The organism is Dyadobacter flavalbus (genome assembly GCF_006149045.1).
Lineage (GTDB): Bacteria > Bacteroidota > Bacteroidia > Cytophagales > Spirosomataceae > Dyadobacter > Dyadobacter flavalbus.
In genome coordinates, this window is the sequence record NZ_VBSN01000036.1 from 1 (window position 1) to 44,973 (window position 44,973).

The window sequence follows — 44,973 nt, forward strand, 5'->3', positions numbered from 1 at the left end:
TATATCAACTACTACAACAAAGACAGGATCAGGCTTAATTTAAATGGAATGAGCCCGGTACAATACCGAGCTCATCACACTAATCGTTAATTCTTAAACTCGTCCAACTTTTGGGGTGCAGTCTATTTCCGGTGCATTTTTTATTTAAACTCAAATTAGTATGCTTGCATAATAGTATGCTGTTTCCTTACATTTGCAGACAGGCTGTAAAATCAGATGTAATTGCTTGTAATCCGTTGAGATGATGAGTTTTTGCAATTTGCTCTTTATTGAACATTTATCTTCCTAACAGCTGAAAGCGCATTGCTGCCAGCTACTTACATGAATAAGGATGCGTAAGGAAAAGACGATCGATTTCCAGATAAAATGGGCATGGCATTCCATTTCCAGAATGTACAATGCCTATGCTGCGCGCCATGATACCACAATGGCAGTCGGCTATGTGCTGCTGAACATTGACATTGAAAAAGGAACTCCGGCAACCAAAATTGCGCCTTTGCTCGGAATGGAGCCAAGAAGCCTTGTCAGGATGCTAAAAAACCTGGAAGAACGCGGCCTGATCAAAAGAGAAGTAAGTGAAAGTGACAAACGCTTTGTCCGAATTGTACTGACCGATCTGGGAAAGGAAAAAAGAGAAGTGGCGCGCGAAGGCGTCATATCATTTAATACAATGATCCGCGATAAAATCCCGCTTGAAAAACTGGTTACTTTTTTTGAAGTAATAAAAGAAGTAAATAAACTCGTTGAAGAAGAAAACCAGAAACTAAAAGCCGGAGAAATAACAGACGATTTTGAATAGGAAAAGCTTTTTGGCAGTTAGCGACTAGCTTTTAGCCGTTAGCTTTTGGTCATTAATAAATTTTCATTTTTGTCAGCCGTTGGCTTCTGCGTTTGATCATTAATAAAGAAAGAATAGTTCTGTAAAAAAAATCCAGTAAAAGCTTACAGCTAATCGCTAACAGCTAAATAGCTAACAGCCAAAAACCATAAACCCATGAATCGTTCCATCCGTAAAGTTGCCGTACTTGGCTCGGGTATAATGGGCTCCCGCATTGCATGCCACTTTGCCAATATAGGAGTCGAAGTTTTGTTACTTGACATTGTTCCCAGGGAAGTTTCCGAAGCCGAAGCTGCAAAAGGCATTACAGCCAGCCATCCGGCTTTCCGCAACAGAATCGTCAGCGACTCTTTTCAGCAGACTTTGAAAGCAATGCCGGCTTCCTTGTACAGCCCTTCGTTTGCTTCCCGGATAAAGCTTGGGAATTTTGAAGACAATCTTCCGGAAATCAAGAATTACGACTGGGTTATTGAAGTGGTTGTAGAAAGGCTGGACATCAAAAAAAGCCTTTACGAGAAAGTAGATGCGCTCCGCAAACCGGGCACGCTTGTGACTTCCAATACCTCCGGGATTCACATTCACCTCATGGCAGAAGGCAGAAGCGAGGATTTCAGAAAGAATTTTTGCGGAACCCATTTTTTCAATCCGCCCAGATACCTTCGTTTGCTGGAAATTATTCCAACGGCCGAAACCGAACAGTCTGTCATTGATTTTCTGATGCATTACGGGGATCTTTTCCTGGGAAAAACAACCGTTCTGTGCAAGGATACGCCCGGTTTCATTGCAAACCGGCTGGGAATCTATGCATTGATCCAGACCATTCGTGTAGCATCGGAGATGAATCTGAGTGTGGATGAAGTCGATAAACTGACCGGGCCTGTTGCCGGACGTCCAAAATCAGGAACATACCGCTTGTCGGACGTTGTGGGTTTGGATACAACCGTACATGTTGCCAATAATCTGTACGCATCCGGCGAAGGGAATGACGAGTCCCGCGATGCCTTTGTACTTCCTGAGGTTATACAAAAGCTTTATGACAACAAATGGCTGGGCGATAAAACCGGACAGGGTTTCTATAAAAAAATAAAAGACGAAAAAGGCAAATCGGTTATTCTTGCGCTGGACTTTGATTCTTTTGAGTACAAGCCTTCGGAAAAAGTAAAGTTTGCTACGCTGGAAAGCACAAAGGCAATCGGTGATGTTTCCAAAAGGTTTGCAGTACTCATCGCAGGCCAGGACAAAGCCGGAGAATTTTACAGAAGAACGTTTGCCGATATATTCCGTTATGCAACGCTGCGGATTCCGGAGATTTCGGATGAAATTTTCAGGATCGATCAGGCCATATCGGCCGGGTTTGGCTGGCAGCTCGGACTTTTTGAAACCTGGGATGCCATCGGCTTGAAAGATATGCTTTCCGTTATGGAAGCACTTGATCTGAAACCGGCTTCATGGGTTTACGAAATGATTGAGAACGGCCATTCTTCTTTTTATAAAGTGGAAAACGGCAAGCGTTTTTACTACGATGTTCTTTCAAAATCCTATAAAAAAATACCCGGTCAGGAAAGCTTTGTTATACTTGGCAACCTTTCCGAAAATGTGGTTTGGAAAAATGCCGGAGCAAATCTGTACGACATTGGTGATGGCATTCTGAATCTCGAGTTCAGGTCCAAAATGAACACCATGGGCTCCGAAGTGATTGAAGGAATACAGAAAGGAATCAGTCTGGCCGAAAAGGATTTTCGCGGGCTTGTGATCGGCAATGAATCCAGCGAGGCATTTTCAGCGGGAGCCAATCTGGCCATGCTGTTTATGTTCGCCATCGAGCAGGAATTTGACGAAATCAATATGGTTATCGGGCAGTTTCAGCAAACGATGATGCGTGCACGTTATTCTTCAATCCCGGTTATTACTGCGCCGCATACGCTTGCACTGGGCGGCGGCTGTGAACTGAATCTGCACGCAGACAAAGTTGTGGCACACGCAGAAACGTACATGGGACTCGTGGAATTCGGTGTCGGGATTATTCCGGCAGGAGGAGGAACAAAGGAAATGGCACTGAGATGCTCGGATATGTATCAGTCGGGAGATCCGGAACTGAATATCCTGCAGGCTGCATTCATGAATATTGCACAGGCAAAAGTTTCAACGTCGGCCCGTGAAGCCAGAGAAATGAATTATCTTCAGGATAAAGACCAGATCGTCCTGAACCGGTCGCGGCTTATAGCGGAAGCAAAACAGGCTGGAATAGATCTTTCAGAGAACGGTTATACGCAGCCCAAGCAGCGAAATGACATCAAAGTTCAGGGAAAAACCGGTATTGCGCTCTTTATGGCCGGCATTGCGCAGATGCGCCTGGCCGGTTACATTACGGATCACGATGCAAAAATTGCGAACAAACTGGCTTATGTGATCAATGGCGGAGATTTGAGTTACCCCCAGAATGTAACGGAACAATATCTTCTGGATCTGGAACGGGAAGCTTTTTTATCGTTGTGCGGAGAAAAGAAAACACTTGAAAGAATGCAGGGACTGCTCAACGGAGGAAAGCCGCCAAGAAATTAGGAAAAGCATGATATAGCGTACGTATGTGGCTTTTATGGAATTATTGTTTAATGAAATTATGTTCTAAAATCAATAAAATTCGGTGAATAGTTATATACTGGTATTAATATGCCAGAAATTTTCCGGATTCAGTTCATCATCAGACAAACTAAGTTCTTTAAAAGAAGGATTAATAAACAATGATTTCAAAAAAAGCCAAATATGCTCTGAAAGCCTTGAAAGTGTTGGCGGAACAATACGGGAAGGGCCCGGTTCTGATATCGTATATTGCTGAAAAAGAAAAGATTCCCAAGAAATTTCTGGAAGCAATTTTACTTGATCTCAGAAACAACGGCGTACTTCAGAGCCAAAAAGGGAAAGGTGGCGGTTACTTGCTGAGAATGTCCCCGGCAGAAGTGAATTTTTCAAAAGTGCTCAGGATTATAGACGGCCCGATTGCGCCGGCGTTATGCGTTTCCATGTTCTTTTACGGTAAATGCGATGACTGTAAAGATGAGGAAACATGCAGCTTGCGGTCTGTTCTGGAAAGATGGAGAGATGCAAACCTTGCGGTTCTGGACAAAACCACACTGAATGATCTGCTTCAGGCAGAAAATACTTCTAAAACAAATCTCTTATCTCAGTTGTAAGCGGTCTTTTCTGATATAAAGTTTTGTATCATCGAAGCTGCCTGCATAGCTGTAATTTTTTTGGATGTAAGTATTGATTTCCGGAAAGTTTTCAAGGCTCTGGGTTTTCTTGTCCTGAAGCCATAGGCTGTTCTTGCCAACGGCATCTATAATAATGGCCGGTTTGGTCCTTTCCATATTTTTCATGTAACGACTGAAGTATTTCTGTCGCATCGAATGATTGAATATAGAGCGTTCCGAATGACTTTCAGCTGTTCCCTGAGGCAACTGCGCTTCTACATAATACGCGCTCTGCCAGCCCCATACAACCAAACAGTCATCGGGTTTACTGTATTTTTTCAAGGCTTTTACAACGGCGCTTTCTTCAAATGCATTCTTTTCCGAAGATATGTAGTTATTTAACGTACGTTCTTTTTTATAGTTATAAGCACTATTGGCGGCAAACCACATTAACAGCAAAACGGAAGGTACAATGCTCCATTGTCTGAAATTGGCCAAGCCGTAAGCCACAAGCAAAGTCCAGGGAATAATGCAGAAATTCAGGTAATGAATGAAATTATTTCCTGATTTGGTGACGGCATAAATGCTGGAAAAAGCCATAAAAAGAACTACAAACCGAACGACATGATCCTCTTTTTTATCAATTGATTTCTGGAAAATTCTGATTACGGCTGCAATAAAAGGAATAAGAGAAATGATTGTAAAGGCCCTGAAGTCTGCACTCAGATTGATTATTTGTAAAAACAGGGCTGAAATAGATATTGCTTCATTTCCACTTGCATAAATAACATTCCCGAACAGATAAAAATCAACAAGATCCGTCAGAACATGAAAGGAATAAGCCCAGATGAAAGTGATAACCGGAAAAGTAAGCCCGCCAAGTAAAAGTACTTTCAATGGTCTGGAATCTCTTTTGAGCTCGAACCAGCGGTAACAAACCCAAAATGCAGCCAGCACTGTAACAATGGCTTGCGGAACAGCCTGAAGTTTGGCAAACGGAATAGTTCCGGCTGTCAATCCGAGGAATAAGGCATTCCATTTTAAAGAGCCAGAATGGTTCGTGATCCTTGACAGCAGCCACATTGATAAAGAAAGCAGAAATACAGGCAACTGTTCACTGGAATAATGAACAAAATCTTTTTCCTGCGTAAATGACAGAAACAGAAGCGGAAAGATGAATGCTGTACGTGCGGTAACATTGCCAAACCAGTTTTTCAGTGTAAAAAACAGCAATAGCAGCGAACCGCATGAACAAAGAATTCCTATCAGTCTGGCGGAAATATAATTAAGCTGAAAGCCCAGAATGCGCGGAACAACGAGCAGGTAATTATCCAGCGGCCCGATTGTAGTGCCGTCAACAGAACGCCAGTAAAGCGGATCTCTGAACAGCGTAATGGCGTGACTGAGCATCTGGCTTTCATCCGCATTCAGCTCCCGGTTGAAAACGATGACGGGCAAACGCATAAAAACCAACAGCAGAATACTCAGGCAAATAAAAACCCTTTCAGGAACAAGCCGGAAAACGCCTGCAGCGATGACAATTTCTGCCAGAATGTAACCGGCAAACCAGTACACTATGGGAGCGTTATCAAAGCTGATCATACAATTAGCTGAAAGTATCTACTTTTTCTACAAAATCCCGGTAATGAACTGCCGGAATGAAATGTTGCTGCGAGCGGTACTGCAAAACCATAAATACCAGAAACAGGGATATCAGAAATGATTGCAGCATCAGAATAGTTAAAGTACTTCCCAGCGTTGAGGCCCAGCCGGGCGTCGCGTTCCCGATCAGTTTGAGGAACAGGATTACTACAATGAATGTGATGGCAATTCCTGACATAAACATGGAGAATATCAATATCCTGACTGCAGTGGTGTCGATCATAACGGAAATGGAACTTAACCCATGCAGGATCAGCGAAACAAAGTTCATCTTGCTTTCTCCTGCAAGCCGTTTTGCACGGTTTGTAAGTACAGAATCGTAAGGAATTTTCGATTTGATAATCCCGCCGGGATAATTGTTCCAGATTTCCGAAACACGGACCAGATTCTGTAATCTTTGTTTTGGAACCAGACTGAAATTGCCGAATGTAATTACTTTTCCGGTCAGCAGTTTGAAAACGGATTTATATATTACATAAAAGAACCTGAACAGGAGGTTTTCTGTACGTTTGTTCCTCTCAGCAAATATAATTTTATCAGGTTCTTGTAAAGACTTGCCTATGAGCTTATTAATGTCGTCGGGGGCATCTTCTCCGTCAGCATCCATTACAATTACCTTGTCGGCCTCCATATTTTCTGCAATGTAGGACAACCCGATTGCGATGGCTCTCTGATGTCCGAGATTGCGGTACAGCTTCAACACCTTGATTGCTTTTCCTTTAAAACCGACAAACGGGTTTACTCTGGCTTTGGTTGAACAGTCGTCCACAATAAGTATCGTTGACTGCTGCAGAATAACCGGGTCAAGATCCGCATTGATCTTTTCTATCAGTAAATTCAGCGCCTCCCAGTCGTTGAATTGGGGAATTATAATAACATAATTTTCTGTCATAGGAGGAATTTAAAAAAACCTCCGCAATCCTTTTTGATCGGCGGAGGTCACTGAACTTCTTAGACCATTTTCGCTCCTAACCTGGAAGAAATGCCGTCATGAATCTGTGTAAGTGTTTCGACCAGCCCGAATTCCCAGTTCCAGCCGGGATAATGGGACTTGAATTTGGTAAGGTCGCTTACATACCAGATGTGGTCTCCGATCCGGTTTGTTTCCGAATAGGAGTAAGACAATTTATTTCCGGTGATCTGCTCGCATAATGCAATGGCTTCCAGCATGGAACAGTTTGCAAAACGGCCGCCTCCGGCATTGTAGACTTCGCCGGGACGAGGATTCTGATAATAATGCCAGAACATATTTACAAGGTCATGGCTGTGAATATTATCACGAACCTGCTTGCCTTTATAGCCGAAAATGGTGTAATGATTTCCTGTAATTGCACATTTCATCAGATATGCCAGAAATCCGTGCAGCTGAGCACCCGAATGGTTCGGGCCGGTAAGGCATCCGCCGCGGAACACAGCCGTTTTCATTCCGAAATAACGTCCGTATTCCTGCACCATAATATCTGCTGCAACTTTGGACGCGCCAAAAACAGAATGCTTTGTATGGTCTATGCTGTGGCTTTCGTCAATGCCGTTTTCAAAATAAGGATGGTTTTCATCAATTTCCCAGCGTGTTTCCAGTTCGATCAAAGGAAGGTAATTAGGATTGTCGCCGTAAACCTTGTTTGTTGAAGTAAATATAAAAACAGCTTCCGGCGTATGAAGCCGGGTCATTTCCAGCATGTTCAAGGTTCCGACGGCATTTACGCCAAAGTCAGTAAACGGCTCTTTGGCGGCCCAGTCATGGCTTGGCTGTGCAGCAGCATGTATAATGAGCTTGATATCTGTTCCGTATTCCCTGAAAATAGGTTCAAGCTGGCTTACTTCACGGATATCTGCCGAGTAATGCTTGTAATTATCAAAGGCATTCTGAATTCTGTTGCGGTTCCATTCCGTGTTTCCGTCAGCCCCGAAGAAATATTCCCTGAGATTATTATCAATGCCGATTACGATATCAAATTTATCCGCTAGAAAAGCGACCGATTCACTTCCAATCAGTCCGGCTGAGCCGGTAACCAAAGCTATATTCATGTTGATTTTATATTTAACAGCTTATACATTCCGCAGAATATACACCTGCATTACCTATGTGGTGTAAAGTAAATTAAAATTGTTCAATTGTAATAATGCAATTATCCTGCGGAAAGCCGACACGGAGATTATACGCAGAAACGAATATTAAAATTATTCAATATCCGCATAAATAAAAAAAGATACCTCTTTGTAAAGAGATACCTTTTCTATTTATGTCAGGGAAATATTATTGCTTTACGACAGCATTACTTATGCCGCTGTATAGTTTTTCACGGATGGCATTAACGCGCGTATCCAGTTCCGGTTTTGGCTCATATTTGTTTGCCAGCTGGCGAGGCAATGAATCCGGGCTTACACCATAAACATAGTCATTGCCAGAATTCACATCTTTTTGCTCTATATGATTGTATTTCTGGTATTCGCAGGAAGTCATCAAAGCCAGGCCTGCAACAAACGCCACTATTTTATTGAATTTCATTTCTCGATCGTTCATAAGTAATACCCACAAAAATAACCGCCATTTTCATAACCACCAAATTGAATGGAAATGAAATATCAATTTTTTAACTGCGCGAGTTCATCATGAACAAACTGCATCAGCTCGGTTATATGCTGTTCTGAAAAGTCAAAGGGAATATTGGCAGCCTGATAAATCTCTCCGATCGTAGCTGTATAACCCAGTTTCAGTGCATCCAGATAGCCTTTCAGCCCCTGTTCCGGATTGTTCCTGTAATTTTTCCATACACCGATGGCACCGAGCTGCGCAATCCCGTATTCAATATAGTAAAACGGAACTTCATAGATGTGAAGCTGGCGCTGCCACAGGTATTTGCGGTATTCTTCCAGTCCGGACCAATCCATGACGTTGTCCGTAAATGCTCCGTAAATGTCAATCCATGCTTTTTTCCGCTGCTCTGCATCGTGCTGCGGGTTTTCATACATCCAGTGCTGGAACTTGTCCACGGTTGCAACCCACGGCAATGTTTCTATAATCGATTCAAGATGCTGGATTTTGGCGCGTTTCAGGTCATTTTCATTTTCAAAAAACTCATCCCAGAAATCCATGGTAATGAGTTCCATGGACATGGAAGCAAGTTCGGCAACTTCCGAAGGCGTATGCTTGAATGAATTAAGCGCCAGGTTACGCGTCACAAGCGAATGCACGGCATGGCCGCCTTCGTGCAGAAGCGTGATCATATCGCGGAGGTTGGAAGTAGCGTTCATGAAAATGAAAGGCACGCCAATTTCGTCCAGCGGATAATTATAGCCGCCCGGCGCTTTTCCTTTTCTGGATTCCAGGTCCAGGTGTTTCATCGTTTTCATTGTCCGCAGACAATCGCCCAGAAACGGATCCAGACGCGAAAAGCAGCGAATGGTTTTATCCAGCAGATCGTCGCCATTTTCAAAAGGTTTCAAGGGTGCCAGTCCGTGCGGGTCCACTTTGGTATCCCACGGACGCAGTGCATCTACTTTCAAGGCTTCTTTTCTACTGGCAGCCATTTCGTCCAGCATGGGAACAACGGCTTTTTTTACAGAATCATGAAAGTTGAAACAATCCTGAGGCGTGTAATCGAACCTGCCCATGGCGGCAAACATGTAGTCGCGGTAATTACTGAAACCTGCATTTTTCCCGACTTTGTCACGCAGACTTACAAGCTTGTTCAGCAATTCGTCCAGCTGTTCATGATCTTCATAACGCCTGTTGCTGATTGCCCGCCACGCTTCTTCGCGCACAGTACGGTCTGTTGACTGAAGCCGGTCCGAAGCCTTTTGCAAAGTCATTTCTTCGCCGTCAATTGTAACCGTCATCGCTCCGGCAATGGCGCTGTAACGGCGTTCCTCCGTCTGCATTTCGGTTATAACCGGAATATTCTCTTCGCGGAATATCTCGATTGCTTTTTTCATCCCGCGCAACGTAATTGCATAACCTGGTTCTTTTAGTTCGCTCAGGAACGGGTTTTCAACCACTTTTTTGTCCAGCGCATTTCCGTATTCGGCCAGTTTCGGCTGTATTTCAGTGATAAAAAACTGCAGTGCATTGATCAGGCTTGTGTTGGCCGTATCGCAGGTCTGGCGGATATAGCGCCATGCAAAATTTTCTGATAAGTAGGATTCAATTTCGCTGCGGTCCGAAAACCATTGCCTTAGTTCTTCGGCAGAATTGATTTCTCGGTTTTTAAGGTTTTCAAAAAACGGCTCAACGTCTTCCCACTTTTTAAGGTCAAATTCTTCTCCGATAAATACCCTTGCGGCGCGGGTCGGAACTGCTATGTTTTCTTGATTGGTCATAAGTTTCTTGGTGCAATTGGAATGCTCAAAGTTAAGATTGAATCCGTAAAAAGTACAATGCCGCGCCGCAATGGATCAGGAATGGCCCTGCTGCGTTACATCCGTCAGATTATCTGTAACTACGTTTTCAGTTTCCTTAACGTTTGCAAAGGCGAAATGCATTTTTTCTCTGTCAAATTCCTTTTCATTGCTGGCGAGCCATATCGTAGCCACTCCGTTCCCGATAAAATTGGTAATGGCACGCGCTTCGGACATAAACCGGTCGACGCCCAGCAGCAAAGCCAGGCCTTCCAGCGGAATAACCTTTATGGCCGTCAAAGTAGAAGCCAGAACGACAAAACCGCTGCCCGTTACGCCGGCGGCTCCTTTGGAAGTAACCATTAAAATACCGATCAGTGAAAAAATCTGTGCAAGCGTAAGGTGAACGTTGAAAACCTGCGCAAGAAATATCGTAGCCATTGAAAGGTAAATCGTGGTTCCGTCCAGATTAAAGGAATAACCGGCGGGAACAACAAGGCCGACAACCGGTTTGGAGCAGCCCATCCTTTCCAGTTTTCCCATCAGAGACGGCAGTGCAGCTTCGGAGGAAGAAGTCCCGAGTACAATCAGCAGTTCTTCACGGATGTATTTCAGGTACGACCACAAACTGATTTTGTAAGTTCTCAGCACAAGTCCCAGCACGCCGAAAATGAAAATGGCCATTGTGGCATAAACCGTTCCCATCAGTTTGGCAAGCGGCAGCAGCGTATGGATTCCGTATTTTCCGATTGTATACGCCATTCCGCCGAACGCTCCGACCGGTGCAAAGATCATGACAAAGTGCAGGGCGCGGAAAACGTATTTGGAAGCAAAATTCAGCCAGTGAATAATCTTGTCTTTTCCGGAATATTTGCTCAGTACCGTTCCCAGAACAAGCGAGAAAAGCAATACCTGCAGCGTAACATTATCGAAAAAGAATTGAAGCCAGCTGAAATCATGGACCTTGCTGGCATAAACCGAAATATCGCCTTTTTCAAGGTTGCTCGTCACAACGCCTTCTCCCGGCCGGATGATATTGGCGACGATTACGCCAACGATTAATGCCAGCGTTGTAATTACTTCAAAATAGATTAATGCCTTTGCGCCGACTTTTCCTACTTTTTTCAGGTCGCCCATTCCGATAATTCCCAGCGTAATGGTCAGGAAAATGATAGGATTGATGAAAATCTTGACAATCTGAATAAACCCTTTCCCAAGAAAGTCCATTTTCACTGCTGTTTCCGGATCATAATGCCCGAGAAGCGCTCCGGCCGTAATCGCAGTCAGAACCCAGAAAGTGAGGTTGGTAAATAACTTTTTCAAAATTTAAGATGTCTAAAAGTATAGGATCGGAAAGGAAGCTGATGTTACGCCGTTCAGGAACAGTGTAATTTTTGAATATACAATAATAAAAATGTCGAGACCGAATTTAGGGTTACAAAGTAAAATAATGCGTATTATTTATACCAATTCTAAATTATAATTTATATTTGCCTTTATAACGATCCATATCAAAAGAAGCAGACCAGATTATTTTACACGATGCACATTTTACATTGACTGTTGAAAAGAATTTTTGGTCCGAAAGGAAATTGTATGCATTTCAACACATTGCAATTTCAGTAAAGCATTGATTATTATTTGTAACAAGCATTGAAGATAAAATAAATTTCGCCATAGTAATCTTAAAGAGCCGGGTTGTATTGACCGGCTCTTTTTTGTTTGATTAAAAAAATATCTGAATGAAAAAATGATTAAAGCAGATTTTAAATTTTGTAAACTTTTCAAAAAATTATTTTAATTAATTATCTCACATTTAGCATCTTACATCTAACAATTTGTAAACATTATTTTTTAATCCGTACTCCAGAATTAATTTTTGTAAATTGCCATCCTTTAAAACCTGTCAACTTACTTAGCGGCGCCAATGGAAAAAATAGAAGAATTTACACAGGAAAAGCGTACTTATACGAGCGATGAAGCATATCAGGCTTCTCTGGAATACTTCAAAGGTGATGATCTGGCGGCCCGCGTCTGGGTTAATAAATATGCATTGAAAGATTCTTACGGAGCGATTTACGAAGCTACTCCCGACGATATGCACCGCAGGATTGCAAAGGAAATTGCGCGCATTGAACAGCTATATACCAATCCGCTATCCGAAAACGAGATCTTTGATCTTATAAAGAACTTTAAATACATCATTCCGCAGGGAAGCCCGATGACGGGTATCGGAAATCCTTTTCAGATTGCTTCTTTGTCCAACTGTTTTGTGATCGGGAACAACGGCTCTTCAGATTCGTACGGAGGCATCATGAAAATAGATCAGGAACAGGTGCAGCTGATGAAAAGACGCGGCGGCGTCGGCCACGATCTGTCGCATATCCGTCCGAAAGGTTCGCCGGTAAAAAATTCTGCACTGACCTCAACCGGCATTGTGCCTTTTATGGAGCGTTTTTCAAACTCCACGCGTGAAGTGGCGCAGGACGGCCGCCGCGGCGCATTGATGCTCTCAGTTGCCATCCGCCATCCGGATTCCGAGGATTTTATCAATGCCAAAATGGAGCAGGGCAAAGTGACAGGCGCGAATGTTTCGGTACGGATTGATGACGAGTTCATGAAATCTGTAGAGTCGGGAATTCCATACATACAGCAATATCCGGTCAAAAGCGATAATCCGACGCATCAGAAGGAAGTTGACGCCAGTGCACTCTGGAAAAAAATCGTGCATAATGCATGGCAATCGGCTGAGCCGGGCATATTGTTCTGGGATACAATCATTCGTGAGTCAGTGCCGGACAGCTATGCGGATCTTGGCTATCAAACCATTTCGACCAATCCGTGCGGCGAAATTCCATTGTGTGCATATGATTCCTGCCGTTTGCTGGCTATCAACCTGTTTTCTTATGTAGAAGAAGCTTTTACGCCGCAGGCAAAGTTCAACTGGGAACTGTTTAAAAAGCATATTGGCGCTGCACAGCGCATGATGGACGACATTATTGATCTTGAACTGGAAAAAATAGATGCCATTCTGCAGAAAATTGATGAAGATCCGGAAGAGGAAGAAGTAAAGCGTGTAGAACGGAACTTATGGCTTAATATCCAGAAAAAAGCCAAAGAAGGCAGAAGAACCGGCATCGGCATTACAGCAGAAGGCGACATGCTTGCCGCGCTTGGTCTGCGTTACGGAAGTGACGAAGGAAGCGAATTTGCCGTCGAGATCCATAAAACCGTTGCGCTGGAAGCATACCGGAGTTCTGTTCACACGGCAAAGGAAAGAGGCGCTTTTACCATTTATGATTCTGAAAGGGAAAAAAATAATCCGTTCATCCAAAGGCTGAAAGAAGCGGATGCGCAGCTTTATTATGAAATGCTGGAATACGGAAGAAGAAACATTGCGCTGCTGACTATTGCACCGACAGGAACCACAAGCCTGATGTCGCAGACGACTTCCGGAATCGAGCCTGTTTTTATGCCTGTTTACAAGCGCCGAAGAAAAGTAAATCCGAACGATAAAGATGTGCGGGTTGATTTTGTTGACGATATTGGTGATTCCTGGGAAGAATACGTTGTTTTCCATCACCGTTTCAAGCAATGGATGGAGGTGAACGGCTATGAAACAGACAGAAATTACGCTCAGAAAGAACTGGATGAACTGGTTAAAAAATCTCCTTATTACAAAGCCACTTCAAACGACGTCGATTACCTTAAAAAAGTGAAAATGCAGGGCGCAATCCAGAAATGGGTTGATCATTCCATCAGCGTAACCATTAATATGCCGGCTGACGTAACAGAAGAACTGGTTGGCGAATGTTACATGGAAGCTTGGAAAGCCGGTTGCAAAGGCGTTACCGTATATCGGGACGGCTCGCGTTCAGGCGTTCTGATTGCCAATACAGAGAAAAAAGAAGAAACCGGAACAACAATCAACGTTCCGTTTCCAACCATCAGGCCGCAGGTGCTGGAAGCTGATATTGTCCGTTTTCAGAATAAAAAAGATAAATGGATCGCGTTTATAGGCATTATTGACGGAAGACCATATGAAATTTTCACCGGTATGGCCGATGATGACGACGGCATTTTATTGCCAAGATGGGTTAATCATGGCCTGATCATCAAAAACCGTGAAGCGGACGGCAGTTCAAGATACGATTTCCAGTACAAGAATACACGCGGTTATAAAACGACCATTGAAGGATTGTCCTACAAGTTTAATCCGGAATACTGGAATTATGCAAAACTGATTTCCAGTACCTTACGTCACGGCATGCCGATTGAAAAAGTCGTTGATCTGATCAGTAGTCTTCAGCTTGACGAATCCATCAATACATGGAAAAACGGTGTGGCGCGTGCATTGAAACATTATATTCCCGACGGAACGGAAGCTGTGAAACAAAAATGCCAGAACTGCAATTCTACGAATCTGCTATATCAGGAAGGTTGCCTGACGTGCAAGGATTGCGGTTCTTCCAAATGCGGATAAGCAAACCGAAATGAAAACAAAAGAGCCTTGCAGGGTTGGATTCCGGCAAGGCTCTTTTCTGTTTTTACAAAAATCAGTAAGTATCCTCTATAATTCCAAGGTAATTGAACGGCGACAATGCGCGCAGCTCTTCGCGGATTTTTTCAGGAACGTCCAGTGTTTCGATGAAGCGGGAAATGGACTCACGCGTAATTTTTTCGTTGGTACGCGTCAGTTCTTTCAACGCTTCATACGGTTTCGGGTAACTTTCCCTTCTCAGGATTGTCTGGATTGCTTCCGAAATGACTGCCCAGTTGTCTTCCAGATCCGCTTTCAGGACTTCCCCGTTCAGTTCCAGTTTTCCAAGGCCTTTCAGTAAAGAGTTGAGCGCAATGGCCAGATGCGCAAGCGGAACACCGATGTTTCTTAACACAGTAGAATCCGTTAAGTCACGCTGCATGCGCGAAATCGGAAGCTTGGCTGCAAAGTGTTCAAACAATGCCGAAGCAAGGCCAAGGTTTCCTTCCGAATTTTCAAAATCGATCGGATTTACTTTATGCGGCATCGCAGAAGAACCCACTTCGCCCGCTTTGATCTTTTGTTTGAAATAACCCATGGAAATGTAAGTCCACATATCCCGGTTAAGGTCCGTAAGAATTGTATTCAGCCTTTTCAAGCAGTCAAAAGTAGCCGCCAGATTGTCATAATGCTCAATCTGAGTAGTATGACGGCTTCTTTTCAGTCCGAGCCCTTCCACAAAATGATTGGCAAAAGCCATCCAGTCCTGTTTGGGATAAGCTGCATGATGTGCATTGAAATTACCTGTTGCACCGCCGAATTTTGCCGATGGCGGTATTTTGTCAAGCATTTCCAGCTGACGTTCCAGTCTTTCCACAAAAACCATGAATTCTTTTCCGACACGCGTCGGCGATGCAGGCTGGCCGTGCGTATAAGCAAGCATCGGCACATTTTTCCATTCAATGGACATCCTTCGCAGCACAAAAAGAACCTGGCGGAACAAGGGCTTGATCTGCCGTTCCATTGCATCTTTCAGTGAAAGCGGAATAGCCGTATTGTTGATATCCTGTGAAGTAAGGCCAAAGTGAATAAATTCCTGGCAGGACTCGATTCCAAGCTTTTCAAATTGTTCTTTTATAAAATACTCGACAGCCTTGACATCGTGGTTTGTTACTTTTTCAATATCCTTGATGTGAAGCGCGTCCTGTTCGCTGAAATCTTCATAAATTTTTCGCAGTGAGGCATATTTCTTCTTATCAAATTCTGCCAGTTGCGGCAAAGGGATTTCACAAAGCGCAATGAAATATTCAATCTCTACGTATACTCTGTAATATATAAGTGCATATTCAGAGAAATAGGCAGATAGTTCGGATACTTGTTTGTAATAACGGCCGTCAACAGGTGATATAGCCGTAAGTTGATTTAAAGACATGATTTTCAATACAAAATAAATTATTCGGCAAAGTTAGTAGAATTCGTCTTCCAAAAATGGTATAAACGGCATGAAATATTCTTTTTGGTATTTGTAACAGAACTAATAAAACAATTCGCATATTCGCTGAATTAACCTGATCTTTTCAAATCATGCAGCCTTCCCCTTTTATCGGAGAATTAGTAGGAACAATGGTTCTCATTTTACTTGGCAATGGCGTTGTTGCCAATGTTGTGCTTAAAAAAACAAAGGGTGAAAGCGCCGGCTGGATTGTAATTACTGCCGGCTGGGGATTTGCAGTCATGATCGGGATTTTTACAGCCAATGCATTCGGCAGCGCCGCTGCTCATCTGAATCCTGCGGTAACCATTGCATTTGCCGTTTTAAGACAAGATTACAGCCTGATTGCCAGTTATATTCCTGCACAACTGATTGGAGCATTTTTTGGTGCCGTTCTGGTATGGCTGCAGTATTTTCCGCATTGGCGTGCAACGGAAGACAAAGGTTCGAAACTGGCCTGCTTTGCAACCAATCCCGCCATCAGAACGGCTCCGTATAACTTTCTGAGCGAGTTTATAGCCACATTTTTACTTATTGTCGGTGTAGTTGCCATTGGCTATGCAGGCACTTCTGATCCGGAAAGAGGCGGAATTCCATCGGGAATATCACCGTATCTTGTTGGCATGCTGGTATGGAGTATCGGATTGTCACTGGGCGGAACAACGGGTTATGCCATCAATCCGGTTCGTGATCTCGGCCCCAGAATGGCACATGCTATTCTGCCGATTCATGATAAAGGAAGTTCAGAATGGGAATACGGCTGGATTCCTGTAATAGCACCCGTTCTGGGTGCTATCGCAAGCGGTCTTGTTCTGCGCTTCTTTTATTTCTGATTACTCTACTTTGATTTTCCCGCCGCCGGAGTAACTTCTGTATTCACCTTCATACATTGCATCGGCAGCAGCCGGTCCAACGGTGAATGTGCCTTTTGAAATAATCCTGGCCTGATAATAAAACGTTTTTGGCTGGCTTTCAGCAGTTGTAAAAAAGTGAATACGATCGTCGCGAATGTCATAATATTCCGGCACAGCTGCATTTTTAATCCATGGCATGTCGCGTGGTTCCGTAATGCGGGGATTTTCAATTTCAAAGCCGGCCGGAAGCAAATCCGTTACAACTACGTTTTCGATCGGCAAACCATGAATGCTTGAAAGGGTTAATTTGACAACGACAAGATCATTTTGCCGGAATGTCTGTGCCGTACTTCCGTCACGTGTCAGAAATTCCCGACGTATGCTTAAACCCTGATCTTCTTCCAGATAAGAGCCCGTAGCCGACATTCCTTCAGATTGTGAAAACCAGTACAGACTGCCATTTCCCTGCGTTGCAACCGCCAGTTTTTTATTGGCAATGCCTTTTGCAAGTTTCAGTTCTTTTCCGCTAAATGTGGATAAGGCTTTTCCGTTGGCAGAAATGGTTGCTGTTACGGTTGAAGCGGATGTGCTTTTAGCCGTCTTTCCCAATGCCAGCACTGCAAAAGCTGCTTCCTGCGTGTTGATATAAGCTGTTGACTGGATTGCTTTTGAAAGTTGCCTTGCCAGTACCGGAATCTGCGGATTGTCAGGATCGCTTTCCAGCAAAGTATTTAAAACCAGTGAGATATTCCTTAAAGGAGAAGAATAGCTGTCATCAGCAAATTGCGAACTGCTTTCCGCCACGTATTTCTTTGGCAGCATGGAAGCAAAACTTCTCGCATCGCCGGAAAGCTGAAATGCGCCGGCAAGCAAATATTTTGAATCAATTGTAAGCAGCTGAGGATTTTGCTTGTAATAATTCATGGATGCACGATTGGGATGGCCGGTTAATGCCAGTACATAAAGCGAGTAAATAGCCTCGCGGCGAACAACCGTTTTCCTGATCTGCGAACCCGATGAAGGCTCGCTGCCATAAGCCAGATCGTTTTTGGTACTGGCAAGCACAATTTCCCTGTTTGCCGTTGTTCCGGTCTGTAAAGTCAGGTAATCCAGTGCGCGGCTCATTGTTTTGGCATTTGTTTCAAAACCTGCTTTGCGTGCTTCTTCAAGAAAATGGACTGCATACGCCGTTGTCCACCAATCTTCCTGCGTTGCGCCGGGCCACATGCCCATACCGCCGTTGAAAAGCTGCTGGGATTCTATTTTGCGGATAGCCTGCTGCACATTGGTCATCGGATTAAAATCGCTTTCACCGCTTTTGACCATGTAAACCGGCGCTGCCATAGCTTTGGCCAGATCAGAAAAGTAAATCTGCGGAAATGCCTTCGAAATCGTTTGTTCCAGACAACCGTACGGATAACCAAGCAAAGTGGCAAGCGCTTTCCCGCCGCCTTGCACCAAAGGTGAGCGGCTGAACACAACCTGACTCCGGCTTGTTGCCGGAATGAAAGAAGTGGTCAGATCGATCAAACCTTGTTTTCCGCCGGCAATGGTGCCGGAATTGCTGGTTTTTAAAAGCGGTGATGCCGGCCGTATGGTTAATTGTGTCTGATTTACAAAGGTTTCCCCAAAAGCATTTACCTTGATTGTAACATTCCCAATGCCCATTGCGAGCAATGCTTTGACCGAAAATACAGCGCGTGTTTCTTTGCCCGCAGGAATTACAATCTTTTGTGTTGAAGATGCTTTATCAGAAGTTAACGGCCCGTTTAATTGCAATGTTACGGTTGCCGGAGCCGCTTTCTGCTCCGTATTGCTGATATTGACGGGCAGCGTCAGTTCATCGCCGGGACTCAGAAAGCGCGGTAACCCGGCACTGATCACAATCGGATCGGCTACTTTCATGTTTTTTGCTGCTGAGCCGAAAGCATTGTTTTTATACGCAACAGCCGTTATGCGCAAGTCGCCGCTGAACTGCGGAATATCCACGTCGAAAGTCGCTTCTCCGTTTCCGTTTGCTTTCAGAATGCCGCTCCAGAAAGAAACCAGTTCCGTACGTCCGTTGCTTAACGGATTTATTCTCCGTTCCAGGTCATAGCCATCACCGCCAAAGCTGGATGTGCCGGTTATTGTCAGTTCCGGAAACAATTGAGCGTATAAATCGTGACTGGTAACTTCCAGCGCCCGCTTGCTGTAAAAATATCCGTGAATGTCTGGTGTTTTTGAGTTTTTGATCTGTAAAATTCCTTCATCCACAACGGCCAGTGTAACCTGTGCGCCGGGCTGCGTTTTTATCTTGATATGCTGTCTGGTTTTGGATCTTGATTTTTCAATTGAAGTAATATCGACAGACAGTTTGCGGTCGGGATCTTCTACAAAAACAGGTGTAAATCCATGCGCTACGGTAAGCGGCAAGTCCGAAGCATCAAACGGGCGGATCAATGTGGCTGTCACAAACACATTCGGCAAATGCTCTTCTTTAAGACTGATTTTCAGTTCGGCGGCTTTTTTTTCGGTTGTAAGAATATGCTGTTCGAGTACACTGTTGCGCTCGACCGTAACGAGCAGCCTTCCGTCAAATGGCGTTTTGAACAATATCGTGGCATTTTCTCCGACTTTGTATTTCTCCTTATCGGTTTTCATGATCACCCTTCCTTCATTGCTCACCTCAAATGACGAGTACTGCGTATAGCCATAGCCATAAGCATAGAAATTTGCCAAAGTAGAATGTTCCGCGCCGGGACGTCTTACACGAATTTCATATTCGCCCGAAACCGTCGGAACGTACTGAAAAAGTGTTTTTCCATTCGTCAGATTCAGTGTATTGGAATAAACTGTTTTTTCACTCTTTTTGGAAGTATACTGAAGCTGGTCATATTTTTTTTCAACAACGGTCTGATATTCCAGTCGCACGACTTCCACTTTTGCCGAAGCGCCTTTTTGTAAAAGCCCTTTGCTGTTTACGCCGATAATCTCAACCGGCACAGGCGCATTGGTGCCTACATACAAATCCGGAAGTTTGATTCCATAAAATACAGGCTGTGTAAAAACTTCAAAGCGGTGCAAACGATTAACCGGACGGCCGTTTTCATCAAAAACCGTTACATAAATTTTACCTTCAAGCAAGCCTTTGTCTTTCAGCTCGGGAGAAAGTTCAAATTTTTCAGTGGCTTGTCCCTGTTCATTCGTAACGCCCTGACGCCTTTCCGACATAAGAGAGGTTTCAGCAGGAATGTTAAATGTATATTCAGAAAATTCGGCGGCATCAAAAGTCTTACTTGTCAGCTGTGACTGCATTTCATAAGTCCGGCCGGCTGCAGGCGGGCCAAAAAGGTTTACGGCAGTTGCTGTCAAGGCAATAGTTGCTCCGGAAGTATATTTCTTTGCAGCGCCGCTCAGGTCTACTTTGATCCGGTCCGGCATAAATTCCTCAACACTGACCGCCTGTGAAGTCAGCAGAACGTCGTTCGCATTGTAAACTTCGAATACGTAAGTGCCCGTCAGTACCGCAGCGTCCATTTTTACTTCCGTTTCCACTGCACCCTGCTCATTTGTATTTTTTCGCCAGGTCCGGTATTCACGTCCGTTCGGCGTAAGCATGCGCATTTTCAATGGGATATTTTCTGCATTCTGCCAGCTTTGCGTTCTCAGCACCGTATTGAAATGCATGGTTTCACCCGGTCTGTAAATATCGCGCTGGCCATAAATGAATGCCTGAAAACCGGAAGCATTATCCCGCCGGCCTTCTACCTCAAAACGGGATGTTTCAACTTTTGTATCATTCAGGATAAGGTAATTGAAATCTTCCTTGCCTTCGGCAGTAATCATGGCTACTTTAAAACCCGGCGCTTTTTCGCTCAACTGTTCAACATGCGCAATGCCCTCTCCGTCCGTAGTGACCGTCTGAATATGCTGGTTATTGGAGCTGACGAGCGTAATTTCAAGATCGGAAAGCGGTTCATTGGTTTTGATGGAATTGGCAAATATCCATAGTTCGTCTTTTCCCTGCTTGGCAATCAGTCCGATATCCGAAATAGAAACCAGTTTGGTGGCACCCTGATACCTTTCTTCATTGGAATTAACCGAAACCAGATATATTCCCCGCCGTTGGTTGTCGTCAGGAAGCGCAATGTTCAATGCAGAAATTCCTTTGTTTTTCGGCAGGTTCTCCGTTTCAACAACCTTATCCACAAGTACATCGCTGAAATTGCCGTCTGTGTCATCACTGAAATTGAAAGATCCCGTCGGAAGCCATTCTTCATCCACATAGTCATAATTGTTCCAGCGGTTGTTTCGGATATATGCAAGAATGTTGTTGGCATACAGCTTGGATATACGTACCTGAACTTTCGGGATATTTACGATCTGAACACCGACATTTTTCGAGCTTTTCGGCGTCATGTAAAGTGCCTTTTTGTTGACAAATGAAATTCCCGGAGGCATTTTACCAAAAAATAAATCCCGGGAAGTTTCTTCTTCAAGCGTTTGTCCAAGCATGCCTTTCAAGGATTTATTGACAAGCAGCGCGTACGTATCCGTTTCATTGAAATCAGCTCTGATGATAAAACCGTTTTCCATTGCTTCCGTTTTGGGTGTAACTGCAGGATTTATACTGAATCCGTTTTCAATACTTTCCCGGTTAAGTTCCTGCGTTGTCACAATCCTGACAAAAGGCGTATTGTTTTCAAAACCCGTTTCAATATCTGTAATTTCCAGATGCAACGGAGAAGGCAGGCTTGCTGTATGCGTCAGGGCTTCCTGCGTTACATAGGTTGTATTTTGCGCTTTCAGCCCTTTATCCAGCGTTAAACTGATCGATGCAGGATTGTTGTCGGCTTTGCCCGTATTGGCCAGTGCAAGCATTACAATATGATCATTGACCGAAGGCAGTATTCTGTAATCAACCGCTTTTCCGGCCAGTGAAAGCTTTAACTTTTCGGCTACATGCTGCGTATTGACCGGATAATTGAAAATCAGTTTCAGCCTTGCTTCCTGCCTTCCGCTTTCCTGAGAAATGGTCCACCAGCTTTCGGTTTCGCTCAGCCGGAGATAAGGCGTGTGAAAATCAACAGGTTCCGAAGAAATCCCCAGCTTTTTGTCTTTATCCGTTTTGGAAATCAGAAATTCAGTCAGTTTTGCTTTGTAAGCAGTAGCAGCACCGAATCCTGTAACCGGAGAAAAGACCAGTTCATTCGGAGCCGTCCATTTGAATTTTCCGCGTACAGCCGGTTCGAACGCGATATATTGTGTCGAATCCCAGTTATTCAGCTCGTTCTGAGGTACAAGGTCCTTGTTAAATGTAAAAATCAGGTTCTGCGACTGACTGATTTCATTGGTAAAATTAGTACCGGAAACCCGCACTTCATTTACGGAAGAACAACTGCCCAGCAGCAATGAAACAAATGCAAGAATGCAAAAGGCAACAGTATGATTTTTCATAAAGAGGAGAAAGCGTAACGGCACGAAGAATTCATTTGTTTATAACCCGCGCAAAAAACCAATGCAACAAAAAAGGATGAATTTTGAAAAATCCATCCTCCGAAATTAATCTTTATAAATCAAACCGGTCAAATTGTATACGTAAAATGAGCAATCGGCATTTGTGACCATTTTTACGGTCAGATTAAAATGCCTGCATTACTTCTTCAACGGGTTTGGTACCTTCAAAGAAAGAAAGCAGTCGCATCAAAATCGCTTCCACAACCGCGTCCGGACAAGAAGCGCCGCAAGTAAGCATGATGCGGGCCGGAGCAGTTTGCGGAAGATAATTTTCCGTTACAATTTCTTCTTTTTTGGCAAGGTCAAAATGTCTTATTAATTGGTTATCAAGAATTTTATTAACTGATTCAATGAAGTAAGTCGGAAATTTCTGCTCGCAAAGCTCCACAAGATGCGATGTGTTGGAGCTGTTGTATCCGCCGGCTACAATCACAAGGTCCGCCTGATGGGTCAGCAGGGCATAAGTAGCGTCCTGATTATCGTTGGTTGCATAGCAAAGCGTGTCGCGGGTATTTGCAAAGCGTTCTTCCACCTGTTCCGGTTTCAGTGCATAATGTCTGATCATCACATTTTTGAGATAATCCGCAATGCCTTGTGTGTCGGAAGCAAGCATAGTCGTTTGATTGACAACGCCAATGCGTTGCAAATCTTTTTGAGGATCAAAACCTTCCGAAAACTGGCCTTTGAAATCAATGGCAAAGCCGGAAAGTGGAACTTCGCCTGTAATGTATTTTGCAAGCTGTATGGCCTGTTTCAGATCTTTAATCACAATTGTCGGGGCATTTTCCTTGCTGTGCGAGAAAGTAGCCCTTGTTTCTTCATGATTGGGCTTGCCGTGAACAATAATCGTATAATCCTTTTCCCCGATCTGCGCAGCGCGGTTCCATACTTTTTCTACAAAAGGACAGGTTGTATCGTAAACATAGGAATTGATCCCGAGCTCGGCGAGCTTGTGCTGGTTTTCTACGGTTGTACCAAATGCAGGCACGATCACGATATCTTCAGGCGTAAGTTCTTCCCAAGGTATAAGCTGGTTTCCTTTGGTATCCATCATAAAACGCACGCCGCGGTCGGTAAGATCACGGTTTACATCCGGGTTATGGATCATTTCACTCAGCAGAAAAATACGTCTGTCCGGATTTTCATGAATGGCCTTGTAGGCGATATCAATGGCGTTTTCAACGCCGTAACAAAATCCGAAATGACGTGCAATCAGGAATTGAACCGGGCCGAAATCCAGCAATGTAGGAGCATAATCACGTTTTAGCTTATCGTTTTTACGACGGAACTCCTTTATCGGCGTGATGATCCGGCTCCGGTAAAAATCAGGAATATTAAACGTTTTCATTTACTAAATCGATAGATTGCAGATAACAGATCAGGATATTTCATTGTCAATATTCAAAAATTACATTCACCTTTTCAAGAACAACAGCTTATTAAACTTTGTTCAGCCGCAACATATTGCAAAAATATCTTTTCAGTTCGTGCAACATGTAAATAAAAAGATTGTCTTTATCCGGAACGTTCAAATTAAACCTTCTGCTTGAAAACACAATTGTACCCCGACCGGCATGTCGAACTGGTAGAGCGTTGTAAACTCGGCGAGCGTAAGGCTCAGTACGAACTTTACAAATGTTACTCGAAAGCCATGTTCAACATTTGCATGCGGATCTTGAACCATATGGGTGAAGCAGAAGACGCTTTGCAGGAGGCGTTTGTGGATGCATTCACAAACCTTCATCAGTTCAGGCACCAGTCCACAATCGGTGCATGGCTGAAGCAGATCGTTGTGAACAAGGCGATTAACCATATGAGAAGCAGAAAAGTAAAATGGGTGGAAATTGAGGAGCATCAGGAGGCCATTGAAGCATACAGCAGTTTGGAAGAAAGTACCGGGCTTTCCGAAAACGAACTGACGCTGGAAGTGGAACGGGTCCGCAACATGATGCAGAAACTTCCCGACGGTTACAGAGTGGTGCTGAGCCTTTACTTGTTCGAAGGTTATGACCATGAAGAAATCGGGGAAGTGCTCGGGATCAGTGAAACAACGTCGCGAACGCAGTACATGCGGGCTAAAAGAAAATTGACCGAAATGCTGGTCCGGTAATTATTGCAGTTTCAAAGTAATGCCGGGCCTGAGTTTTTACTTAAAAAATGAATGATTTGAAACAATTATTTACACTTGACAAGTTAATGAATCTATGAAAAGTTCTTCTGATAAAAAGGATCGATTGGAGCGGTTTGTGCGAGATAACAGGGATGGATTTGATACTTTCTTACCGCAGGATTCTTTATGGAGCCAGATTGAGAGTAAACTTCACAATGAAATTCCGGTTGTATCCGAGAAATCAAGAAAAAAGATCCGACGACTGAATAATCCTTATTTTGACTGGCGCATTGCAGCCGGCGTGTTCCTTGCGCTCGGAGTCGGGTTTCTGGTATATCTGAATAATGAATACGGCATCACGCGCGACCCGCGTGTAGCACTGAAAGTTCCTACTTATGCACGCGAATTCAATCAGTACAACAATGCAATAGAGCAGAAAAGGGAGGAGATTATCAAGCTGGCGCGTAACAATCCCGAGATTTACAAGGATTTCTCTACGGATCTGGAAAGTCTGGAAGTGAGTTACCGGAACCTGCGTTCCAGCTTGTCCAATGCACCGAACCAGGAAGCATTGCTGGAAGCCATGGTCCGGAACTTACAATTACAGGTTGATTTGCTCAACCAACAACTTCATATTCTGCAACGCATTAACAAAGTAAAAGATGATAACGATAAAGAAAATAAAAATACACCTGTTATTTAACCTGATTGCCTTGCTGCCCACGCTGGCATTCGCAATGCATACCGATCCGGAACAGAATGCGCTGATTGAAAAAAGAAGGAATGTCGTAAAGGTTTTTGATGTAAAGAAAGACGATATGCTGGTTGTCGATAATCAGTTCGGGCAGGTCAAGATCAATTTGTGGAGCAAGGAAGAAATCAAGGTTGAAATCGTCATTACCGCCAACGCAGCTACCGACGGAAGGGCTTCGGAATACCTCAGTGCGGTGAATATTGATGAAAAAAGAGCAAGAGGACAGATTACGCTTACAACGGACATCGACAGAAGGCAGTTTGGCAACAATGGCTGGAACAATAAAAAAGGCGAGAAGAACTTTATAAAAATCGATTATACCGTTTACATGCCCAAGGAAAATGCCTTGGTCGTCCGCAACAAATTCGGAGATACGGACATTCCGTCTTTTCATGCGCCGCTGACAATCGATTCCAAATATGGCAATTTTGTTGCCAACCTTCTTGAAAATACAGACAATACAATTGATGTGCGTTACGGAAGTGCAAAAATCGGGAAAATGGATGGCGGGAAGCTTGAATTCCAATACTCAGACCTGAAACTGGATCATGCAAAAAAGTTGTTTCTCAGCAACAAATTCGGAGAACTGAACATTGGCGACGTTATTAATCTGGATGCGGATATTGACTATTCCGGTGCGAAAATCGGTTCCATTCGCGGATCAGGAAAAATCAAGCTGAATTATTCGGGAAATTTCAGGATTGACGAACTGACCAATTCTGCGGAAAACGTCGATATTCAGGCTTCTTATTCTTCCGTAGTTCTTCCGGCGGAAGCCAACCAGTTCAATGTAACGGTTACTTACGGGAAGTTCAGTTATCCTTCCAGTAACGTCAACTTTTCGGTGCAGCCGGCAAAAGGTGAAACAGCTTCGTATAAAGTAAGGCAGTACCAGGGAAAAGTAGGAGCGGGCTCCGGTACAAAAATCACTGTAAATTCCCGTTTCGGCGATGTAAAGCTGAAAGATTAATGAAATTCGAGGCTTATTCTTCCAGCAGGATATTATACCTGAAATCCAGCGGATCAAATGCCTTGAACAGTTTCTGAATAAATTCAGGGTCGTTGATATAAAAATTCAGAAAGTTATCATAGCGTTCCTGGGCACTTCTGCCTGGGAACAGCTTGTTTTTAAGGTTTAGTAACTGGCTGATATTCGATTCTTGGTTGCGTTCCTCGGCTTTGATGATCCGTTTTTCCAGCTTTTGCAGCGAATTACAAAGCCTTGCATGTTCTGCTTCCACTGCGCCTTTCATTGTAGGGTCCACCTGAACGGCCTGTGCCACAACTTCATCCATTATTGTCCTGAAAGCATCTTTCTGTGATTGCAGGCTCAGCTTGTTTTCTGTATTTTGAAGAACGTAATTTCTGCGCAGTGAAAATTCATCCTTGAAAAGTTCTTCCCAGTCTGCTTTGAGTTTCTTTGCTTTTTTTACCTGTTCGTTCGTTACGTACATGGCAAAGTTTCTCGGGATCAGCATCGGATAAGGAACGTTGTGATAGTCAAAAATCCCTTTCAGCGACATCCAGTAAGGAAGTTCTGACGGCCCGCCGATATACGCCAGATTGGGTAAAATGATTTCTTCGTACAACGGTCTGAGAATGACATTCGGGCTGAACATTTCGGGACTTTTTTCAGCAAGATCCAGAATTTCCTCTTCTGTAAATGTCAGTTCTGTGTTCAGGACTTTGTAAATGCCGTCTTCTTTGACAATGCGTTCCCGTAGATTGGTATCGAGGTAAAAAAGGTTTATTTCCCTGACGTGCAAGCCCGGATCATAACCCAGTTTTTCAAGTTTTGCAGCGGTTTCGGTAAACTGTTTTTCAGCAGAAGATTGCGTAAGCTCGTCTTTGATAACCGGAAGAAAATGCCTTTTCAGTTCAGGATGATCGGCGTCAACAGAAATCAGTCCGTATTGCCCGAACAACTCGTGCATGTAACATCGGGCGGCATCGGCAAGCGTACTGTTTTCAAGGTATGCTTTTGCAAATAAAAGCGGCTTGGAAGGCAGCTGTTTGATAATGCTTTCGAGTTCGCGCGGATCAAGCCTGCCGACTGCGCCTTTATGCGCGCCGGCCCATCTGTGCGTTTGCCCGAAAAGATGAAATGAAGCAATTTCTTCAAAGTCGTGGTCTTCGGACGCCATCCAGTAAACCGGGACAAAATTATACTCGGGATATGCTTTTTTCAGCGCCTGCGCCAGATTGATCGTCGTAACGATTTTGTAAATAACATAAAGCGGCCCGGTAAAAATGTTGAGCTGATGGCCGGTCGTTACGGTAAATGTATTTTCATCCAGCAGAACGGAGAAATCCGGCAGTCCGGGAAGTCCTTTGTATTGGCTTGTCAGTACGTCAACAAGCGTTTTGCGTTTTTCCGGATCAAAATCTTTTTTCTGCAAAATGGCTTCCTTCGCATTTTCCAGCGTGGGGTAGATACTGTAAAATTCTTTCAGTTCCGTTTTTCCGTCCAGATAATCCAGAAGGAAAAGGGGAAATTGTCCTGTTTTGCGCAGATCCAGCGATTGCAGACTCATGAAAGCGGATTTTTCAGTAGCGGGTATAGAAGCCAACGTTGTTAATTTTGCTATATGGAGATCAAAAAAACCTTTTAACCGTAACGAGAAAGTTTCTGATTTTGGTTTCCCAAATTTGCGTAATTTGAGGTAGAATAAAAAACCTTTCAGGCGTATTAAAAAAGCCGGACCTGAGGCAGATTCGGCTTTCTTGATATTCTGTATTGATTTTCTGTACGGTTGATAATGACCTCAGCTTTCTTTTTGTTTCAGAAAACGTAGTCATTTTTTGTAATCAGCTCATCTGCAATACGGCGGCGTGCATCTTTAAGGTTTACAGGCTCTGTTTTTGTAAACCGTTTCAGTCCCATCAGCATTACACGGAGTTCGTCGCCTTCTGCAAAACTTGTAATGGCCGATCTTCCGGCGTTGTTTACTTTTTCAACGGCTTTGTTGAGGTAAACGATCGCCATGTCCTTCTGAAGTGCATTGGCATCGGTTCCCAAAAGCCCGATCCGCTTTTCCACACGCAGCAACACCGATTCCGCAACGTACGTTTCTATGATCATATCGGCCAGATTCATGATAATTTCCTGCTCTTCCGAAAGCTTCATCATAAATTTCTGAACGGCAGCTCCGGCAATCATCAACACGGCTTTTTTAAGATTTCTGATTACCTTCTTTTCGGCTGCAAACAGCGATTCGTCTTCATCCGCGCTGAAATCCGGAATCGACATGATTTCTTTTCCGACGGCCATTGCCGGGCCCATCAGATCCAGCTGTCCTTTCATCGTTCTTTTCAGGAGCATGTCCACAACCAGCAAACGGTTGATTTCATTCGTTCCTTCAAAAATGCGGTTGATCCGGCTGTCGCGGTAAGCACGGTCCATAGGCGCATCTGCAGAAAAACCCATTCCGCCGTAAATCTGAACGCCTTCATCCACAACATAATCAAGTACTTCGGAGCCGTGTACTTTCATAATGGCGCATTCTATGGCCAGTTCTTCCAGCGCTTTGAGCTTGGATTCCGAATCCGGCATTCCTTTTTCCTGAAATGCGGTAATCAGGTCATCAATATTTTGTCCGACGCGGTACGATGCCGATTCTGTTGCAAACATGCCGACTGCCATTTCTGCAAGCTTGTATTTTATTGCGCCAAAACCGGAAATGGCCGTTCCGAACTGCTTGCGTTCGTTGGCATATTGTACCGCTTGTCCTGCAACCTTTTTCGCTCCTCCGAGTGCAGCCGCTGCCAGTTTGATCCTGCCGATATTCAGGATATTAACCGCAATTTTGAAACCGTTTCCTCTTTCCGAAAGCATGTTTTCAGCCGGAACCAGGCAATCATTGAAAAATATCTGACGCGTGTCGGAACCTTTGATGCCCATTTTATGCTCGGGCTCATTCATTGTAATGCCGTTTGAAGACTTCTCAATGATGAATGCCGTCAGGTTTTTATCCGTCTGGCCGTTTTCTTCTATTTTGGCAAAAACAATAAAAACATCTGCAAACCCGCCGTTCGTAATCCACATTTTCTGACCTGTTACAGCGTAGTGTTTTCCGTCTTCAGTAAGCCGGGCTTTTGTTTTTCCTGAATTGGCGTCCGATCCGGAATCCGGTTCTGTCAGGCAGTAAGCCGCTTTCCATTCGCCTGTTGCGAGTTTTGGCAGGTATTTTGACTTTTGTTCTTCATTTCCATAATAAAGGATCGGCAAGGTGCCAATTCCGGTATGTGCAGACAGTGCAACGGAAAATGAATTTCCTGCGCCGGTTGCTTCCGCCACCAGCATGGAAGTATTGAAATTCATACCGAAACCGCCATATTCTTCCGGAACTGCTGTTCCGAGCAATCCCAGTTCGCCGGCTTTATCCATCAGGCCCGATATCAGATCAGGACTTTTTGCATTGTCAATTTCATCCAGCCTCGGCCAGATTTCCCTGCTCAGAAAATCCCTGCAGGTATCTGCAATCATACGCTGCTCTTCGGTAAACTCCTCAGGAATAAAAATTTGTGAGGCGGAAGTTTCTTTAATCAAAAATTCACCGCCTTTGATAGACGTTTTTTTATCTTCTGCAACAGCCATATTTTTTATTGATCAAGGTTGAATTAAAAGGTATGCGTGCATACTATTGTTATGATTACAAATATAAATTTTATTCATTATGCAAGCATAACAACCGGGAAATAAATATTGGCAAACGGCAGCGCAAGCGCATTACTTTTTGAAGACTTTGAACTGTTTCAGCAGCATTCCGTTGCTTTCGACATGAATAAAATAAATGCCGGCTGAAAGGCTTGCTGCGGAAAGGTCAATGCTGGCGAGATTGTCAGAAACTGTTATAAGATTCCCGGGAATGGTTATCCTGTTTCCTGAAACATTGATGAGGACAAAATTCAATTCTTCCTGAGATTGTTGCTCCGGCAACTTGATATTGAAGATGTTTTCGACCGGATTCGGGTAAAACTGCCATGTTTCAAGGTCCTTTGTGATATTCACCGAATCTCCGTATGAAATGCTGAACTGTACTGAATTGGTTACAACGGCGGAATCTCCTTTGAATGCTGTGACATTCAGGGTATAACGGCCGATATAAGGTGCAAAGCCGGAGCCATTCTCGTAAAGCGCATATGGGAATTTGGAAGTTGTTGACTGCCTGCGGTAGGGTCCGTTCAGGTTAAAAGTTACATGGTCATATTCAAAATTGCCGTATGCATAAATGTTCAGCAGCGAAGGCATTTCACTATATGGAAAAACGTCATCCGCATGGAGTTTCTGTATGACCTGCTGCTCAACTTTACTACCGCCTTTTACCAGTTCAAAACGAAGTTCCGGAATTTCAACGATCAGGATAAACGGAATTTCAACATAAGCGCCGGCATTGTCATACGCCCGTACAATCAGGCGGTATTCGCCTTCCTCGGTTGGCGTTCCCGAAAGCACATTCAGCGAAAAATCCAGCCATGAGGGTCTGTTCTGAATGGAAATGGATGAAATATAGCCGTCGGGATCACCAAAAATATTGACCGGCAGCATGTAATTGAACGGCATATTCACCTGTGCATATTTGACCGGAAGCGTATTGCTTGCAAACGGAGGCGCATTCAGATATTGCGGTTCAACAACCCGGATCGTAAAGTACGTTTCCACAAAAGCATTCTGATTGTCATATGCTTTCAGGATAATGCGGCTTTCGCCGAGTTTTGAAGGCATGCCGCTGAGCACGGCGCCGTCGAATTTTACCCATTCGGGAAGCTCGCTGGCTTCTATTTTCGTTATCTGTCCGTCGCTGTCTTTGAACGCACCTTTTGGAATGGGAAGGCTGAAAGGCGTATTTACCGCAACAAGCTGATTGGAAAAGTTGCTGTCCACAGTCGGCGGACGGTTGGTATTTTCACTCGCATCTACGCGTATGGTAAAAAATGCTTCCGCAGAGCCGCCTTCATCATCAGTTCCTCTGACTGTAATCCGGAAATCGCCCAAAGCAGCAGGTTTGCCTCTCAGTTGGCCGGCTTCATACCGCAGCCAGCCCGGCAATGCCGTAACTTCCGTTCTGACGATGGTTCCGTCCACATCCGAAAAAGTGTCCGTTGGCAGTTTGTATATAAATTCCTTATTCACGGCAATGATCTGCATCGGAACCGGCCTGAATACGTACGGGGCATAATTGGATGCATCTTTCCAGTAATCTGGCGAAAGCAGGTCTTCATTCAGCCGTATCAGTACCGGTTTCGGATTGGCCGGATCAGCGTAGGCCCTTTTTGCCCATTCGTTGTAAATTACATTGCTTGCACCCGATTTTTCAACGGCTGCAGACAGCCGGTAGCCAACAGAATCCGTATAAACAATCGGAGGTATGGGCTTGTCAAGCCAGTTGGAAGCGGCCTGTCTCAGGAAGTTTTCAGCTCTTGCCAGCTGATCTGTAGTTGAAATTACAACCGCTACGATATTGGCGCCCTGGTCAAAGTTTTCGTTGATCTGTTTCAAATGTGCATTGCTGTCAAAAAACGAATTGACAAACAGCTCGTTGGCGGTAATGAAACCGGCCCGGGAAGTGCTTTTGATAATATCCACAGACCACCGGTGATCGTAACCAACCAAAGCGTCATTTACCTTGATACCGTCCGATTTTTCGTTGAGGCTGCGGAAGCCCAGCGTTCCTCTGGAAACAGAAGCTTCATCAAAAATGGAGCCGTAATCGGAAACAAACTTGATATCCGGATCAATGGATTTTACGGCAGCGATCATCTGTTCTGTATAATTCTTGAATACCAGATGCCTGTAAATATACCAGTCTTTGCCATAACGCTGCTTGAAAGAGCTGGTTGGCTCCCAGGGAGTAGAAGGGGCGGGCGCATTGTCAAACGACTTGTAGGCAGTTCCCCACAGAAAGTTGAGGCGTTCTATTTTCTTGTAATTGCTTTTAAGCCATGCCTGAAAACCTTTCACCATGGATTCGGAGTAATCATATACGGCCGGAATTTCCTTTCCATCGGTGATCAGTACGCTGGGGAATTCGCCTTCCTGCGACGGCGTGTTGGTGACAGACACAAATAAAAGGTTGTTGCTGGTCTGAAGGTGTTTGTAATGCGCTACAACTTCCTTAACAAATCCGATGCCTTTGTTTACAATCGGTTGGTTATCAAACCCGAAAAAAGTATCTCCGTAACCGCCCTGCAAAGGTTTGCCCTGCTGACTGATCTGGCTGTCCGACACTTCCCAATATCCTTTGATCCGGGAATTGTGACGTGCGATGTTGATCCGCAGCGCCACTTTCATGCCAAGGTCTGTGGCAATCTTGATCTGCTCGTCGTATTTTGCCCAGTTCGGTGCATCAGTGGGAGATTTATCATAAACCTTGTCCCAGGGAATATTTAAATAAACCGCATTCAATCCGATTTGCCGCGAAGTTTTTATCAGATCCGGTTCAGGGCCGCGGTTATTGGCTTCGGTAAGGTTCAGAAGCATCAAAGCAAGATAACGCTGCGGATCAGCTTCCGTAGTTGACTGGCTGGTCTGTGCATAAGCCGTTTGTACAGAAATAATCCCGCAAAAAAGGCAAAGCAGGATTCTGGCCGGCAAGTAGAAAGCGTGTATCTGTTTGTACATCTAGTAATTTTTATCAATTAATTCAATCCAGTTTTTATATCCGTTTTCCACGTTGAACCGGCTGGCCACTTCTATGCTTTTGGTGCGGTCTGTAACTGTTTGCCCGTTCATGACCGAGCGCATTGCATTTACAAGCTGTTTTACACTGATATCTTCTGTTACAATTCCCATTCCTTCCTGAACGAACTCGGACGCGCCGCCGGAAGGAAAAGAAACGATCGGTTTGCCGAGCAATGCAGCTTCAATCATGACAAGCGGAAAAGGATCCTGCCTCGAAGTGAGCAGAAATCCGTTTCCCATATTCAGGTAATTGTAATAATCTTCCTTTTGTTCACCGGCAAAATGGATTCTGGTTGCAGCCGTTAAATGCTTGCTGCGCTGTTCTGTGTAATAAACAAGGCCGTCTTCCAGCTTTTTTCCAACCCATACCAGGTGAACGCCGGTTTCATTCAATTCTTGCGCTATGTCGGGCAGCATATCGAATCCCTTTCGCTCGGAAGTTATTCCGGACAATATCCATACAAAATCATCTTTCGGAATTCCCAGTTTTTCTTTCAGCCCGGCCGTGCGCTTTTCATCTTTTTTTACTTTGTTATGATCTATGAATGAATACAGCAGGCTTACATTTTTACCGCCGGAATCCTGCAGTGCTTTACAGGTTGCCTGCGAGCATCCGATCAGCAAATCCGAATCGTCGATAATGCTTTTGAATTCCGGTTTTTTCAGATAAGCGTAGGTTAATGGCAGTTCATGAAAGTGCGTAACCATTTTTATGGAAAATTCCCTGGCTATGGCTACGGCTTCGGGAATCATGGTTGTGTTGATATACCAGAAATCAGCTTTGAACGATTTGGCCAGTTTTCTGAGAAATTCCAGCGTCGGGTTGACGCCGAGCTGAAACGAGATCTTCTGAAACAGGTTAAAATTTTTCGGAACGATGTAAACGGGAATATCGTCAGGAAATTCTTTCAGCAATTCGCCATCTGCAAAACTGACGATCCCAGCATCGAAGCGGGTGCGGTCCAGTTTTTCAAGAATATAAAGCAGCATCATTTCCGATCCTGTTCGCGTGGCATAAGGGGTAAAAAAGAGAATTTTTTTCTTGGTACTATTCATTTAGCGGAAGTTAACAAGTCTATATTCTCGTTTGGACTGATCTTGAAAAGTTCATTTTTCAGGCGTACTGTTTTTACGAAATATTTTAAAAGTACGCGTATTTTCCTTACATAGATGTGCTGTGTGCGGAGTTCGGAAAACGGGTTTCTGCTTTGCCGGAAGTTCATGACCATCTTCCAGATATAAATAACCGGGATCATCAGAATATAATTGGCAATGAGCAGCAGGTACTGAAATATGCCGTATTGCTTCCGGACCCACAGAAAATTGGAAACCTGCATTTGCGTGCTGAAACGGTTGATCCAGGAAATATTGGTCCGCCGGAAAGGGTTTTTGTTTTCCAGATGAATGAAAGTACAATCTTTGAAATAACAGAGTTTACCCCATTTTCCCAGCCGTGCAGACCATTCCACATCTTCGCCGTACATAAAGAAATGACTGCTGAAACCGCCTGTTTTTTCGAATCCTTCTTTCCTTAGAAATATGAATGCGCCAACAAGCCAGTCGTGCTGTTCGGGATCAGCGTACTGAGGCTCGGGATATATCTTGTTCAGGATTTTTGTAAAAAGCGCGCTTGGCGGAAGGATAAAAAAGGTCTTTCTGAATTCATTGAAACTTTTGTAAAAAGGCATGGGCGTGCCGTCTGCATAATACTGAAGTGCGCCGCAGGCAATGATGTCATGTCTTTCGTTCATCCTGACAAAACACCGGCCGATCACATTATCCGTAACGAGCGTATCGGCATTCAGCAGTAAGAAATACTTGCCTTTTGCCTCCGACATTCCTCTGTTATTGGCTCTGCCGAAACCGGCATTGTATTCCATGTCAATCCAGTGAATATCCGGATGGGCTTTCCGGATCATTGCGCCGTTGCCGTTTTCAGGATCATTATCAACTACAATTACTTCAAAAGTTACGCCGGATGTAAACCTGTAAATGGAGTCCAGACAGTTCAGTATGAGCTCCGGCGTTCGGTAATTGATAATAATAATGGATACATCCATGAAAAATCCGGCATGATTGACGGGCAAAAATAAAGAATCTCCCGGGAAGAATGATTTATCTTCCCGGGAGACCCTCAAATATGTATATCCTGTTTATCCTCCGGCTTAATTCAGTCTTTCATAAATTCCGGCTACGCCCTGTCCGCCGCCGACACATGCCGTCACCATGCCGTACTTCTGGTTTCTGCGTTCCATTTCATTGAAAAGCTGTACGGAAAGCCTTGCTCCGGTTGATCCCAGCGCATGGCCCAATGCAATGGCGCCGCCGTTGGGATTGACAATTTCCGGGTTAATGTCCAGTTCCTGAATCACTGCCAGCGACTGTGCAGCAAATGCTTCATTCAACTCGATCTGCTCTATATCATTTAGTTTCAAACCAGCTTGTTTCAACGCAATCGGAATGGCGGCAACCGGACCGATTCCCATTACTCTCGGGTCCACTCCTGCAGTTGCATAAGACAGCATTCTTGCTATCGGTTTCAAATTAAGTTCGTTCACCATGCTTTCCGACATCACCATAACAAATGCTGCTCCGTCGGAAGTCTGGGAAGAATTTCCCGCCGTAACCGTTCCGCCGGCAGCAAAAACCGGTTTCAGTCTGTTTAAAGCATCAATGGTTGTATCCGCGCGCGGACCTTCATCGTGGCTTACAACAATTTCTTTTGTCTTTTTCTTGCCGCTTGCAGCGTCAAAATAGGTTTCTTTAACTGTTACCGGCACGATGCCGTCTGCAAACCAGCCTTCTTTTTGTGCACGCAATGCTTTTTGATGCGACTGGAATGAAAATTCATCCTGTTTTTTCCTGCTGATGTTAAAATCCTTCGCAACCTGTTCCGCGGTCAGTCCCATGCTCAGGTAATAATCCGGGTTGCTATGCGCAATTTCGTAATTCAGCGCCGTTTTCCAGCCCATGGTTGGCACCAGCGACATGGATTCCGTTCCGCCTGCAATAATGCAGTCGGCCATTCCGCAGTGAATTTTGGCAGCTGCCATTGCAATGGCTTCCACGCCGGAGCCGCAGTAACGGTTGATTGTAATGCCGGACACGTTTTTGGGCAATGCAAGCAAAGCCACATACCGGCCCATCTGCATGCCCTGTTCTGCTTCCGGAACGGCATTGCCTACAATGACATCGTTGACTCTGGCCGGGTCCAGAGCAGGCAATTTTTCCAGAAGATGCCTGATTACGGTTGCGCCAAGGTCATCGGGACGGGTAAACCGGAAGCCGCCTTTTGAAGCTTTTCCAACTGCACTGCGGTATCCGGCAACTATGTATGCATTCATATTTTATAATTTTTTTGTTCGGTTGAAAGGTGCAGAATGATACGGTAGTATGTCTGCATACCATTGTAAAAATAGCAATTACATCTAAAACAACAAACCGCCGGAATTTGTTTTCCGGCGGTTAAGGACTTGTGGTATTTATTTGACTGACAGATTATTTCAGGAAGGAATATGGCTGTTTTGCAGTATTTTGGGGCGTTTTGCAATATCGGGCATTACGATCCATAATATGATGTAAAGCAAAACGACCGGGAAATTAAGCGGAATAAAAACGGCAAGTACAAAAAGTACCCTCATGATCGTTACATCTGTTTGCAGGTACTCGGCAAGTCCTGCCGCAACCCCGCCAATCATTTTATGGTTGGTATCGCGAAATAATCTGTTGTTGTTCATGGCTATGGCTATTTGTTTTGTTTAATGATCCAAAGGTACTGTGTAATGCATAGTAGTTATTGTTTTTTAGTACAAACGGTTATTCTGGATTAGAATGGGCGATATAATTATATGAGTTTTGATGAAAAATGATTAGAGTTGTATGACGGATTATCAAAGAAGTTGCACAATACTATTGGCAATGAATTACCTTTGGGACTGAAAATGATATTGTTGCTGACAATCTGACATTCAAATTTGTGCAGGATCAATATTTTGATTAAAATGTAAGGTTAAAACATATATAAGAATCATGTTTAAAATATTTTCCAAGCTATTTGGCACAAAGTCAGAACGGGATCTGAAAGAATTGACCCCGTATGTTGATAAAGTTAATGCCGAATATGCGTTACTGGCTTCACTATCCAACGATGAACTCCGCGCACAGTCCGAAGGGCTGAAACAACATATCTCGGAAAAGCTCAAATCCATTGACGACCAGATTGGTGCCTTAAGACAGCAGGCAAATGATGAGCCGAATGTTGATGCGAAGGAAGCCGTTTTCAAGCGAATTGATGCCCTGGAACTGGATCGTAACAAGGAACTGGAAAAAATACTTCTGGATATTCTGCCAAAGGCTTTTGCCATTGTAAAGGAAACAGCACGCCGTTTTAAGGAAAATGATAAACTGGAAGTAACAGCCAGCTATTTTGACCGTGAAGTTGCAGCAAGAAAATCTCACGTAGTAATAGAAGGCGATAAAGCATACTGGAATACAACCTGGGATGTGATCGGGCAGCCGATTAAATGGAATATGCTGCATTACGATGTGCAGCTGATCGGTGGTGTGGTTTTGCATCAGGGAAAAATTTCCGAAATGGCCACGGGTGAAGGTAAAACGCTGGTTGCAACGCTTCCTGCGTTCCTGAATGCGCTGGCCGGTCAAGGCGTTCACATCGTCACCGTCAACGATTATCTTGCAAAAAGGGATGCGGAATGGAATGCGCCGCTTTTTGAGTTCCATGGCATGAGCGTCGACTGTATTGACCGGCATCAGCCTAATACAACTGCCCGCAGGAATGCCTACAAAGCAGATCTTACTTACGGAACGAATAACGAATTCGGTTTTGATTACCTGCGTGACAATATGTCACGTACGCCGGAAGAACTGGTTCAGCGCAAACACCATTTTGCCATGGTCGATGAAGTGGACTCCGTTCTGATTGACGACGCACGTACGCCGTTGATCATCAGTGGCCCTGTACCCCGCGGTGACGAGCAGGAATATCTGGAACTGAAACCGCGTGTTGCAAGAATCGTGGAAGCTCAGAAAAAACTGGCTATGGATTTTCTGAATGATGCCAAAAAGAAAATTGCAGCTGGTGATAAAAAAGAAGGAGCACTGGCATTGTTCCGTGCACACCGCGGTATGCCGAAATACAAGCCGCTGATCAAATACCTCAGTGAGTCAGGTATCAAGGCAACGATGCAGGAGGCAGAATCCATTTATCTGGCGGAAAACCAGAAACTGATGCCTGTCGCAGATGCGCCTCTTTATTTTACAATTGATGAGCGCCATAACAGCATTGAACTGACAGAAAAAGGGATCGATTTCCTTACCGGTGAGTCTGATGAAACCAATTTCTTTATTTTACCGGATATAGCCGTTGATCTCGATGCTATTGAAAAAGATTCTTCTTTGAATGAACAGGAAAGGGTTATCAAAAAAGAAGCACTGATCCGTGACTATTCTGTAAAAACAGCGCGTATTCACACTGTAAACCAGCTTCTGAAAGCATTTACGCTTTTTGAAAAAGACGTGGAATATGTGATTATGGACGGAAAGGTCAAAATCGTTGACGAACAAACCGGCCGTATCATGGATGGCCGCCGCTATTCCGACGGTTTGCACCAGGCCATCGAAGCAAAAGAAAATGTAAGGGTTGAAGACGCCACACAAACGTACGCAACGATTACACTGCAGAATTACTTCCGGATGTATCATAAACTGGCCGGTATGACCGGTACAGCGGAAACGGAAGCAGGCGAATTCTGGGAAATCTACAAACTGGACGTTGTGTCCATCCCTACGAACGTAACAGCCGTTCGTAAGGATCATGAAGATAAAGTCTATCGTTCGGTCCGTGAAAAATACAATGCGGTTACGGATGAAATCGTGGAGCTTGTGGAAGCAGGCCGCCCGGTTCTGGTAGGTACGACTTCTGTTGAAAATTCCGAGATTATCAGCCGGATGCTTACACTCCGTAAAATCCAGCATCAGGTTCTGAACGCCAAGCAGCATCAGCGTGAAGCGGAAGTGGTGGCAGAAGCTGGAAAGCCGGGAACGGTTACGATTGCAACGAACATGGCGGGACGCGGTACGGATATCAAACTGACTCCCGAAGCAAAAAAAGCAGGCGGTCTGGCCATTATCGGTACCGAGCGTCATGAAAGCCGTCGTGTTGACAGGCAGTTGCGCGGACGTTCCGGACGTCAGGGCGATCCGGGTTCATCGCAGTTCTTTGTTTCGCTGGAAGATAACCTGATGCGTCTTTTCGGTTCCGACCGGATGGCGAAAGTAATGGACAGAATGGGCCTTGAAGAAGGAGAAGTGATCCAGAGCGGTATGATCACCAAATCCATTGAAAGAGCGCAGAAGAAAGTGGAGGAAAACAACTTCGGAATGCGCAAGCGTCTTTTAGAATATGATGATGTTATGAACTATCAGCGCGATGCCATTTATACGCGCCGCCGCAATGCGTTGTTCGGAGACCGTCTGGCAGTGGATATTGCCAATACCTTATACGACGTTTGCGACGAAATTGTTACAAATGCCGGTACTTATACTGAACTGGAACTGGCCGTGATCACCACGCTTGGAATGGAGCTTCCGTTTACAGAAACAGAATACGGATCATTTAAGCCTGCCGACCGCTCTCAGAAACTTTACGAAGCAGCTGAAAAACATTATCAGGACAAAAACAATGCGATTTCACAGAAAGCATTGCCTGTACTGACATCCATTCTGGAAGACCGCGGCGCTACGATTTCGGAAATTATGATTCCTTTCAGTGACGGAATCCGTCAGGCAGGCGTTGTGGTCAATCTGAAAAAGGCAATTGCCAATGAAGGCCACGAAATCACGCATGAGATGGAAAAAGCCATTGTGCTTTCTCTGATCGATCAGGAATGGAAAGAACATTTGCGTGAAATGGACGATCTTAAGCAATCCGTGCAGAACGCCGTTTTTGAACAGAAAGATCCTTTGCTGATTTACAAGTTTGAATCCGTAGAACTTTTCAAGCGGTTTTTGAGCAAGGTTAACTTTGACATGATTTCATTCCTGATGAAAGCGGATATTCCTCAGGAAGAAGCTGTGCCGGCTACCGCAGTTCAGCAAACAGTACGTCGTCCTGCCCCGGTCCCTGCGCCGGCTTTGCATACAAACCGGGAAGAGGAATTTGATGCCGAACTGGACGGCCCGAATGAATATGCCCGCCAGATGGAATCGACAACCAAAGCACAGCCTGTGCGTACGATTAAAGTAGCGGACAGAAATCAGAAAGTTTCGGTTCAGTACCGCGACGGACGGATTTTACGTGATGTCAAATTCAAAAAAGTAGAGCAGGAAGTTAAAAACGGAGAATGCGTAGTAATTGAATAATCCGTAATTAACTTTGTCAGGAACGATCAGAGGTACTTCTATTGGTTTGAAATGAAGTATTCTGATTAAAATAAAGTTTCTGACCATGCTTTCATATACCTGATTAAATACAAAGCCCTGCCTTTCAAAATCGGATTGGCAGGGCTTTTGATTGAAAGTAAACCAGGATTTATACGATATTTGTACCCGTAAGATTGATACTCACCAAAAATTGCCCTGAATGAAATTACACAAAGAAGGTTATACGATTATGGCAGTAACTGCCATTGTATTGATATTGATAAACTTAGGTGTTCATTATCTCCTTCCTGACGGTTATTGGATTCCAAGATTGGTATTGATCGGGAGCATTATTGCTTTTTTACTCGTTGTCCAGTTTTTCAGGGTTCCCAAAAGAATTGTTCATAAAAGCGACCGGCAGATTGTTGCACCGTGTGACGGCAAAGTCGTGGTTATAGAAGAAGTTGTAGAAAGCGAGTACTTTAAAGGTCCCAGAAGACAGATAAGCATTTTTATGTCACCACTTAATGTGCATATCAACTGGAACCCGGTAAGTGGTGTTATCCAGTATTTTAAATATCATCCCGGTCTGTATTTGGTGGCATGGCATCCGAAATCAAGTACGGACAATGAGCGCACAACGGTTGTAATCAGAACAGTGGAAGGCATCGACGTACTTTTTCGCCAGATAGCCGGAGCCGCTGCCCGCCGGATCCGCTGGTACGTAAAAGAAGGCGATCAGGTAGAGCAGAGTACCGAAATGGGCTTTATCAAGTTTGGCTCCAGAGTGGATATTTTTGTACCGCTGGACGCAGATATTAAAGTGAACCTTCAGGATAAAACGATAGGCAGCGTAACGGTCCTGGCCGAATTGAAATAAATCACGGCCTTAGCGTTCCTATCCATTCACCGATCTGCGCAAAAAAGCCGGGAACGGACGCCGGATAAACAACTGCCATAAATACCATTCCAAAAATTGCGCCGTACATGTGCGCGCTGTGATTGACATAACTTGTGCCTTTTTTAGCTTCGTAAAACGAATACCCCAGAAACAAAATCCCGAAAATGAATGCCTTCATTCTGATGAAAAAGTACAGGGAAATTGTCATGGTGGGGGCAAAGAGAATGGCAGCAAACAAAACGGCCGAAACGCCTCCCGATGCACCCAGCGAATTGTAGCTTGAACTGTTACGGTGCTTCAGGAATGTAGGAATGTCTGAAACGATAATTCCGACTAGGTACAGAAATAAAAAGTACAAGGAGCCGCCGGAGCCGAACAGCATTCCAAAAAGCCGTTCAATTCCTTCACCTACAAACCACAAGCTCAGCATGTTGAATATCAGGTGGCCAAAATCTGCATGGATAAATCCGGATGTTACAAAACGGTAATATTCGTTGCGGCTCGTAATTCGGTATGGATTCAGGATCAGCCTGTCCATCAAAGAAGGATTGTTGAAGGCATAATAGCTGATTCCGCACGTAATGATGATCAGTAATAGTGTAATGGACATAAATTTGGTCAGCTTTGAAGTAAGTTATTTTTCACGCTCTACAAGCTGTTGAACAAACCCGAGCAGAAAAGTTTTTCCGTCATTGTCAATGTCCAGCTGTTTGAGGCTGTCTATGCCGCGTGTAAAATATGCTTTGATTTTTTGTTCGGTAAAGCTACGGATATCCAGTGTTTCATAAATATTCCGGACGGCATTAACTTTATCATTTTTTTCAAAAGTTTCCATCGCAATCCATTTCTGCAGTTCGGCAAGTGTGTCGCCGCTTGCTCTGGAAAGTGCTTCAATCAGCAGGAAAGTCTTTTTATTGGAAATAATATCACCGCCGACCTGCTTTCCGAACTTGGAAGGATCGCCGTATACATCCAGCAGATCGTCTTTCAGCTGAAACCCGATTCCAATATTTTCTCCTGCCGAATACAGCAGTTTTATGGATTTCTCATCAGCTCCGCCGATTATTCCACCCAGTTCCAGCGCAAAGCCAAGCAGTACAGAAGTTTTCAAACGGATCATTTCAAGATATTCCTCTTCGCTCACATCCCAGCGCGTTTCAAAGTTCATGTCGAGCTGCTGGCCTTCGCAAACTTCGCCTGCCGTGCAGTTGAACCGTTCCAGAACAAGCCTCAAACGTTCTTTCGGGGTATCCAGCAACAAGTCGTAAGCACGGATCAGCATGACATCGCCGGACAATATTGCCGTATTGGCATTCCATTTTTCATGCACGGTCAGCTCGCCACGGCGCAGAGGCGCACGGTCCATTATGTCGTCGTGCATTAAAGTAAAGTTGTGAAAAACCTCTACTGCCATGGCCGGCTTGATGGCTGTTTCCCAGTCTTTGGTATAAATGGAGGCAGCAATCAGCGTAAGTAGCGGGCGAAAACGCTTTCCGCCCAGAGACATCATGTATTTTATGGGATTATAAAGCTCTGCCGGATTTTCGCCGTAGGAATGACTTTCAATTTCAGCCTGAAGCTTTTCAAGTAGTTGCTCGGTATTAATCATTTTAATTTGTAAAAATCTGCCGCGAGTTGTTCTGCCGGATAAAAATTAACGCTGCAATTCCGGCCAGCGTTTGTGCAAAGTAGGAAAATTTAATAACCGAATTTGTAATAATGTGCCATAACTTTCGTCATTGCATCCGATTTATATTAGTTTCGGAGTGGAAAAGCAGCCTTTTGGTGTTTTCTGCCCTGAACAATTTACATTCCTGCATTTAAATTATGGCATTTTACCAGTATTTCAACGGAGAAATTTTTCCGGTCGACAGCCCGCTTTTTAAAACCAACGATCTTGGATTGCTGCGCGGTTACGGCTTGTTTGATTATTTCAGGACGTATAATGGCATTCCGTTCCGCTGGAATGATTACTGGCAGCGGTTCGAAAATTCAGCCCGGTTACTAAAACTTCCTTTGCCGGTTTCGCAGGAAGAAACAGCAAAAATACTGGCCGATCTGCATGCCATGTGCGGTGAGCAGGAAGTTGCCTTCCGCTTTGTACTTACCGGGGGCTATGCACCGGACAGCGTAAATGTAGTCCAGCCCAATTTTCTGATCAGAACGGAAGCATTGCCGCAGGACAATCCGGCCGGCCGGCTCAAAGGTATAAAAGTACTGCCGTATGAATACGTACGTGACCTGCCGGAAATCAAAACGACCAATTACATGCATATGGTGCTGATGGCCGACGAAATGAAGCGTACGCAGGCATCCGATCTGCTTTTTTACCAAAACGGGGAAGTAAGCGAGCTGACGAGAAGCAATGTTTTTATTTTCCGTGAAAACAAGCTCATTACTTCCGACCGGAACATTCTGAACGGCATTACACGACGTGTCGTTATGGAACTTGCAGCGCCTTATTTTGAAGTGGAAACAAGGACCGTATCGTATGAAGAAGTGCTTTCGGCAGATGAAGTTTTTACGACCAGCACAACCAAATGGGTTATGCCCATTGTTCAGATCGGGGATGCGGCCGTAGGAAACGGGCTTGCAGGAAAACAGACGCTCTTTTTACAAAAACTGTTTGAAGATATGGTTGCAGACTGGGGTAAATAAAAAACGGCTGATCAAATGGCCAGCCGTTTTTGGGATTACATGTAATAAATCAGAATTAGTCAGGTGCATTTGGTGATTCCTTGTTGACAATCGGCCAGACGCCCGGCCTGGGAACACTCACTCCTTTTGTCATTCCTCTTGTTTTACTATCAGGTCCGAAATAGTATAAAGGCCAACCTTTGTAAGTCAGCTGTTTTTTGCCAAAAACATCAATAACTGCAAAAAGCGATTTATCAATGGTAGAAGGAAGCGACTTTATATCCGCATAGTAAATCGGCCAGAAATCGTCGTTGCTGAAATCTGCTTTGGTATACTTGTTCACGTTCTTCTTGTCATTGATAAAAGCATAGAGCGTACGTCCGAGCGAATCCACCAGAAACTGCGTATCTGCAGTTCCTTCGGTATAGTCGGATTTGTAGGATTTTCCGTCATTTCCAACGAGCTGCGCATTGCCCAGCATCATGGTATAATCCGTTTTGGCAACGAACCAGACGCCGTTCACATTTTCTCCTTTCACGTCGCCTGCCGCCGTGTCATCCTTGTAATAATATAAAGGCCAGCCTTTGTAAGTAGCCTGCTTCTGGCCGTCTGCCCGGGTAATTGTACTGAAATCGGCGGCGTTCAGGCCGGCATTAAGGCGCGGGCTGGCAACGGAGAAAACAGGCCATACCGTCAGACAACCTCCGGTACATGCCGAAGTTCCGGCAACATCTTTTGTAAAGAAGTAAAGCGTTTTTCCGCTTCCGTCCGTAAGCACTTTTCCAAGGGTTGTTTCTTTGATCATCACATCCACTGTCGGAACAGGCGGCGTATTGTCATCGTTGTCGTCATCGGAGCAGGAAATACTGACGGCAAGCAAAAGCCCCATTGCAAAGAGCAAGCGCGTAATTTTCAAGATTGTCATTGTAATGATTATTTATTGTTAGAGATGAATTGGTTGTTAGCCATTACGATGGAACCGGCGAAGAGGTTGCGTGAGGTTGTAAACGAAAAAAGCACAACCGGCGGGTGCACTGCCCCCAAAAAGTTAGACACTTCTTGGGGGCATTTTTTATGGGTAAAAACAGAAAATTCAGTGTAGAGTTCAGACTAACGATTGTAAATGCTTATCTGAACGGAGATAGTATTAAAGGAT

General features: G+C 44.4%; 31 protein-coding genes. 12 read left to right on the top strand and 19 right to left on the bottom strand.

Annotation, left to right across the window (positions count from 1 at the left end; translation table 11 throughout):
* The first annotated feature begins 3 nt into the window (after positions 1-3).
* The 4 genes from FEM33_RS27025 to FEM33_RS11565 all read left to right on the top strand — a co-directional run bounded on the left by FEM33_RS27025 (position 4) and on the right by FEM33_RS11565 (position 4,029).
* The gene (locus FEM33_RS27025) at positions 4-90 is read left to right on the top strand and encodes an IS3 family transposase (protein ID WP_374756416.1); all 87 of its coding nucleotides are present in this window, start codon (positions 4-6) and stop codon (positions 88-90) included.
* 241 nt (positions 91-331) lie between these two features.
* On the top strand, positions 332-799 hold the full coding sequence (locus FEM33_RS11555; RefSeq protein WP_139012181.1) for a MarR family winged helix-turn-helix transcriptional regulator: 468 nt from the start codon (positions 332-334) through the stop codon (positions 797-799).
* Positions 800-994: 195 nt separating this feature from the next.
* Positions 995-3,400 (top strand): 3-hydroxyacyl-CoA dehydrogenase/enoyl-CoA hydratase family protein, encoded by a 2,406-nt coding sequence (locus FEM33_RS11560; protein ID WP_139012182.1) that lies wholly within the window; start codon positions 995-997, stop codon positions 3,398-3,400.
* 179 nt (positions 3,401-3,579) lie between these two features.
* Entirely contained in the window at positions 3,580-4,029 is a 450-nt protein-coding gene (locus tag FEM33_RS11565; RefSeq protein WP_139012183.1) for an RrF2 family transcriptional regulator, read from the top strand.
* On the opposite strand, the gene FEM33_RS11570 is transcribed toward FEM33_RS11565, so the two are convergent.
* From FEM33_RS11570 to FEM33_RS11595, 6 genes are all read right to left on the bottom strand, one after another.
* Positions 4,015-5,631, bottom strand: a complete 1,617-nt coding sequence (locus tag FEM33_RS11570; protein ID WP_139012184.1) for a hypothetical protein — start codon at positions 5,629-5,631, stop codon at positions 4,015-4,017. The two genes, FEM33_RS11565 and FEM33_RS11570, sit on opposite strands and share 15 nt — an antisense overlap.
* A 4-nt stretch (positions 5,632-5,635) precedes the next feature.
* On the bottom strand, positions 5,636-6,583 hold the full coding sequence (locus tag FEM33_RS11575) for a glycosyltransferase (protein ID WP_139012185.1): 948 nt from the start codon (positions 6,581-6,583) through the stop codon (positions 5,636-5,638).
* Positions 6,584-6,642: 59 nt separating this feature from the next.
* Positions 6,643-7,719, bottom strand: a complete 1,077-nt coding sequence (locus FEM33_RS11580) for an NAD-dependent epimerase/dehydratase family protein (RefSeq protein ID WP_139012186.1) — start codon at positions 7,717-7,719, stop codon at positions 6,643-6,645.
* Positions 7,720-7,948: 229 nt separating this feature from the next.
* Entirely contained in the window at positions 7,949-8,215 is a 267-nt protein-coding gene (locus tag FEM33_RS11585) for a hypothetical protein (RefSeq protein WP_229214207.1), read from the bottom strand.
* A 62-nt stretch (positions 8,216-8,277) separates the two neighbouring features.
* Complete coding sequence (locus FEM33_RS11590) at positions 8,278-10,011, bottom strand: M3 family oligoendopeptidase (protein ID WP_139012187.1); 1,734 nt, start codon at positions 10,009-10,011, stop codon at positions 8,278-8,280.
* 75 nt (positions 10,012-10,086) lie between these two features.
* On the bottom strand, positions 10,087-11,352 hold the full coding sequence (locus tag FEM33_RS11595; RefSeq protein ID WP_139012188.1) for a cation:dicarboxylate symporter family transporter: 1,266 nt from the start codon (positions 11,350-11,352) through the stop codon (positions 10,087-10,089).
* 604 nt (positions 11,353-11,956) lie between these two features.
* On the opposite strand from FEM33_RS11595, the gene FEM33_RS11600 reads away from it, so the two are divergent.
* Positions 11,957-14,512, top strand: coding sequence for an adenosylcobalamin-dependent ribonucleoside-diphosphate reductase (locus FEM33_RS11600; RefSeq protein ID WP_139012189.1), 2,556 nt, complete (start codon positions 11,957-11,959; stop codon positions 14,510-14,512).
* Between the two features lie 73 nt (positions 14,513-14,585).
* On the opposite strand, the gene purB is transcribed toward FEM33_RS11600, so the two are convergent.
* A complete protein-coding gene (purB, locus tag FEM33_RS11605; protein WP_139012190.1) occupies positions 14,586-15,941 on the bottom strand; it encodes an adenylosuccinate lyase in 1,356 nt (451 codons plus the stop codon).
* Positions 15,942-16,093: 152 nt separating this feature from the next.
* On the opposite strand from purB, the gene FEM33_RS11610 reads away from it, so the two are divergent.
* Positions 16,094-16,834, top strand: coding sequence for an MIP/aquaporin family protein (locus FEM33_RS11610; RefSeq protein WP_139012191.1), 741 nt, complete (start codon positions 16,094-16,096; stop codon positions 16,832-16,834).
* On the opposite strand, the gene FEM33_RS11615 is transcribed toward FEM33_RS11610, so the two are convergent.
* Both FEM33_RS11615 and FEM33_RS11620 read right to left on the bottom strand, forming a co-directional pair.
* Positions 16,835-22,294, bottom strand: a complete 5,460-nt coding sequence (locus FEM33_RS11615; protein ID WP_139012192.1) for an alpha-2-macroglobulin family protein — start codon at positions 22,292-22,294, stop codon at positions 16,835-16,837.
* Positions 22,295-22,478: 184 nt separating this feature from the next.
* Entirely contained in the window at positions 22,479-23,702 is a 1,224-nt protein-coding gene (locus FEM33_RS11620; protein WP_139012193.1) for a 4-hydroxy-3-methylbut-2-enyl diphosphate reductase, read from the bottom strand.
* Between the two features lie 198 nt (positions 23,703-23,900).
* On the opposite strand from FEM33_RS11620, the gene FEM33_RS11625 reads away from it, so the two are divergent.
* The 3 genes from FEM33_RS11625 (at position 23,901) to FEM33_RS11635 (ending at position 26,188) form a co-directional block, all read left to right on the top strand.
* A complete protein-coding gene (locus FEM33_RS11625) occupies positions 23,901-24,464 on the top strand; it encodes an RNA polymerase sigma factor (RefSeq protein ID WP_139012194.1) in 564 nt (187 codons plus the stop codon).
* A 94-nt stretch (positions 24,465-24,558) separates the two neighbouring features.
* A complete protein-coding gene (locus FEM33_RS11630) occupies positions 24,559-25,167 on the top strand; it encodes a hypothetical protein (RefSeq protein WP_139012195.1) in 609 nt (202 codons plus the stop codon).
* A complete protein-coding gene (locus FEM33_RS11635; protein ID WP_229214208.1) occupies positions 25,127-26,188 on the top strand; it encodes a hypothetical protein in 1,062 nt (353 codons plus the stop codon). Before FEM33_RS11630 ends, FEM33_RS11635 begins: the two co-directional genes overlap by 41 nt.
* 13 nt (positions 26,189-26,201) lie before the next feature.
* Here the strand turns inward: FEM33_RS11635 and bshC are convergent, their stop codons facing one another.
* From bshC to FEM33_RS11670, 7 genes are all read right to left on the bottom strand, one after another.
* The gene (bshC, locus tag FEM33_RS11640; RefSeq protein WP_139012196.1) at positions 26,202-27,752 is read right to left on the bottom strand and encodes a bacillithiol biosynthesis cysteine-adding enzyme BshC; all 1,551 of its coding nucleotides are present in this window, start codon (positions 27,750-27,752) and stop codon (positions 26,202-26,204) included.
* A gap of 248 nt (positions 27,753-28,000) precedes the next feature.
* Positions 28,001-29,815 (bottom strand): acyl-CoA dehydrogenase FadE, encoded by a 1,815-nt coding sequence (locus FEM33_RS11645; protein WP_139012197.1) that lies wholly within the window; start codon positions 29,813-29,815, stop codon positions 28,001-28,003.
* Positions 29,816-29,947: 132 nt separating this feature from the next.
* The gene (locus FEM33_RS11650; protein ID WP_139012198.1) at positions 29,948-32,839 is read right to left on the bottom strand and encodes a putative Ig domain-containing protein; all 2,892 of its coding nucleotides are present in this window, start codon (positions 32,837-32,839) and stop codon (positions 29,948-29,950) included.
* The gene (locus FEM33_RS11655) at positions 32,840-33,955 is read right to left on the bottom strand and encodes a glycosyltransferase (RefSeq protein ID WP_139012199.1); all 1,116 of its coding nucleotides are present in this window, start codon (positions 33,953-33,955) and stop codon (positions 32,840-32,842) included.
* The gene (locus FEM33_RS11660; RefSeq protein ID WP_139012200.1) at positions 33,952-34,959 is read right to left on the bottom strand and encodes a glycosyltransferase family 2 protein; all 1,008 of its coding nucleotides are present in this window, start codon (positions 34,957-34,959) and stop codon (positions 33,952-33,954) included. Before FEM33_RS11660 ends, FEM33_RS11655 begins: the two co-directional genes overlap by 4 nt.
* 105 nt (positions 34,960-35,064) lie before the next feature.
* Positions 35,065-36,243, bottom strand: a complete 1,179-nt coding sequence (locus FEM33_RS11665; RefSeq protein ID WP_139012201.1) for an acetyl-CoA C-acyltransferase — start codon at positions 36,241-36,243, stop codon at positions 35,065-35,067.
* Positions 36,244-36,402: 159 nt separating this feature from the next.
* A complete protein-coding gene (locus tag FEM33_RS11670) occupies positions 36,403-36,636 on the bottom strand; it encodes a PspC domain-containing protein (RefSeq protein ID WP_139012202.1) in 234 nt (77 codons plus the stop codon).
* A 292-nt stretch (positions 36,637-36,928) separates the two neighbouring features.
* On the opposite strand from FEM33_RS11670, the gene secA reads away from it, so the two are divergent.
* Complete coding sequence (gene secA / locus FEM33_RS11675) at positions 36,929-40,279, top strand: preprotein translocase subunit SecA (RefSeq protein ID WP_139012203.1); 3,351 nt, start codon at positions 36,929-36,931, stop codon at positions 40,277-40,279.
* A gap of 220 nt (positions 40,280-40,499) precedes the next feature.
* A complete protein-coding gene (locus FEM33_RS11680; RefSeq protein WP_139012204.1) occupies positions 40,500-41,159 on the top strand; it encodes a phosphatidylserine decarboxylase family protein in 660 nt (219 codons plus the stop codon).
* A 1-nt stretch (position 41,160) separates the two neighbouring features.
* Here FEM33_RS11680 and FEM33_RS11685 read toward each other — a convergent pair whose 3' ends face one another.
* On the bottom strand, positions 41,161-41,790 hold the full coding sequence (locus FEM33_RS11685; RefSeq protein WP_139012205.1) for a rhomboid family intramembrane serine protease: 630 nt from the start codon (positions 41,788-41,790) through the stop codon (positions 41,161-41,163).
* Between the two features lie 24 nt (positions 41,791-41,814).
* Positions 41,815-42,786 carry a polyprenyl synthetase family protein gene (locus tag FEM33_RS11690; RefSeq protein WP_374756428.1) on the bottom strand — a complete coding sequence of 324 codons (972 nt, stop codon included), beginning with the start codon at positions 42,784-42,786 and terminating at the stop codon, positions 41,815-41,817.
* A 221-nt stretch (positions 42,787-43,007) separates the two neighbouring features.
* Between FEM33_RS11690 and FEM33_RS11695 the strand changes: the two genes are divergently transcribed.
* Entirely contained in the window at positions 43,008-43,838 is an 831-nt protein-coding gene (locus FEM33_RS11695) for an aminotransferase class IV (RefSeq protein ID WP_139012207.1), read from the top strand.
* Between the two features lie 55 nt (positions 43,839-43,893).
* Here the strand turns inward: FEM33_RS11695 and FEM33_RS11700 are convergent, their stop codons facing one another.
* Positions 43,894-44,742: a hypothetical protein gene (locus FEM33_RS11700; RefSeq protein ID WP_229214209.1), complete on the bottom strand. Its 849-nt coding sequence runs from the start codon at positions 44,740-44,742 to the stop codon at positions 43,894-43,896.
* Positions 44,743-44,973 lie beyond the last annotated feature (231 nt).

What these genes read in the sequence shown, in the direction of transcription:
- FEM33_RS11555 (WP_139012181.1), top strand. Translation starts at nt 332, where the DNA reads ATGCGTAAGGAAAAGACGATCGATTTCCAGATAAAATGGGCATGGCAT.
- FEM33_RS11560 (WP_139012182.1), top strand. Translation starts at nt 995, where the DNA reads ATGAATCGTTCCATCCGTAAAGTTGCCGTACTTGGCTCGGGTATAATG.
- FEM33_RS11565 (WP_139012183.1), top strand. Translation starts at nt 3,580, where the DNA reads ATGATTTCAAAAAAAGCCAAATATGCTCTGAAAGCCTTGAAAGTGTTG.
- FEM33_RS11570 (WP_139012184.1), bottom strand. Translation starts at nt 5,631, where the DNA reads ATGATCAGCTTTGATAACGCTCCCATAGTGTACTGGTTTGCCGGTTAC.
- FEM33_RS11575 (WP_139012185.1), bottom strand. Translation starts at nt 6,583, where the DNA reads ATGACAGAAAATTATGTTATTATAATTCCCCAATTCAACGACTGGGAG.
- FEM33_RS11580 (WP_139012186.1), bottom strand. Translation starts at nt 7,719, where the DNA reads ATGAATATAGCTTTGGTTACCGGCTCAGCCGGACTGATTGGAAGTGAA.
- FEM33_RS11585 (WP_229214207.1), bottom strand. Translation starts at nt 8,215, where the DNA reads ATGAACGATCGAGAAATGAAATTCAATAAAATAGTGGCGTTTGTTGCA.
- FEM33_RS11590 (WP_139012187.1), bottom strand. Translation starts at nt 10,011, where the DNA reads ATGACCAATCAAGAAAACATAGCAGTTCCGACCCGCGCCGCAAGGGTA.
- FEM33_RS11600 (WP_139012189.1), top strand. Translation starts at nt 11,957, where the DNA reads ATGGAAAAAATAGAAGAATTTACACAGGAAAAGCGTACTTATACGAGC.
- purB (WP_139012190.1), bottom strand. Translation starts at nt 15,941, where the DNA reads ATGTCTTTAAATCAACTTACGGCTATATCACCTGTTGACGGCCGTTAT.
- FEM33_RS11610 (WP_139012191.1), top strand. Translation starts at nt 16,094, where the DNA reads ATGCAGCCTTCCCCTTTTATCGGAGAATTAGTAGGAACAATGGTTCTC.
- FEM33_RS11615 (WP_139012192.1), bottom strand. Translation starts at nt 22,294, where the DNA reads ATGAAAAATCATACTGTTGCCTTTTGCATTCTTGCATTTGTTTCATTG.
- FEM33_RS11620 (WP_139012193.1), bottom strand. Translation starts at nt 23,702, where the DNA reads ATGAAAACGTTTAATATTCCTGATTTTTACCGGAGCCGGATCATCACG.
- FEM33_RS11630 (WP_139012195.1), top strand. Translation starts at nt 24,559, where the DNA reads ATGAAAAGTTCTTCTGATAAAAAGGATCGATTGGAGCGGTTTGTGCGA.
- FEM33_RS11635 (WP_229214208.1), top strand. Translation starts at nt 25,127, where the DNA reads ATGATAACGATAAAGAAAATAAAAATACACCTGTTATTTAACCTGATT.
- bshC (WP_139012196.1), bottom strand. Translation starts at nt 27,752, where the DNA reads ATGAGTCTGCAATCGCTGGATCTGCGCAAAACAGGACAATTTCCCCTT.
- FEM33_RS11645 (WP_139012197.1), bottom strand. Translation starts at nt 29,815, where the DNA reads ATGGCTGTTGCAGAAGATAAAAAAACGTCTATCAAAGGCGGTGAATTT.
- FEM33_RS11650 (WP_139012198.1), bottom strand. Translation starts at nt 32,839, where the DNA reads ATGTACAAACAGATACACGCTTTCTACTTGCCGGCCAGAATCCTGCTT.
- FEM33_RS11655 (WP_139012199.1), bottom strand. Translation starts at nt 33,955, where the DNA reads ATGAATAGTACCAAGAAAAAAATTCTCTTTTTTACCCCTTATGCCACG.
- FEM33_RS11660 (WP_139012200.1), bottom strand. Translation starts at nt 34,959, where the DNA reads ATGGATGTATCCATTATTATTATCAATTACCGAACGCCGGAGCTCATA.
- FEM33_RS11665 (WP_139012201.1), bottom strand. Translation starts at nt 36,243, where the DNA reads ATGAATGCATACATAGTTGCCGGATACCGCAGTGCAGTTGGAAAAGCT.
- FEM33_RS11670 (WP_139012202.1), bottom strand. Translation starts at nt 36,636, where the DNA reads ATGAACAACAACAGATTATTTCGCGATACCAACCATAAAATGATTGGC.
- secA (WP_139012203.1), top strand. Translation starts at nt 36,929, where the DNA reads ATGTTTAAAATATTTTCCAAGCTATTTGGCACAAAGTCAGAACGGGAT.
- FEM33_RS11680 (WP_139012204.1), top strand. Translation starts at nt 40,500, where the DNA reads ATGAAATTACACAAAGAAGGTTATACGATTATGGCAGTAACTGCCATT.
- FEM33_RS11685 (WP_139012205.1), bottom strand. Translation starts at nt 41,790, where the DNA reads ATGTCCATTACACTATTACTGATCATCATTACGTGCGGAATCAGCTAT.
- FEM33_RS11695 (WP_139012207.1), top strand. Translation starts at nt 43,008, where the DNA reads ATGGCATTTTACCAGTATTTCAACGGAGAAATTTTTCCGGTCGACAGC.
- FEM33_RS11700 (WP_229214209.1), bottom strand. Translation starts at nt 44,742, where the DNA reads ATGACAATCTTGAAAATTACGCGCTTGCTCTTTGCAATGGGGCTTTTG.